The organism is Nocardia sp. CA-135953 (assembly GCF_050955735.1).
GTDB lineage: Bacteria > Actinomycetota > Actinomycetes > Mycobacteriales > Mycobacteriaceae > Nocardia.
In genome coordinates, this window is record NZ_CP192082.1 from 403700 (window position 1) to 459365 (window position 55666).

Annotated in this window: 56 protein-coding genes and 3 tRNA genes (1 of these 59 only partly in view); 35 read left to right on the plus strand and 24 right to left on the minus strand. The window is 65.1% G+C overall.

Annotated elements, in window-relative coordinates:
• Positions 1 to 968, plus strand: partial view of an NAD(P)H-quinone oxidoreductase gene (locus ACQPXH_RS01815; RefSeq protein ID WP_433600613.1) — the 3' portion only. Its footprint begins 34 nt before the window's first position; only the last 968 of its 1002 coding nucleotides appear in the window; its start codon lies off the left edge, out of view; it ends in the stop codon at positions 966 to 968.
• Positions 969 to 1329: 361 nt separating this feature from the next.
• Here the strand turns inward: ACQPXH_RS01815 and ACQPXH_RS01820 are convergent, their stop codons facing one another.
• From ACQPXH_RS01820 to ACQPXH_RS01835, 4 genes are all read right to left on the minus strand, one after another.
• Positions 1330 to 1944 (minus strand): Uma2 family endonuclease, encoded by a 615-nt coding sequence (locus tag ACQPXH_RS01820; protein ID WP_433600614.1) that lies wholly within the window; start codon positions 1942 to 1944, stop codon positions 1330 to 1332.
• Between the two features lie 178 nt (positions 1945 to 2122).
• Positions 2123 to 2195: transfer RNA gene (locus tag ACQPXH_RS01825), tRNA-Arg, on the minus strand.
• A gap of 40 nt (positions 2196 to 2235) precedes the next feature.
• A tRNA-Ser gene (locus tag ACQPXH_RS01830) sits at positions 2236 to 2325 on the minus strand.
• A gap of 91 nt (positions 2326 to 2416) precedes the next feature.
• On the minus strand, positions 2417 to 3157 hold the full coding sequence (locus tag ACQPXH_RS01835) for a dienelactone hydrolase family protein (RefSeq protein ID WP_433600615.1): 741 nt from the start codon (positions 3155 to 3157) through the stop codon (positions 2417 to 2419).
• Between the two features lie 96 nt (positions 3158 to 3253).
• Between ACQPXH_RS01835 and hisC the strand changes: the two genes are divergently transcribed.
• Positions 3254 to 4336 (plus strand): histidinol-phosphate transaminase, encoded by a 1083-nt coding sequence (gene hisC / locus ACQPXH_RS01840; protein WP_433600616.1) that lies wholly within the window; start codon positions 3254 to 3256, stop codon positions 4334 to 4336.
• Here the strand turns inward: hisC and ACQPXH_RS01845 are convergent.
• The gene (locus ACQPXH_RS01845; protein WP_433600617.1) at positions 4333 to 5397 is read right to left on the minus strand and encodes an alpha/beta hydrolase; all 1065 of its coding nucleotides are present in this window, start codon (positions 5395 to 5397) and stop codon (positions 4333 to 4335) included. The two genes, hisC and ACQPXH_RS01845, sit on opposite strands and share 4 nt — an antisense overlap.
• A gap of 85 nt (positions 5398 to 5482) precedes the next feature.
• Complete coding sequence (locus ACQPXH_RS01850) at positions 5483 to 6589, minus strand: HoxN/HupN/NixA family nickel/cobalt transporter (protein WP_433600618.1); 1107 nt, start codon at positions 6587 to 6589, stop codon at positions 5483 to 5485.
• 470 nt (positions 6590 to 7059) lie between these two features.
• Between ACQPXH_RS01850 and ACQPXH_RS01855 the strand changes: the two genes are divergently transcribed.
• The 3 genes from ACQPXH_RS01855 to ACQPXH_RS01865 are packed head-to-tail and all read left to right on the plus strand — an operon-like array spanning position 7060 to position 9122.
• A complete protein-coding gene (locus tag ACQPXH_RS01855; protein WP_433600619.1) occupies positions 7060 to 8133 on the plus strand; it encodes a nitric oxide synthase oxygenase in 1074 nt (357 codons plus the stop codon).
• A 46-nt stretch (positions 8134 to 8179) separates the two neighbouring features.
• Entirely contained in the window at positions 8180 to 8503 is a 324-nt protein-coding gene (locus ACQPXH_RS01860) for a hypothetical protein (protein WP_433600620.1), read from the plus strand.
• Between the two features lies 1 nt (position 8504).
• Positions 8505 to 9122: a carboxymuconolactone decarboxylase family protein gene (locus tag ACQPXH_RS01865; RefSeq protein WP_433600621.1), complete on the plus strand. Its 618-nt coding sequence runs from the start codon at positions 8505 to 8507 to the stop codon at positions 9120 to 9122.
• 281 nt (positions 9123 to 9403) lie between these two features.
• On the opposite strand, the gene ACQPXH_RS01870 is transcribed toward ACQPXH_RS01865, so the two are convergent.
• Positions 9404 to 10531, minus strand: a complete 1128-nt coding sequence (locus ACQPXH_RS01870; protein WP_433600622.1) for a helix-turn-helix domain-containing protein — start codon at positions 10529 to 10531, stop codon at positions 9404 to 9406.
• 433 nt (positions 10532 to 10964) lie between these two features.
• Between ACQPXH_RS01870 and ACQPXH_RS01875 the strand changes: the two genes are divergently transcribed.
• The 5 genes from ACQPXH_RS01875 to ACQPXH_RS01895 all read left to right on the plus strand — a co-directional run bounded on the left by ACQPXH_RS01875 (position 10965) and on the right by ACQPXH_RS01895 (position 15032).
• Positions 10965 to 11288, plus strand: a complete 324-nt coding sequence (locus ACQPXH_RS01875) for a hypothetical protein (RefSeq protein ID WP_433600623.1) — start codon at positions 10965 to 10967, stop codon at positions 11286 to 11288.
• Between the two features lie 2 nt (positions 11289 to 11290).
• Positions 11291 to 11608, plus strand: a complete 318-nt coding sequence (locus tag ACQPXH_RS01880; RefSeq protein ID WP_433600624.1) for a hypothetical protein — start codon at positions 11291 to 11293, stop codon at positions 11606 to 11608.
• 45 nt (positions 11609 to 11653) lie between these two features.
• Positions 11654 to 12187: a hypothetical protein gene (locus tag ACQPXH_RS01885; protein ID WP_433600625.1), complete on the plus strand. Its 534-nt coding sequence runs from the start codon at positions 11654 to 11656 to the stop codon at positions 12185 to 12187.
• Positions 12188 to 12569: 382 nt separating this feature from the next.
• A complete protein-coding gene (locus ACQPXH_RS01890; protein WP_433600626.1) occupies positions 12570 to 13421 on the plus strand; it encodes a hypothetical protein in 852 nt (283 codons plus the stop codon).
• 558 nt (positions 13422 to 13979) lie between these two features.
• Positions 13980 to 15032, plus strand: a complete 1053-nt coding sequence (locus ACQPXH_RS01895) for an NAD-dependent epimerase/dehydratase family protein (RefSeq protein ID WP_433600627.1) — start codon at positions 13980 to 13982, stop codon at positions 15030 to 15032.
• Between the two features lies 1 nt (position 15033).
• Here ACQPXH_RS01895 and ACQPXH_RS01900 read toward each other — a convergent pair whose 3' ends face one another.
• Genes ACQPXH_RS01900 through ACQPXH_RS01910 form a run of 3 tightly spaced genes read right to left on the minus strand, consistent with a single transcriptional unit; the run spans position 15034 to position 18073 of the window.
• Entirely contained in the window at positions 15034 to 16059 is a 1026-nt protein-coding gene (locus tag ACQPXH_RS01900) for a sensor histidine kinase (RefSeq protein WP_433600628.1), read from the minus strand.
• Positions 16052 to 16747: a response regulator transcription factor gene (locus ACQPXH_RS01905; protein ID WP_387295711.1), complete on the minus strand. Its 696-nt coding sequence runs from the start codon at positions 16745 to 16747 to the stop codon at positions 16052 to 16054. The genes ACQPXH_RS01900 and ACQPXH_RS01905 overlap by 8 nt, the downstream gene beginning before the upstream one ends.
• Positions 16748 to 16750: 3 nt before the next feature.
• On the minus strand, positions 16751 to 18073 hold the full coding sequence (locus ACQPXH_RS01910) for a hypothetical protein (RefSeq protein WP_433600629.1): 1323 nt from the start codon (positions 18071 to 18073) through the stop codon (positions 16751 to 16753).
• Between the two features lie 124 nt (positions 18074 to 18197).
• On the opposite strand from ACQPXH_RS01910, the gene ACQPXH_RS01915 reads away from it, so the two are divergent.
• Genes ACQPXH_RS01915 through ACQPXH_RS01935 form a run of 5 tightly spaced genes read left to right on the plus strand, consistent with a single transcriptional unit; the run spans position 18198 to position 21868 of the window.
• Complete coding sequence (locus ACQPXH_RS01915; RefSeq protein ID WP_433600630.1) at positions 18198 to 18869, plus strand: glycosyltransferase family 2 protein; 672 nt, start codon at positions 18198 to 18200, stop codon at positions 18867 to 18869.
• On the plus strand, positions 18866 to 19561 hold the full coding sequence (locus ACQPXH_RS01920) for a TIGR04282 family arsenosugar biosynthesis glycosyltransferase (RefSeq protein WP_433600631.1): 696 nt from the start codon (positions 18866 to 18868) through the stop codon (positions 19559 to 19561). The genes ACQPXH_RS01915 and ACQPXH_RS01920 overlap by 4 nt, the downstream gene beginning before the upstream one ends.
• Positions 19558 to 20217: a methyltransferase domain-containing protein gene (locus ACQPXH_RS01925; RefSeq protein WP_433600632.1), complete on the plus strand. Its 660-nt coding sequence runs from the start codon at positions 19558 to 19560 to the stop codon at positions 20215 to 20217. Before ACQPXH_RS01920 ends, ACQPXH_RS01925 begins: the two co-directional genes overlap by 4 nt.
• A 38-nt stretch (positions 20218 to 20255) precedes the next feature.
• Positions 20256 to 21404 (plus strand): molybdopterin-dependent oxidoreductase, encoded by a 1149-nt coding sequence (locus tag ACQPXH_RS01930; RefSeq protein ID WP_433600633.1) that lies wholly within the window; start codon positions 20256 to 20258, stop codon positions 21402 to 21404.
• Positions 21401 to 21868: a hypothetical protein gene (locus ACQPXH_RS01935; protein WP_433600634.1), complete on the plus strand. Its 468-nt coding sequence runs from the start codon at positions 21401 to 21403 to the stop codon at positions 21866 to 21868. Before ACQPXH_RS01930 ends, ACQPXH_RS01935 begins: the two co-directional genes overlap by 4 nt.
• Positions 21869 to 21889: 21 nt before the next feature.
• Here the strand turns inward: ACQPXH_RS01935 and ACQPXH_RS01940 are convergent, their stop codons facing one another.
• The gene (locus tag ACQPXH_RS01940; protein WP_433600635.1) at positions 21890 to 22642 is read right to left on the minus strand and encodes a maleylpyruvate isomerase family mycothiol-dependent enzyme; all 753 of its coding nucleotides are present in this window, start codon (positions 22640 to 22642) and stop codon (positions 21890 to 21892) included.
• A gap of 83 nt (positions 22643 to 22725) precedes the next feature.
• On the opposite strand from ACQPXH_RS01940, the gene ACQPXH_RS01945 reads away from it, so the two are divergent.
• The gene (locus ACQPXH_RS01945; RefSeq protein ID WP_433600636.1) at positions 22726 to 24294 is read left to right on the plus strand and encodes an esterase-like activity of phytase family protein; all 1569 of its coding nucleotides are present in this window, start codon (positions 22726 to 22728) and stop codon (positions 24292 to 24294) included.
• Here the strand turns inward: ACQPXH_RS01945 and ACQPXH_RS01950 are convergent.
• From ACQPXH_RS01950 to ACQPXH_RS01960, 3 genes are all read right to left on the minus strand, one after another.
• Positions 24291 to 25001 carry a DUF998 domain-containing protein gene (locus ACQPXH_RS01950; RefSeq protein ID WP_433600637.1) on the minus strand — a complete coding sequence of 237 codons (711 nt, stop codon included), beginning with the start codon at positions 24999 to 25001 and terminating at the stop codon, positions 24291 to 24293. The two genes, ACQPXH_RS01945 and ACQPXH_RS01950, sit on opposite strands and share 4 nt — an antisense overlap.
• Before the next feature lie 296 nt (positions 25002 to 25297).
• Complete coding sequence (locus tag ACQPXH_RS01955; protein WP_433600638.1) at positions 25298 to 25720, minus strand: very short patch repair endonuclease; 423 nt, start codon at positions 25718 to 25720, stop codon at positions 25298 to 25300.
• Positions 25721 to 25733: 13 nt separating this feature from the next.
• On the minus strand, positions 25734 to 26888 hold the full coding sequence (locus ACQPXH_RS01960) for a DNA cytosine methyltransferase (protein WP_433600639.1): 1155 nt from the start codon (positions 26886 to 26888) through the stop codon (positions 25734 to 25736).
• Positions 26889 to 27127: 239 nt separating this feature from the next.
• Between ACQPXH_RS01960 and ACQPXH_RS01965 the strand changes: the two genes are divergently transcribed.
• From ACQPXH_RS01965 to ACQPXH_RS01985, 5 genes are all read left to right on the plus strand, one after another.
• Positions 27128 to 28378 (plus strand): KasA/KasB family beta-ketoacyl-ACP synthase, encoded by a 1251-nt coding sequence (locus ACQPXH_RS01965; protein ID WP_433600640.1) that lies wholly within the window; start codon positions 27128 to 27130, stop codon positions 28376 to 28378.
• 107 nt (positions 28379 to 28485) lie between these two features.
• On the plus strand, positions 28486 to 30405 hold the full coding sequence (gene fadD32 / locus ACQPXH_RS01970) for a long-chain-fatty-acid--AMP ligase FadD32 (RefSeq protein ID WP_433600641.1): 1920 nt from the start codon (positions 28486 to 28488) through the stop codon (positions 30403 to 30405).
• 262 nt (positions 30406 to 30667) lie between these two features.
• Entirely contained in the window at positions 30668 to 32485 is a 1818-nt protein-coding gene (locus tag ACQPXH_RS01975; RefSeq protein ID WP_433600642.1) for an ABC transporter ATP-binding protein, read from the plus strand.
• Positions 32482 to 34647 carry an ABC transporter ATP-binding protein gene (locus ACQPXH_RS01980; protein WP_433600643.1) on the plus strand — a complete coding sequence of 722 codons (2166 nt, stop codon included), beginning with the start codon at positions 32482 to 32484 and terminating at the stop codon, positions 34645 to 34647. The genes ACQPXH_RS01975 and ACQPXH_RS01980 overlap by 4 nt, the downstream gene beginning before the upstream one ends.
• Positions 34648 to 34773: 126 nt before the next feature.
• Positions 34774 to 35289: a putative glycolipid-binding domain-containing protein gene (locus ACQPXH_RS01985; RefSeq protein ID WP_433600644.1), complete on the plus strand. Its 516-nt coding sequence runs from the start codon at positions 34774 to 34776 to the stop codon at positions 35287 to 35289.
• Positions 35290 to 35675: 386 nt separating this feature from the next.
• Here ACQPXH_RS01985 and ACQPXH_RS01990 read toward each other — a convergent pair whose 3' ends face one another.
• Positions 35676 to 36626 carry a prephenate dehydrogenase gene (locus ACQPXH_RS01990; protein ID WP_433600645.1) on the minus strand — a complete coding sequence of 317 codons (951 nt, stop codon included), beginning with the start codon at positions 36624 to 36626 and terminating at the stop codon, positions 35676 to 35678.
• A 57-nt stretch (positions 36627 to 36683) separates the two neighbouring features.
• On the opposite strand from ACQPXH_RS01990, the gene ACQPXH_RS01995 reads away from it, so the two are divergent.
• From ACQPXH_RS01995 to ACQPXH_RS02005, 3 genes are all read left to right on the plus strand, one after another.
• Positions 36684 to 37223, plus strand: coding sequence for a tRNA adenosine deaminase-associated protein (locus ACQPXH_RS01995; RefSeq protein WP_387295677.1), 540 nt, complete (start codon positions 36684 to 36686; stop codon positions 37221 to 37223).
• Between the two features lie 28 nt (positions 37224 to 37251).
• Entirely contained in the window at positions 37252 to 37686 is a 435-nt protein-coding gene (locus ACQPXH_RS02000; RefSeq protein WP_433603699.1) for a nucleoside deaminase, read from the plus strand.
• A gap of 61 nt (positions 37687 to 37747) precedes the next feature.
• Positions 37748 to 37835 (plus strand) — tRNA-Ser (locus ACQPXH_RS02005).
• A 425-nt stretch (positions 37836 to 38260) separates the two neighbouring features.
• Here the strand turns inward: ACQPXH_RS02005 and ACQPXH_RS02010 are convergent.
• Positions 38261 to 38434 carry a hypothetical protein gene (locus tag ACQPXH_RS02010; protein WP_433600646.1) on the minus strand — a complete coding sequence of 58 codons (174 nt, stop codon included), beginning with the start codon at positions 38432 to 38434 and terminating at the stop codon, positions 38261 to 38263.
• Positions 38435 to 38478: 44 nt separating this feature from the next.
• Complete coding sequence (locus ACQPXH_RS02015) at positions 38479 to 38604, minus strand: hypothetical protein (RefSeq protein ID WP_433600647.1); 126 nt, start codon at positions 38602 to 38604, stop codon at positions 38479 to 38481.
• 270 nt (positions 38605 to 38874) lie between these two features.
• Here ACQPXH_RS02015 and ACQPXH_RS02020 point away from each other — a divergent pair, with 270 nt between their 5' ends.
• The 3 genes from ACQPXH_RS02020 (at position 38875) to ACQPXH_RS02030 (ending at position 39826) form a co-directional block, all read left to right on the plus strand.
• On the plus strand, positions 38875 to 39066 hold the full coding sequence (locus ACQPXH_RS02020) for a hypothetical protein (protein ID WP_433600648.1): 192 nt from the start codon (positions 38875 to 38877) through the stop codon (positions 39064 to 39066).
• 180 nt (positions 39067 to 39246) lie between these two features.
• Positions 39247 to 39462, plus strand: coding sequence for a hypothetical protein (locus ACQPXH_RS02025; protein ID WP_387294069.1), 216 nt, complete (start codon positions 39247 to 39249; stop codon positions 39460 to 39462).
• A gap of 163 nt (positions 39463 to 39625) precedes the next feature.
• Positions 39626 to 39826, plus strand: coding sequence for a hypothetical protein (locus ACQPXH_RS02030; RefSeq protein WP_433600649.1), 201 nt, complete (start codon positions 39626 to 39628; stop codon positions 39824 to 39826).
• On the opposite strand, the gene ACQPXH_RS02035 is transcribed toward ACQPXH_RS02030, so the two are convergent.
• Entirely contained in the window at positions 39823 to 40032 is a 210-nt protein-coding gene (locus tag ACQPXH_RS02035; RefSeq protein WP_433600650.1) for a hypothetical protein, read from the minus strand. The genes ACQPXH_RS02030 and ACQPXH_RS02035 overlap by 4 nt on opposite strands.
• Positions 40033 to 40406: 374 nt before the next feature.
• Between ACQPXH_RS02035 and ACQPXH_RS02040 the strand changes: the two genes are divergently transcribed.
• Positions 40407 to 40583: a hypothetical protein gene (locus ACQPXH_RS02040; protein WP_433600651.1), complete on the plus strand. Its 177-nt coding sequence runs from the start codon at positions 40407 to 40409 to the stop codon at positions 40581 to 40583.
• Positions 40584 to 40764: 181 nt separating this feature from the next.
• On the opposite strand, the gene ACQPXH_RS02045 is transcribed toward ACQPXH_RS02040, so the two are convergent.
• The gene (locus tag ACQPXH_RS02045) at positions 40765 to 43062 is read right to left on the minus strand and encodes an MMPL family transporter (protein WP_433600652.1); all 2298 of its coding nucleotides are present in this window, start codon (positions 43060 to 43062) and stop codon (positions 40765 to 40767) included.
• Positions 43063 to 43305: 243 nt separating this feature from the next.
• Here ACQPXH_RS02045 and ACQPXH_RS02050 point away from each other — a divergent pair, with 243 nt between their 5' ends.
• The 5 genes from ACQPXH_RS02050 (at position 43306) to tgt (ending at position 49568) form a co-directional block, all read left to right on the plus strand.
• Entirely contained in the window at positions 43306 to 43899 is a 594-nt protein-coding gene (locus ACQPXH_RS02050) for a TetR/AcrR family transcriptional regulator (protein WP_433600653.1), read from the plus strand.
• Positions 43900 to 43937: 38 nt separating this feature from the next.
• Positions 43938 to 44432, plus strand: a complete 495-nt coding sequence (locus tag ACQPXH_RS02055; RefSeq protein ID WP_433600654.1) for an RrF2 family transcriptional regulator — start codon at positions 43938 to 43940, stop codon at positions 44430 to 44432.
• Positions 44433 to 44536: 104 nt separating this feature from the next.
• Complete coding sequence (locus ACQPXH_RS02060; RefSeq protein WP_433600655.1) at positions 44537 to 46345, plus strand: ABC transporter ATP-binding protein; 1809 nt, start codon at positions 44537 to 44539, stop codon at positions 46343 to 46345.
• On the plus strand, positions 46342 to 48255 hold the full coding sequence (locus tag ACQPXH_RS02065; protein ID WP_433600656.1) for an ABC transporter ATP-binding protein: 1914 nt from the start codon (positions 46342 to 46344) through the stop codon (positions 48253 to 48255). The genes ACQPXH_RS02060 and ACQPXH_RS02065 overlap by 4 nt, the downstream gene beginning before the upstream one ends.
• A gap of 68 nt (positions 48256 to 48323) precedes the next feature.
• Positions 48324 to 49568, plus strand: a complete 1245-nt coding sequence (tgt, locus tag ACQPXH_RS02070) for a tRNA guanosine(34) transglycosylase Tgt (RefSeq protein WP_433603700.1) — start codon at positions 48324 to 48326, stop codon at positions 49566 to 49568.
• An 86-nt stretch (positions 49569 to 49654) separates the two neighbouring features.
• Here tgt and ACQPXH_RS02075 read toward each other — a convergent pair whose 3' ends face one another.
• The gene (locus tag ACQPXH_RS02075) at positions 49655 to 50437 is read right to left on the minus strand and encodes a queuosine precursor transporter (protein ID WP_433600657.1); all 783 of its coding nucleotides are present in this window, start codon (positions 50435 to 50437) and stop codon (positions 49655 to 49657) included.
• Positions 50438 to 50466: 29 nt separating this feature from the next.
• On the opposite strand from ACQPXH_RS02075, the gene ACQPXH_RS02080 reads away from it, so the two are divergent.
• Positions 50467 to 50979, plus strand: a complete 513-nt coding sequence (locus ACQPXH_RS02080) for a DUF4190 domain-containing protein (protein ID WP_387294078.1) — start codon at positions 50467 to 50469, stop codon at positions 50977 to 50979.
• Positions 50980 to 51046: 67 nt separating this feature from the next.
• On the opposite strand, the gene ACQPXH_RS02085 is transcribed toward ACQPXH_RS02080, so the two are convergent.
• From ACQPXH_RS02085 to ACQPXH_RS02095, 3 genes are read right to left on the minus strand one after another with little or no spacing between them, the layout of a single operon-like run.
• On the minus strand, positions 51047 to 51724 hold the full coding sequence (locus ACQPXH_RS02085) for an RDD family protein (protein ID WP_433600658.1): 678 nt from the start codon (positions 51722 to 51724) through the stop codon (positions 51047 to 51049).
• A 45-nt stretch (positions 51725 to 51769) separates the two neighbouring features.
• Positions 51770 to 52702, minus strand: coding sequence for a tRNA glutamyl-Q(34) synthetase GluQRS (gluQRS, locus tag ACQPXH_RS02090; RefSeq protein ID WP_433600659.1), 933 nt, complete (start codon positions 52700 to 52702; stop codon positions 51770 to 51772).
• 20 nt (positions 52703 to 52722) lie between these two features.
• On the minus strand, positions 52723 to 53211 hold the full coding sequence (locus tag ACQPXH_RS02095) for a DUF309 domain-containing protein (RefSeq protein ID WP_433600660.1): 489 nt from the start codon (positions 53209 to 53211) through the stop codon (positions 52723 to 52725).
• 443 nt (positions 53212 to 53654) lie between these two features.
• On the opposite strand from ACQPXH_RS02095, the gene ACQPXH_RS02100 reads away from it, so the two are divergent.
• Positions 53655 to 53840, plus strand: a complete 186-nt coding sequence (locus ACQPXH_RS02100) for a DUF397 domain-containing protein (protein ID WP_433603701.1) — start codon at positions 53655 to 53657, stop codon at positions 53838 to 53840.
• An 81-nt stretch (positions 53841 to 53921) separates the two neighbouring features.
• Here ACQPXH_RS02100 and qcrB read toward each other — a convergent pair whose 3' ends face one another.
• Positions 53922 to 55544, minus strand: coding sequence for a cytochrome bc1 complex cytochrome b subunit (gene qcrB, locus ACQPXH_RS02105; RefSeq protein WP_433600661.1), 1623 nt, complete (start codon positions 55542 to 55544; stop codon positions 53922 to 53924).
• Positions 55545 to 55666 lie beyond the last annotated feature (122 nt).

Genomic DNA, 55666 nt, shown 5'->3' on the forward strand with positions numbered 1-55666 from the left:
CCGAGGTGATGGAATGGGGCGAGGCGGCGGATCCGGTGCCGGGGCATGGGCAGGTGCTGATCGACGTTGCCGCGGCGGGGGTCAATCGCGCGGATCTACTACAGCGACAAGGGTTCTATCCGCCGCCGCCCGGGGCCAGTGAGGTCATGGGGTTGGAGTGTTCGGGGGTCATCGCCGAAGTCGGTGATGGGGTGCGGGATTGGCATGTCGGCGATCGGGTTTGTGCGCTGCTGTCCGGCGGCGGGTATGCGGAACAGGTCGTGGTTGCTGCGACGCAGGTGCTGCCGGTGCCCGACGGGCTCGACCTGGGTGCGGCGGCCGCGCTGCCCGAGGCGGCTGCGACGGTGTGGTCGAACCTCGCGATGACCGCCGGGCTGGACGCCGGGCAGTTGGTGTTGATCCACGGCGGCGGCAGCGGAATCGGTACGCACGCAATCCAAGTCGCGGTGAGCCAGGGCGCGCGCGTGGCGGTGACCGCGGGCTCGGCGGAGAAGCTGAAGCTGTGCCGCGAGCTGGGCGCGAGCGTGCTGGTCAACTACCGCGAGGACGATTTCGTCGCCGCGATCCGCGCCGAGAACGGTGCGGGCGGTCCCGGCGCCGACATCATTCTCGACATCATGGGCGCCGCCTACCTGTCACGAAACGTCGAGGCGCTGGCGCCGCACGGCCGCCTCGTGGTGATCGGCATGCAGGGCGGGGTCACCGCGGAGCTGAATCTCGGTGCGCTGCTGTCCAAATGGGGCACCATCCACGCCAACAACGTCCGCAACCGCCCCACCACCGGCCCCGACAGCAAGGCCACCATCATCGCGGAACTTCGCCGCCACATTTGGCCCTTGATCGCCGACGGCACCATCGCCCCGGTCATCCACGCCGAACTCCCCATCACCGAAGCCCCCGAGGCCCACCACCTCCTGGACTCGTCCGAAACCTTCGGCAAGGTGGTCCTGAACGTCCAGGACGTCTGAATCGATGACTCGAGAGCAGCCGCAGCTCCGCTGAGCAACACCTCTGTTCCGCTGAGCGACAGCCCCGCGCCGCACTGCTTCGAGGATCAACTTGTGCGTGTACGGGGTGTCCACACCCAGTGAGCCTGCGGAAGTGCTCATGAATTGGGCTGTGGCAGGCCAGAATTGACGCATGACTGAGTTCGCTTTGACGGCGGATCGGCGGGACGAACTGGCGGCGTTACTCGGTGATGAGGAGCGGCTTCGCGGCGAGTACCCGAAGGTGGCGGAGTACTTGGATACCGCGCCCATGCTGTCGGGGACGGGGAATGATCGGGCCGACGCCGCGTTCGATCTGCGGTTCCACGGATTTCCGAAGGAATCAATTCACCGGTGGGGCGACTTCAAGATCTTGCCAGAGGATTTCGAGCGGAAACGGATCGGTGAGCGAGACAGCCACCGGACCCATGTCCCGGTGGGTGGTGCCTATGTGGGTGTAGCGGCCTTTGCGACCGGACAACGCGTACCGCTCAATGGTCAAGGCCCCGACCTTGTCGAAGCTGATGAGCCAATAGTGCGGAACACCCGCGTCGGCGTAGTCGCTCATCTTGTGGACACGGTCCCGACGGACCGACCAGGTCGACAGCACTTCGGCAACGATCACGCAATGCTCGGCCGCGAGCTGCTCGTATTCGGGTAAACACCTGTGCAGCACGGCATCTGGTTTGCGCGCCATCGGCGGAACCTCCCAGAGCAACACATCCACTTCGGTGTTGGTCTCGTAGGAAGAGCCATCGCCGGTACGCATCTCGGCCACCGCCGCTCTTTCCATCGCGAGGGATAACCGCGTACCGACCTTCTGGTGCTCCCGGCCCCGCAGCTCACGCGGCACGACAAACCCGTCAACGATCTCTAGATCGCGTCGGATGTCCTCATCGAGGTGGAGGTATTGCTCCCAGGTAATGGGCTGACGCTGTCCATGCCAGCTGACGGACACACGGCCTCCAAGGTTGATGGGCACTCATGTCAACAAATACGAGTGCGCCCGAGGGGATTCGTACCCAGCCGGGGGCGAAGCCCTCCGGGGTGGGGGTGTGGGGGTTCCACCCCCACAAGCATGACGAAACGAGCAATGGCTCACGCCCTCCGTGAGCATGAGCCATCCGCGAGTGAAGTGCGCCCGAAGGGATTCGAACCCCTAACCTTCTGATCCGTAGTCAGATGCTCTATCCGTTGAGCTACGGGCGCATGCCTGTGTTCAGTTGTACAGCCCCGGCGAACCGGGGTGTGGCGGAGGCGAGAGGATTTGAACCTCCGGTCCCCGTGAAGGGACAACTCATTAGCAGTGAGTCCCATTCGGCCGCTCTGGCACGCCTCCTGGAGCCTTCTCTTCGAGGGCACCGGTCCTTTCGAACCGCCGAACAGGAAGGTTACAGTAGCCGACGTCCAGATCGCAAAACGCCAGGTAGTCACCGAAGATTGCTATCGAACCAGTCGAAAATCCGGGTCTGGGAATCGATGCGATCGAAGTCTTCCTCACCGCCGGGCCGGTCGGCTCGGTGGTGCAGCCCTGGATAGGTCACCACGAGGCTGGCGACCGCGGCGCGGGCGGTGGCGTCCCGGAGTTGGTCCACTTGGGTGGGCGGGGTGTCCGGGTCGTCGGCGCCGAAGAGCCCGAGCCAAGGCGCCTGCAGATCGGGGGCCGCGCGGATGAGAGCATCGGCCTCGTCGGTGAGTGGTTCGACGATGCCGGATGCGGCGACACTGACCGCGGCGCCGACGGGGCGATTGGTCGCCACCAGGAAGGCCGCGGTGCCCGCGTGGTCGAAGCCGAGCACGCCGATGCAGTCCGGGAAGACGCCGCGGCGGGTGAGCCAGTCGAAGCAGGCGTCGAAATCGTCGAAGAGTTCGTCGCCGAAAACCTCCTGCGCCGGCTCGCCGTCGATGCGATGGAACAGATTGGGCGCGACCACCGTCCAACCCTCGGTCGCCAGGGCTTTCATGAGTTCCAGCAATGTCCCGGTGAACTCCCGGGCCTCGTGCAGCACCACGATGCCGCCGCGTGCATTGCCCTCCGGCTCGGCCACCGTGATGGGCACCTGGGCGCCAGCGGTTCGAAGCCGATCGTCGGTCGATGGTTGTGAGTCCGAACCGGAAATGATGTCGTCGCGACTACGTAGCGGCGCAATATCGTCGTAAATGCCCGACATGAAACAAGGGTAGGTGGATCTGCTGATCTTCGCGAGAAATTGCATGTGAGCGGCCCTGGCACCGAGATTTTCCTGGACCCGGCATATGGTTGAACGGTGACAGCGCACATCCGGCCGGACCTCGATTCGATCCCGGCGTACGTCCCCGGCCGCAACCATCCGGGCGCGGTCAAGCTCGCCAGCAACGAGACCACCTTCGGTCCGCTCCCCTCTGCCGCGAAGGCCATTGCCGAGGCCGCGGAATTGGCGAACCGCTACCCGGATAATCAGGTCACCGAACTGCGCGCGGCCATTGCGGACTTCCTCGGCGTCTCCTCGGCGAATGTCGCGGTCGGCTGCGGCAGCGTCGCGCTGTGTCAGGAACTGGTGCAGATCACCTGTGACGCACCTACCGACGAGGTGCTGTTCGCCTGGCGCTCCTTCGAGGCGTATCCGATCGTCACCCAGGTCGGCAATGCGACCGCCGTGCAGGTGCCGCTCACGCGAGATCACGTGCACGATCTGGATGCGATGGCCGCCGCGGTCACCGAGCGCACCAAGCTGATCTTCGTCTGCAATCCGAACAACCCGACGGGCACCGCGGTCGGCGCGGCCGAGTTGGTCCGCTTCCTGGACGCGATCCCGGAGCATGTGCTGATCGTGCTCGACGAGGCCTATTTCGAATACCTGCGGCTCACCCCCGAGCAGCGTCCGAACGGTGTCGAGCTGGGCCGCGATCGGCCCAATGTCGTTGTGCTGCGGACCTTCTCCAAGGCGTACGGTCTGGCGGGGCTGCGCGCGGGTTATGCGGTCGGCGATCCGGCGGTGATCACCGCGCTGATGAAGGTGCACATCCCGTTCAGCGTGAACCGGGTCGCGCAGGCGGCCGCGATCGCCTCGCTGGAGGCGCGGCACGAGCTACTCGACCGCACCGACACTCTCGTCGTCGAACGCGATCGGGTGCGCGAGGCCCTGCTCGCCGCGGGCTACGAGGTGCCGCCGAGCGAGTCGAACTTCCTGTGGCTGCCGCTGGGCGAGCGCAGCGCCGAATACGGTGAGGTGAGCGCGGAGGCGGGGGTGCTGCTGCGGCCGTACGGCGTCGACGGTGTGCGGGTGACCACGGGTGATCCGCACGAGAACGAGCAGTTCCTGCGGTTCGCGACCGATCCGGATGTCTTGGCGCGCTTCGGAATCGGCTAAACGCCCAACGCCCTGGAGATCGTGGGCCAGGACAGGCCCAGCTCGTCGGCCCAGTACGGCCACGAATGCGTGCCGGTCGCCCGGAAGTTCGCGGTCACCGGAATCCCGAGTGCGGTGAGCCGATCGGCCAGCCTGCGGGTGCACATATTGGTCGCGGCCTCCAGCGGACCGCCGAATCCGATGGTGCTGACCAGATCCGGGTTGTTCGGGGTGTCGTATTTGCCGGGCAGTCCGCTGCCGACCGACAGGTAGATCGCCTTGCCGCGCAACGCTTCCGCATGTAGCAGCACGTCATGGTCGAGCCAGGCGGAATCGTGCTGATCGCCGAACATATTGTCCGGTCCGCCACGGTAGGTCGCGACCACCGCACGGGCCTGTGCCTGTCCGAGATCGGTGCCCATGGAGAAGCATCCGCTGTGCGCGGCCACCGCCGTGTACAGCTTCGGCTGGCGGAAGGCCAGCATCATCGCGGCCTCGGCGCCCATGGACACGCCCATGACGGCATTGCGTCCGTCGCCGTTGAACTTCGCATCGATCAGCGGCGGCAGTTCCTTGGTCAGGAAGGTTTCCCACATATTGGTGCCGAGCACCGGATCAGGGCGCTGCCAGTCGGTGTAGAAGCTGGCCGGTCCGCCGACGGTCAGCACCACGTTCACGTCTTTGTCTTCGAAGAATTTGTCCGCGTGCCCGAGTTCGGTCCAGTTGTTGCTCTCCGCCTCGGCACTGCGCCCGTCGAGCATGTAGATGGTCGGCCGCGGATGGTTCTGCTCGCGCGGCAGCAGCACCTGCACCTCGACGGCGCGACTCATCGCGGGTGAATTCACCCACACCCGCAGCCACCGGTCGTTGATGGGCACGATCCGATCGATCGAAGCCTGCTCGACACCGGGGACGGTCGGCTCCGCGGGGGAGGGACTATCCGCCGAGCCGGTATTCGGGCGGGGCTGGTCGCCGGGCGCTGCCAGCCCCGCGGGTGGACCGAACACCGCCGCACCGGCAATCAGTGCGACGCCGACTATGGCGCTGGAGACCCAACGCCGCACCTCGCGCCGAGACAGCATGGCGCCCATCCTGCCAGAAATGCGAAAGTAGGCGCGTCAGCGATAAACACGCCGGTTGGTATGTGACATGAGGCACTGGGCCTGGCTACTTCGTGGCAAGGTCACCCTGCCAGCGGCGTTCCATTCCGGCGAAACGCCATATCGCCGCCGCGACCACCCAGGTGGCCACGAACAAACCCGCCACGATGTAGCCGAGATCACCCAGATCCAGATTCCCGATCCACGCGATGATTCCGGATTCGACTTCGAGCCGTTCGGCGAAGATCGACACGATCTCCTGCCCGCCGATCAGCAGTGCGACCGCCACCGACAGTCCGGTGACCACCAGGTTGTAGTAGATCTTGCGGACCGGTTCGGCGAAGGCCCAGTCGTAGGCGTAGCTCATGAATGAGCCGTCGAGCGAATCGAACAGCGCCATACCCGCCGAAAACAACACAGGCAGAACGAGAATCGAATACCAAGGGAGTCCGGTCGCGGCCGCGCCGCCCGCGATCACCAGCAGACCGACCTCGGTCACGGTGTCGAAGCCGAGTCCGAACAACAGCCCGACCGGAAACATCTGCCACGGCTTCTCGACCAACCGCACTACCGGCGCGAGCACCCGGTTCAACAGGCCCCGGTTGTCCAACTCGCGCTCGAGCTGCGCCTCGTCGAACTCGCCCTGCCGCATCCGTCGGAAGACGCGCCAAATGCCGAGTAGCGAAGCCAGATTCAGCAGACCGATGACGATCAGGAAGGTGCCCGAGATGCTGGTGCCCCACAGCCCGGTCCACCGCTGCAGCCCCGAATCCTGGTTCTCCAGATTCGCCGCCAGCGCTCGCACCCCGAACGCCAGCAGCGCGACCAGGATGAACACCACGCTGGAATGGCCGAGCGCGAACCAGAAACCGACCGTCTGCACCCTGTGCTTGCCGTTCTCCGCCACCAACTTTCGGGTGGCGTTGTCGATCGCGGCAATGTGGTCGGCGTCGAAGGCGTGCCGCATGCCGAGGGTGTACGCGGTGACGCCGAGGCCGACGCCGAAGACCGCGCCCTGCACCACGTGATGTCCCGGTACCACGAATAACAGCAGAGTCCCCCAGCCGATGACATGCAGCGCCAGAACGGTCACCGCCATACCGACAACGCTGCGCACGAGCCAATCCTCACTGCTGGACGAACCGTTCGTATAACGGTACTGCGCGCGCAACATACGGGTCGGTCGGGTTCTGGCCGATCGGCAAACAGTTGCCGGTATCCGGCAGATTTCCGAACAGGCATTACGTCGAATTCGGGCACACGGCCAGCACACCGGTCTTAGGCTGCTGTGCGGGCGTTTTCAGGCGTCGATAGGGATCGAGCATGATCGTGGACAGCGAACGGCAGCGGCCAGGTCGTGATGTTGTGCGCGCGATCGGCAACCCGGCGGCCTGCGCAGCTCCGCTTCCGAAACCGGCTGCCGTGTCCCGGTTCCCCGCAATGCGGAGGCTACCGCGCGGACCTCCGGCGTAACCCGGTGTCGGCTGCGCTCCGCGCGCGAAATTCTCTGCTCGATCAATGCCTGTCTGTTCAGACGCAGTACCTGATGCCCGACCGGAGAAAACCGTGAATCAAGCGTTACCCGTCATATCGCTCGAAAGTTCCGCTGACACAAAACCTTTCGGCCTCGATCTGAATAGCCGAATGCGGGAGTGTGATGAGTTCTTCCGATTGCCCGAACTCGCCCATCTATCCGCGAACCGCCGCCGCACCGCATTGGAGCAACTCCAACAAACCGGCAGCTACGTGCAGACCGCCGAGGAGATCCTGATCGGCGCCAAGCTCGCGTGGCGCAACCACGCTCGCTGCGTGGGTCGAAAACACTGGCGATCACTGAAATTGCTCGACGCACGGCGGGTGCGCTCGGCTCGCGACCTGGCCGAGGTCTGCTGGCAGCACCTGCATATGGCGACCAACGGCGGCGCCATCCAATCGATGATCACCGTCGGACCACCGCGCCAGGCGGACGGCCGCGAATTCCGCATCGTCAGCCCACAACTCATCCGCTACGCCGGCTATCGCAACGGCGACGGCACCGTCACCGGTGATCCGGCCAATATTGCGATCACCGAATTCGCCATGAAGCTCGGCTGGCGCGGCGCTGGCACGCCCTTCGACATCCTGCCGGTGCTCATCGGCGCTCCGGACGAACCGATCCGCTGGTTCGATATCCCGCCCGAACTGGCCCGCGAGGTCGAACTCGAACATCCCGAATTCGACTGGTTCGCCGGACTCGGCCTGAAATGGCATGCGCTGCCCGCGGTTTCGAATATGAACCTGGAGATCGGCGGCATCACCTACCCGTTCGCACCGTTCAACGGTTGGTATATGGGAGCCGAAATCGGCGCACGCAATCTCAGTGACACCACCCGGTACAACATGTTGCCGCTCATCGCCGAAATGATGTGCCTGGATACCAGATACGAGCGTTCACTGTGGCGCGACCAGGCCCTCGTCGAATTGAATCGTGCTGTGCTGTACAGCTTTCGGAAGGCAGGGGTGTACATCGTCGACCATCACACGGTCGCCAAGCAGTTCTGCGACCACGTCAATCGAGAGCAGGCCGCGGGCCGAAAATGCCCGACCGACTGGAGTTGGATCAATCCGCCGATTTCGTCGGGCGTGACCCCGACCTTCCACCGCTACTACGACGAACCCGAGCCGGATCTGCGCCCGAATTTCGTGCGTCGGGACTTCGGCGGGGAAGGTGAAATCTGATCTTCGTTCGGCAGCGGCAGTGCGGTCGATGGGCAAGAATGGGGCCATGGCACGGCGTTCCATGGGCTCGAAATGGGAAGAATTCGGCGCGCATCTCGAAGGTGCGCCGGGACGGCTGCCGGTCGAGGTGCGGCGGTCGATTCGGGCGCGGTCCTCGGGTGAAGAAGGTGCGGCCGGGGTCCCCGATGATCTCGCCGATTTCGTCGAGCTGGTCGCCGAACGATCCTATCGGCTCACCGAGAAGAACATCACGACACTGGCCGACGCGGGGCGCAGCGACGACGAGATCTTCGAGGCGGCCGCTGTCGCGGCCTACGGCGCCGCCGACCGACGGCTGCGCGCCGCCCGCCGATCCTGGGAGGGGCGCTGAAATGTGGCTCGACTCAGTCGAATCCGGGCAAGAACTCCCGGCCCGAATCATGTTCGCGACCATGCAGCGGTTGGGGCGCACCGAGGTTCCCGCGGTCATGAAGGTCATCTGCTATCGGCACCGCTATTTCGGCACCCCGCTTTCCGACCTCATCCAGGACGCCATGCGCGGACCGTCCTTCTGGACCGTCGCCGAACGCGAAATCTTCGCGACCAGGACCTCCCAGTCCAATGAATGCCCCTTCTGCGACTCCGCCCACCGGGGCATCGCGGGCGCGTATATCGCCGCGGATCTGGTCGATGCGGCCCTGGCCGACGGCGAAAACTCGCCCCTGCGCGCCGAAGCTCGCGCCATGCTCGAATTCGTCGGCAAAATGGTCCGTAATCCCGATGGCCTCACCCCGGGTGACGCCGACAAAGTCCGTGCGGCCGGCGTCACCGCCGAGGCGTTCGACGAAGCCATCTGGGTGGCAACCCTTTTCAACGTCATCAACCGCGTAATGAATACCGTGGGTGCTGAGGCGCTCGAAGCTGGCGAAGCCCAAATCGGCGCACGCTTCATCAAAGCCTTCGGTTACCGGACCCCACCACCGGTGCGCTACCTCTCCCGCGGCGCTTAGCACCGACGCAAGGGTGGCACACCGATCATGAACGCCAAACTCCCTATGCACCCGATACCGCAACTGAGCTTCGGTCAGGTCGACGGTTCGCGCAACGCGCGTTCCGCTTGCCGCTACCGACCCCATCGCTAGCCGCCGAAAGCGGATTTTACCGTTGGCGGGGCTATCCGAGTACCACTGTGCCGCAGATGGTCAGTATGGAAATCTGCGCGACAAGGCCGAGATCGCACCCAACGGATGGCGAGCACTTCGGCCGGGCGGACACCCGGTGCCGGGCGGGTTTACCAGCGACCGCGCCCGCTGAGCATTAGCTCAATCTCAACAACCCGCCGCTCCAACCGCGCCGAATGAATACCATCCGCAGCCTTCCGAGCGGCCTCGATGGTCTCTCGCGCCGCATCGAAATCCCGGTTCCGCGCATACGACTCCGCCAACCAAGTCTGATAGAGCGCCACCTCCCGCGCCCTATCTTTCGGAAAGCTGCCGATCGCCTGCTGTAGTAGGGGCCGGGCGCGTGCCGGATCGCCGAGTTCAACGAAGCACCTGCCCGCCATCACATCGATTTCGGACCGGTCCACCCAGTACACCCATCGAGGTTCCTCGACGTCAGCTGTCCGACGCTCGTAGATGTTGTCCACTGTGTCGAGGGCGCGCATTGCCCCCTCACGGTCACGGGCGCGCGCTGCGGCCCACGCCACTCGGTCGGTCAACAACGCGGCCGCGACCGGTGTCGCCCCGTGCGCTCCTCTGACCGCAGTCCGGGCGAGCAGGACTGCGTCGTCCGGCCGGCCGACGTTCGCGATTTGATAGCTCAAGCTCGAGAGCAGTTGGCCGGTGAGTACGCGATTGCCTGCCTGCCTGGCCGCTTTCGCGCCATTCAGATAGGTGTATTGGGCGTGCCCGTAGTACCCGGCATCGCTGGCTACCCATCCGACGAGCTGTGACAGCTCGCCAGCCGCGGTCAGGAGGCGACGGCCGATGTCGTCGGTATAGCTGCATTCGTTGATAACCGTTCGGAGGTCTTCGAGTTCCTTGACGACGAGCGGAAACAGGTCCTTACCACCCACCGTGTCATCGAGATGGCGAAGGTCGATGACGCGCTGCTCAACGTCGTCCGCAAGCGAACCCCCAACCCGGTGCCCTGCCGTCGAATGAGTGATCGGGGCGGAATCGGACACCAGCCATTCATGAGCCAGCCGGATCGGGTCATCCGGCGGTGCCGTCAACGCCGATATAGGGATGTTCAACGCACGCGAGTAAGCAACGATGTGCTCCTGCTTCACATCCCGCTGATCGTTCTCCAACATCCCAAGCATCGACTTGGAGAAATGAGTCTTGGCCGCGACGGCGGACAGACTGACCCCCTGCGATTCGCGGGCCAGCCGAAGCAGTGAGCCGGGCTTATCCATGGATCCGCGGTACCGATCTGTGGACGCTAGTGGACGCTGAACTTGTTCTGTGTCAAGCCTTCTCACACGAGACTACTACTCAGTGCACCTCATCGACGTTTCATCAAGAAGCCCGACGCCGTGCACGCGCCCGTAGCCCCGATGGCGGCCGATTCCTGTGTCTCAAATCAGTACGCCGCCATTCAGGGACCGGGCGCACCAAGCCGCAGTCGACGCACCGGAGGTCGGCAGATGCCGAACAACGAGCTTCAACAACGCGATTCGTTCGTAGGGCCACCCCGCAAGTACACAGGAGCGCCAGCCGAAAAGGTCGAACTCTTCGCAGAAGCGGTCCGGCAGTGGGGAACTGGTCCAGCGTCGACCGAATCGTCCCGGTGCCGGGGTGTCGAGTCCTCCGACACCGGTGACTACGAACCACCGACAGAGGTGCCCAATGGCGCACAGTGAGCCGAAAGCGAAGCTCTGCCCCCGCTGCACCCACGAGGACGCCGAGCCGTGCACCGGCATTTGCCGCTACTGCAAGACCGCTATCGAGCGTGCAAGCCGCGCAATCGTTCTCGCGCTACGCGACACCAACACCAGAACCAACCACCCGGCGGGATGGTTGCAGCACGACGACGGATCATGGGCACCCGTAGACGATCACGGGTTCATCGGCCAGACATTCGCATTCGCATCCGATGACCTTCACGAGTTCGACGAGCATGCCGTGATCACCGTCGAACCGATCTCGACCAACGACACCGAGGCCGACTAGCTGTGTCGACTACAGGAGTTGTATGCGCGACCGTCGCCGGGGTTGTGACATTGGGTGTCGTGGTCTTCTACCTACTGCCCTACCTCCTCGACCCCCCGGTGCACGTCGACGGGGAACGCCCCAGCACCGAAATACTCGCCCGCATCGCTCGCGACCGATGCCACCGCGCACCGGACTACCCGTACAGCATCGAGGAAGCGCGCCGCGTATTCCGTGCGCGCATCAACTGCGACGCCGACTCGTGCGGCGCAAAGCACGAGGCTGTCTGGACATTGATCGACGCGGGGGTGCTGCGACCGAGCACACGCGTCGAACGGTGATGAGACACTGACACAACGGCAGCGACGAGAAACGGAGGCATCGGCGTGGGGAATGACGAACAACTCGGTCTGGACTTCGAAGTCGAACAAACCGAGTGGGGTAAGTGGGTCGACCCCGACCGGCGTGCCGCGCAAGTCCGCAAGTTCTTGGATTACGCCGGGTTGCAACACATTCCATCAAAACCATGGCCGGAAGACTCGGCGGAGGTCGAACGGCTCAACCCCATTGTTGCGGGCCTGTTCCCAGATATGGCTACCGCAATGGCGCCCGAGAATGCCGACATGGCAGACGCTTTTATTTGCTTCATCGGTGCTTGCTTCATCAAGTTCGCGAGTGCGAAATGGGTCGAGTTCGAATGGTTCGGTCGCGAGAACTCGTTTTACGACCACGTCAATCCCGCTCTGCAGATGGGCACCTATGACGAAGACGTGGATACCGCGTGGGGATTGATGGACAGCATGATCAACTATCACCCCGAAGTATATGACGGCATGTTCTCGCAGATGGCCAAAGCGATTCGCGAATACGCGGCCGATCACGAAGAGAAACGCCACGAAGAAGCCTCGTCGGTGATGTGATGTGACCTGATAATTTTCGCTACACAATTCCACACCTCGGGGGGGTGGTTATCGCCATGCCGGACGGATACGACAAAGACCGCGATAGCGTCGACAACAACACGCGCGGAAGGTATTCGAAAACGGCACAGATCGATTCTTTCGTGATCGTGAAAATGGATACGTCCAGCAGTCTCGCACATACACGACACGCGCGGGCCGGACCGAGTTCGACAAGATAAGAGAACGCGACGGTCGCACTGACACCATTGAAGAGAAATCAGGGCGGGTCGACACCCCCAAAGATAAAAAGCAGCTGGAAGTCGTCCGCACCATCCTTGAAAAGGATGAGAATCACAAGCATATACTGAGAACAGTCGAAGGCGAGTTCATTTCGAAAGACGTGCAGTTACTCATCAAAGACCTCGAAGAACGATTTCCGGACCAGTTTACGCATCAAGTTATTTCGAGAGAGGATGCCCGGGAGATTTGGGCGCGAGGTCTGGAAAGGGAGCCGAGTCCACAACTCGAATTGCCCGGTGTCCGCGAGCAAGCGCGTGAGCAAAATGAACGACAGCGGGAGGCGCGGCAGAAGGCAAAAGAGCGTCAGGACCGGACGCGGATCGCAGAGCGAGAACAGCGGGCACGTGATAGAGAGTTAGCGCGGAGTGTCGGCCCGCGAGAGTTGAACGAGAAACGCGAACAGATCCGTGCAGATGTAGCGGAGCAGGCGCGGAAGATCGCCGAAGCTCGCCAAAAAGGTCAAGCACTGGAAATCGAGAAGATACGGGAGTCCCACGCCTGGATAACCAAAGACCTGTCCGACGTTCGCGAAATAGAACGCGCACAGACGCGAGAAATGCTCCGTGACGCCGAACTCGGCCGCGAACCAGCCCAAGAGATGGAAAGGCAGCTGGAGCGGAACTGCGAAGTGCAACGCAAAGACGTAACACGAGAGCTAGGGGAGATTGGCTCCACCATTGTGCGGGAAGACAAGCAACGCTACGAGCGCGAAACTGTCGAGAGGCAACGCGAACAAGTACGCGAAGTCCGCGAGCGTGCCGCACGGGAAGGTGTTCCGCGCGAAGTCATGCACGTGTTGGAAGTCAGCCGATTACAGCCCGGAGAGCAACCCAGAACACGCGAACATGAACGCGACCATAACGAGCACCGAGCGCGAGAAGCTGCCAGGGAACGCGAACGCGTAGCCGAGCGGGAACGGCAACGCGCGCTCGGCCGGGAACCTGAGCGATAGATGCGAAGGGCTGTGCCAGACGTACTTTGGTCGGATACCGTGCTGACATGCGGGTCTCCGTGCGGGCGCCAAATGTCGATGACAAGCGCGTGGACCCGGATACGATGAGTGGCAACAGTTCCTCGACGATCCTTCCGGCGTGGGCGCGGCAGTCGCCGCAGATGAGCGAGGTGCTGCCGTCGACGACGGCCACAAAGTAAGTGTCGCCTGAACCGCAGGTCTCGCCAACATCTCCAGACGGTCGTACTCGGCTTCCTTGGCCGCTGCCTGGTCGATGCGGGCGGTTGGTCGCGGGGTATCTGCGCGCCGCAAACCGGCTTACGGCGATATCGGGCCCATAGCGGGTCACGACTGCCGCTGCTTTGTCCGCGTTCGATCCGGCAGGTCAGTGCGGCAACCAGCAGTTCGGGGCCGGCCTGGGATCGTGACGAAAGTCTGACGGCGTGGCCTGGTTGCGGCGAATTTTGCCGGCTTGGCATCACAATCAGGGCATGACCTCGGTAAACGATGGAGTGGGTTGCGGGCGGGTTGGGCACAAGGGCTCGGGGTGGTGGTGATATGCGGGTATTGCTGACCGGGGCCGCGGGTTTTATCGGAACGCGCGTGCATCGGGAGTTGGTGGGTGCGGGGCATGAGGTGGTGGCGATTGATGTGATGCTGCCCGCGGCGCACGGAGTTGGTGCCGTTGTTCCGGAGGTCGTCCGGTTGGTCGACGTGCGTAATGCGGATGCGCTGGATTCGGTGCTTCGGGGGATCGATGTGGTTTGTCATCAGGCCGCGGTGGTGGGCGCGGGTGTGAGTGCGCAGGATGCGCCTGCCTTTGCGAGTCACAACGACTTGGGGACCGCGGTTTTGCTGGCGGCGATGGATCGGGCCGGGTGTCGTCGGTTGGTGTTGGCCTCATCGATGGTGGTTTATGGGGAGGGGCGGTATCGCGGGGCTCGGACCGTTGAGGTCGGGGTGCGCAGGCGCGGGGATCTCGAGAGCGGGATGTTCGAGCATCGGGATCCGGATTCGGATGAGGTTTTGTGTTGGGAGGCGGTGCCGGAGAATGCGCCGTTGCGGCCGCGGAGTCTTTATGCGGCGGCGAAAGTGGCGCAGGAGCATTACGCGTCCGCATGGGCGGCGGTAACCGAATCCGGGGTCACCGCATTGCGCTATCACAATGTCTACGGTCCCGATATGCCAAGGGACACACCATATTCCGGAGTCGCCGCGATCTTCCGATCCGCGCTGGAGGCAGGTGAGTCGCCGCAGGTTTTCGAAGACGGCGCGCAGGCACGGGATTTCGTGCATGTCAGTGATATCGCTGCGGCGAATCTCGCGGCCGTCGAATACGCGCATACCGGTTTCGTGCCGCTCAATATCGCCTCGGGACGTCCGATCACCATCGGCGCGGTAGCCACCACGTTGGCCGCGGCGCGCGGTGGTCCCGAACCGGTGATCACCGGACGCTATCGCCCCGGCGACGTGCGGCATATCGTCGCGAGCCCCGAACAAGCGCAACGCGTTCTGGGATTCACCGCGCAGGTGGCTCCGCACGACGGTCTTGCCGAATTCGCTTTCGCACCGCTGCGGGCGGTTGCCGGGGAGGGTGCGCCGGTCGCGTAGCTCAGTTTCCGTTGAGTGGTAGCCGAACTTCGAAGCGGCAGCCCTGCTCTCGATTCTCGGCGCTGATATCGCCGTGGTGGGCTTCGACCAGACCCGCGGCGATCGCGAGACCCATACCGCTTCCGGAGGACACGCCGTCGGACGCGACCGGGGAGCGCGCGGCGGTGCCGCGATAGGCGACCTCGAATATTCGTGGCAGATCTGCCTCGGAGATGCCCGGGCCGGTGTCGTCGACGCGTGCCCAGGCCTTGCCGTTGGAGGTGCCCGCGGATATCGCTACCTGGCCGCCGGGTGGGGTGTGCGCGATCGCGTTGGAGACCAGGTTGGTCAGCACGCGGCCGAGGGCTCGATCGCTCGCCGCGACAACGATTTCGGAGTCTGGCTGTTCCGCGCGCAGCAGGACTTCGGCGCGTTCGGCATTCGGTCGGTTGGCGGCCAGCACCTCGTCGATCAGCTCGCGCAGATCGACCGGCTCCAGTTCCAAACGCAATGCGCCCGCATTGATCTTCGACATTTCGAACAGATCGTCGACCATCACCGACAGCCGATCGGTTTCGCGCACAATCTGTTCCGCGTAACGCGCCACATCGTCGGTGCCGGTGACCACGCCGTCGGAAAGTCCCTCCGCCATCGCGCGGATACCGGCCAGCGGGGTCCGCAGGTCGTGGCTCACCCAGGCGACGAGTTCGCGGCGCGAGCGCTCCGCCATCCGTTCTTGCTCGCGGATCTGCTTCTCCCAGACGGTCTTTCGGGCCTGTTCTCGCCCGAGCAGTAGAGCGGCGGGCACGGTGACCGCCGCGACGACCGCGAGCACCACCGCCGTGCGCTCGAGTTCATCGGTGAACATCAACCCGCTGACCCCGATAATGCCCGCGAGCGTGGACAGCGTCGGGATCAGGACCAGCACGGCCATGCTCGCGGTCATGGAGCGATTGCTGGTGGCGCGCAGGATCGCCGCGCCGATGGCGACGATCGGAAGCGAACAGGCCAGCACGTAGCCGATCAATTGCAGGGTGTTCTCAGGCACTGGATTCTCCATTCCGGCCCCAGATGTAACCGCGGCCCCATACTGTCTCGATCCGGTGCCGGTCACCGAGTTTCGCCCGCAGCCGCTTGATATGCACGGTGACGGTGGACAGGTCGCCGAAATCCCAGCCCCACACCTTGGCCAGCAGTTCCTCCCGGCTGAACACCTGGTGCGGGTGGCGCAGCAGGAAGACGAGCAGATCGTATTCGCGCGCGGTCAGGTCGACCGGCCTGCCATCCACCAGCGCGGACTGGGAATCCGGCCGCACCTCGACCGCGCCGTCGCGCAGTACCTCCGTGCTCGGCTGCCGCGTCGCCTGCGAACGCCGCAGCACCGAGGCGACCCGCAATGCGAGTTCGCGGGCGCTGAACGGTTTGGTGACGTAGTCGTCGGCACCGGCCTCCAGGCCGAGCACGCGATCGTCCTCGTCGCCGAGTGCGGTGAGCAGGATGATCGGGGTGTCCGGACGTGGGCCGGAACGCACCGCGCGGCAGATCTCGATGCCGTCGGGGGCGGGCATCATCACGTCGAGGACGGCCAGTTCGACGGGGTCGCCGGTGGGTTCGGTGAGCTGTGCCATGGTCGAGGCGCCGTCCGAGGTCTCCACGACGGTCAGTCCGTCGCGTTCGAGATAGCGCCGCACCACATCTCGGACCAGCGGGTCGTCGTCGGCGATCAGAATGCTCATGGATTACCAATTCGTCAGGATCGTATGGGCGAGTACGAGCGTGCCGAGTGCTTGCAGAAATAGCCAGACTCGGGCGGTGGACCGCGGCAGAAACGCGGTCGCGGCGAGCAGCCAGACGTCGAACGGCAGCCAGATGCGCTCGGTCTCCGCCTTGCTCAGGCCACTGAGGTCTGCCACCGATATCGCGCACAATCCGGCCGCTACCAACAGCGCGGTCGCATCGTATGGTCCGCGCAGCGCGCGTGGTAGACCGGCGGCGCTGGCCAGGCCGACCGCGCAGCTGGTGGCTGCGAGATTCGCCCAGACCCAGTACGCGTACGGACGCTCGGAGGCGATGCCCTGGTAGTACCGCTCGACCACCAGGTGGTAGCCATCCAGCCACCAGAAACCGGACAGCGTGAAGGCAGCCACCACGATCAGCGCGCCGAATACAGCGGGTAACAGCGGCCGGACGGTTCGGCTCGCGACCAGGACCGCGACCGCGGGTAGCGCCATGATCACGAGGCCGTAGCTCAGGTAGATGCCGACCCCGAAGAGCACACCGGAAGCGACCGCGACCCACGGCCGCCGGATCCCGATCGCCAGCAGCGCCACCGCCCATGCCGTGACACCCGCGAACATGGCGTCCGCCGAAACCGCGATCCAAATCGCGGCGGGCGCTATCGTCAAGAACGGCAATGCCTTTCGGGCTCGATCCTCGGCACCGAGCGTGCGCAGCATGACCGCGACCGCGACGATCGCACTCGACCCGATCAGCACACACGCCAGTCCCGCCCAACCGCTGCCGCGCAGGCCGATGCGATCGAGCAGGACGAAGAACAGCAGGGCGCCGGGCGGATGCCCGGAGACGTGGGTCGTCCAGGAGTCTGGTTGGAAATCCAGGATGCGGCCGGAGAATCCGCGCAGCATGGCGGGGATATCGCGGACGCCGGGGACCTCGTACAGATATTCGTGGCCGTCGGCGAGTCGTCCGGTGAATCCGCGCTGCCAGCCGTCGATCATGGCCAGGGCGAAGGCCCAGGCCAGAGCGGTCAGCCAAGACACCGCGAGCAGCCGTCGCCAGGGCAGCGACTCGGCCATCGCGGAACCGAAACCGATGACCAGTATCGCGATCGCGATGGCCGGTACCGAACCCCAGCCGACATGCGGCAACCAGTTGCCGAAGATGGGGGCCGAGCCCGCGTAGAGCTTGCTCCGCCAGTGTTCGCTGGCAATTCGCGGAATCAGGAATGCTGCCAGGGTGAGTGCGGCGGCGATGCCGGCTCCCAGATACTCGCCACCTATCCGGCCGCGTGGCCGTGTCGCGGCCTCCGTCACGTCATGCACGAACCTCACCATAGGGCCGCAGCGCCTGGAAAACCGATGCTCGAGCGGTTCTGAATGTGGACGTCACTGTTTCGTCACCACTTTTGCGGCCTTGATTCGGCCGGGCTGGCCTAGCGTCGAGTAGGTGACCGAGACCCTCCACAACCCGGGCGGCGTGACCGTCGTCATCCCGTGCCGAGACGAAGCTGAGGCGTTGCCAGGTGTGCTCGCGGCCATTCCGGCCGGGTTCCATGCGCTGGTCGTGGACAATGGCTCGACCGATGCGACGGCCGAGGTGGCCCGCCGCTGCGGTGCCGCTGTCGTATCCGAGGCGAGCCCCGGGTACGGGGCTGCCGTGCAAGCCGGCATCGCCTCGGCCAGAACGGATTTGGTCGCCGTCCTCGACGGCGACGGCTCGATGGATCCGAGGGAGTTGCCGCCGCTGGTCGAACTGGTGCGTGCGGGTGCCGATTTGGCGGTCGGACGGCGTAAGCCGGTGCACCGCGGTGTGTGGCCGTGGCATGCGCGGCTCGGCAATCGAGTCATCGCCGGGCGCTTGCGTCGCCGATACGGGCTACCCGTGCACGATATCGGTGCCATGCGGGTGGCCCGCCGGGCCGCTTTGCTCTCCCTCGGACCGCTGCACACCCGCTCCGGCTATCCGCTGCAACTGCTGATCGGCGCCGCAGGGGCGGGGTGGCGTGTGGTGGAGCGCGATATCGCGTATCGGCCACGGGCGGGTGGAGTTTCGAAGGTATCCGGGTCGTGGCTCGGCACCGCGCGCGCCACTCGCGACTTCCTGGCGGTGCTGCGATGAATTACTCTCGCCCGTCGCCCGTGGCCGCGACACTGCTCGTGCTGGCCAAGGCCCCGATTGCCGGTCTGGCCAAAACACGTCTGACACCTCCGCTTTCGCCCCCTGATGCGGCTCGAGTAGCTGCGGCCTCGCTGCTGGATACCTTGGCGTCGATGTCGCGGAGTCCGGTCGCGCACCATGTCGTCGCGTTCACCGGAGAGCTCGCGGACGCGGAGTGTGCGGATGAGGTGGCAAGGGCGCTGACTGATTTCGAGGTCATCCCGCAGCGTGGTGCGTCTTTCGGCGAACGCCTGGCCAACGCGCACGCCGATGCCGCGCGATACGGGCTGCCGGTTTTGCAGATCGGCATGGACACGCCGCAGATCGGCCCGGAGGTGCTGAGTTGGGCCGCCCGCGAGCTGGTATTGCGCGGCGACGCACTGCTCGGTCTCGCCGACGACGGCGGCTGGTGGGCACTCGGGCTGCCGACACCCCAGGCGGCGCGCACACTCGTCGACGTTCCGATGTCGACCGATCAAACCGGCGAGCTCACCCGGGAGGCCATGCGGCGCTGTGGTCTTCGTGTGCGCTCGTTGCCGCGCTACAACGATGTCGATACCTTCGCCGACGCACTCCAGGTGGCGCGCGAATCCGATGGGCGGTTCGCGCGCTTGATCCACCAGCTGCACCACACCCTGCTGACACCCCGATGAGCGATATCTTCGATCTCGCGCTGGCGGGGGAGGACTGCTGGGTGCGCGATACCGACGGACGACGCCATCCTCTGCGCACCCGGCGTTGGCTGGGCTTCGACGCCGCCGACCGTTCGGCCGATGCCGCGCTGACCTGCTGTTGCGATGGACCGACGCTCGATCTGGGATGCGGTCCGGGACGGCTGGTCACGGCACTGCTGCAGCGCGGAGTCATCGCGTTGGGCGTCGACATCTCGCCGATGGCCGTGGCCACCACCAGATTTCGTGGAGCGCCCGCATTGCGGCGCGACCTGTTCGGACCGCTGCCCGGCGCCGGCCGTTGGTCCTATGCGATCCTGGCGGACGGCAATATCGGGATCGGTGGCGATCCGGCCCGCTTACTGACCCGCGCGGGTGAACTCCTGGCTCGCAATGGCATCGCGGTGGTCGAATTCGCCCGTCCCGGTGCCGGTGTGGTGTCGAATCCGATTCGGCTGGAGACGAGAGACCGAGTGGGGGAATGGTTTCCGTGGGCGCGGGTGGGGATCGATCGCGCGGAAGAGCTGGCCGCGGCGGCCGGGTTCCGCATGGTGACGGCGATGGAGGTGTCCGGTCGGCATATCGCCTGGTTGCGATCGGGCGGGCCCACTTCGAGTAGTCGGTGGGCGTTGTCATGAAGCGCGGCAGCTGGATGGAATCGCCAGCGCGATTTCGGATGAATTTCCTGGCTACCGCGCGCCCACGGGTGACAACCGCACGCGGACCAGCGGTCGCGAGTCGTGTGGGGATCGCGCTGGGCAGTGCGATATTGCTGTGCTTCGGCACCGGTTTGCTCAGCCACTGGATTCAGCATCCACCGAGCTGGTTCTGGTGGCCCGCGCATCCGGTCTGGCTGTATCGGGTAACCCAGGGCGCGCATGTGATCTCGGGTGTCGCCGCGATCCCACTGCTGCTGGTGAAGCTCTGGGCGGTGTACCCCAGACTGTTCCACCGTCCGATCATCGGTTCGGCTTTGCGAATCCTCGAACGCGGCTCCATCGCGATCCTGGTCGGCGCGACGATCTTCCAGCTGTCGACCGGGCTTCTCAACATCGCCCAGTACTACCCGTGGAAGTTCTTCTTCCCTACCGCGCACTACGCCATGGCCTACGTCGCCGTCGGCGCACTGGCCGTGCATTTGGCCGTCAAACTTCCCGTCATCCGGGACGCGCTGCAACATCGGCTGGTCGAATCCCCGACCGAGCCGCCTGCCGCCGCCGGCACGCGGCCGCACCTCTCGCGACGTGCGGTGCTGACAGGTGCCGGTGTCGCTGTCGTCGCAGCGGGGTTGGCCGTTGCCGGGCAGACGATTCCGTTCCTGCGCTGGGCTGCGGTGCTCGCGCCGCGCAGTGGGCACGGGCCACAGGGCGTTCCGGTCAACCGATCGGCCGCGGCAGCCGGGGTTGGTGACCGGGCCCGTGATCCCGAGTACCGGTTGACGGTCACCGTCGGCGATCGGCAGCGCCAATTCACCAGGGACGAACTGCTTTCCCTGCCGCAGACTCGGGCCGGCTTGTCGATTGCCTGCGTCGAAGGCTGGAGCGCGGGCGCCGACTGGTCCGGGGTGCGCCTGCTGGATCTGCTGGCGGCGGTCGGCGACTATTCCGGTGGCGATATCCGCTTCCGCTCGCTGGAGCAAACCGGCATCTACGGGAGTTCGATTCTGCCGCAACGTCATGCGGTCGACGACTGCACGCTGGTCGCCCTGACCATCAACGGCGAAACCCTCGATCTGGACCACGGCTACCCATGCCGTCTCATCGCACCCAACCGACCCGGCGTCCTGCAAACGAAATGGCTGTCCGAAATCGAGGTGCTGCCATGATCGCGGCCCGCATACTGCTGCTCCTCGTCGGCGGTTGGCTCGGCTGGTACGGCATCAGCGCGTTGTTCGACCTACCCCCGACAGATCTCGACTCGGTCGCGATCTGGTTCGCGGGCGGAATCCTCTTGCACGATGCGGTCTTCGCCCCGATCTGCGCCGCGGTCGGACTCACCGCTCGCCACCTGCTGCCGCGCACCTGGTGGGCCGTCACTGCCTGCGGCGCCATCTGCTCGGTCGCGCTGGTACTGATCGCCCTCCCGGTCCTCGACCGTGGCGAGGGCATGCCGAGCAATCCCACCATCCTGGACCGCGACTACCCCGTCGGACTGGCAGTGGCGTTGATCCTCGTGTGGTCGCTGGTTTTCCTCGCTCACGCTGTGGCCGGCCGGTCCCGCCGGGCCCCGCGCACACAACGGGATATCGGGCCTCCGGTCGCCGTGACAGACGAAACTCGGCCGCCGTAGCGAGGTGCTCTCGTCGCGCCGCTATTTCCACGAGGGAAGCGTCGGCAACGCACCAGTGAGCTCGGCACCGTCGGAACGACCGAGCAGCCACGCGAGCAAGGCGGAAGCGGGCCCGCGGACGGTGTGGTCAGGAGAACCACTCCCAACGGTCGCGGTGAAGTCCGTGTCAGTGCTCCGCACCTCGAACGCAACTGAAGGATCAGCCCCAGCGGCAATCCCCCTGGTCAAATCGGCAGTGGCCCGCGGAAGCAGCCGAGTGACGAAATCCGCCGGCCAGTCACCAGGTTGGTATCCGGCCGCCAAGTCGACATGATGGATCTCCACCTCTTGCAGCCGCATCCAAATGACCTCGGTCGCCGGAATCGGCCGCCCCTGCCTGGTCCGAACGGTTGCCGTCCAGGCCTCCTCGGGAGCGGACTGCGCAAGCGCCAGCCAGCGATTCGCCGCCGTTTCGTTATCGGCCAGCTGCTCGGCGAGTGGCCGCGGCGCACCCGCCTCGATATCGGCGTCCCGAATGAACATGCTGGCGTACTGCGGTGTTTCGATCCCGGTCCGCGCCCAGAGCAGCAGATTGACCAGGCTGTCGGCATTGCGTGCGAGGTGCGCGAGCAGATGTCCCCGCGTCCACCCGGGCAGCAGCGAGGGCACGGTCACGTCGTCGTCGAGTCCGCGGATGGTGTCGAGCAGACGGTTCGTCGCCGCGGCGACGGTTTCGAGCGGAACGGTGGTCTCCGGCGCGTCGTTGGTCACCGAACCGACCTTAGCGATATTCATCCGATCACCCATGGCGACAGCATGACACCAACTGGTCATTCGGACGTAGGGCTTTTGTCGGCTCTCTGCGATAGGCAGACACGATGAAAGCGCACCCTCGTATCACCGCGGTCGCCGTCCTCTGTGTGGGCGTGCTGGCCGCAGGCTGCTCGTCCTCGGATACCAAGGCCGACTTCACCGTGGCCAAGGACCAGACGCTGGTGATCTCCCTGGACGACCTGCTGGCCGCCACCGGTGGCACCGCCGCCGTGACGATCGCCGATCCGGAACACGGCACGCTGACCCGCCGCCTCGACGGCGCACTGGTCTACCAGCCGAAGCCGGGCTACACCGGCACCGACGAGCTGAAGGTCACCACCACCGACGCGGTTCGCCTGTACACCACCGACATTGCGCCGCTCGGCGAATTCGGCGGCACCACCGTGCAGGCCAGCGGTTACGGCTCGGCATGGACCCCGGTGCCCGGCGCAGCGGGCGAGTTCTACGGACTCACCGATCGCGGCCCCAATGTGGACGGTCCCGGAAAGAACGAGAAGCTCACCCCGACACCGGGTTTCGTGCCGAAGATCGGTCGATTCAAGCTGGTCGGCAATCGCGCGGTCCTGCAATCCACGATCGATCTGCGCACCGCCGACGGCACCCCGTTCAACGGTCAGGTCGACATCGCCGCGAGCACCGGCGAAACCATCAAGGACCTCGCCGGAAACGTTCTGCCGCCCACCGACCATGGCCTCGACCCGGAGGGCCTGGTCGCGTTGCCGGACGGCACCTTCTGGGTCTCCGACGAATACGGCCCGTTCCTGGTGCATTTCGACGCCAAGGGCGGCGAACTGGAGCGATTCGGCCCGGGATCCGGTCTGCCCAAGGAACTTTCGCTGCGCACCCCGAACCAGGGCATGGAGGGCCTGACCATCACCCCGGACGGCGGCACCCTCGTCGGCGTCGTGCAGAGCGGCCTGAATACCCCCGGCCTCGGCGGTTCGGCCAAAGACGTGCCGATGACCCGCATCGTCACCGTCGACCTGAAAACCAAGGCGGTCAAGGAATTCGTCCTCCCGCTACAGGATCCGAAGACCACCAAGGTCGCCGACTCCGAGATCACCGCGCTGAGCGCCACCACTTTCCTGGTCGACGAACGCGACGGCAACCTGCCCCCGAAGGCCGATAAGAAGCTGTGGACCATCGATATCTCCGGTGCCACCGACGTCGGTCCGGACTCGAAGGTTCCAGGCGCACAATACGATCCGGAACGCGGCGGACTCCAGATCGAGGGCAAGCCGCTGGAAACCCTGGTCGGCGCCGTCTCGACCGCCGACGCGACCGCGGCGCTGAAGAAAGTGGGCGTCACCCCCGCCGCGAAGACCGCGAACCTGGATTTCGTCGCCCTTGTCACGAGCCTGAACCCCGACGGCAAGTTCTTCGGTCACGACAAGATCGAGGGCGTCGCCACGCTCGACGGCGGTAAGACCCTCTACATCGCCAACGACAGCGATTTCGGCCTTGCCGCCAGCAAGGGTGACCAGCCGCCCTTCGGCCTGAAGCCCAAGACACTGCCCAACGGCCTGCAGGACACCGGCGAAATCCTCGAGGTGGACACCACCGAACTGCCCGCGAAACTCGACACCCACACGGTCGAGATCAAGGTCGACTAGCTCGAATCGCTCTCGACCCACTCGCGGCCTTCCAGAATCACCGCGGCCGCCAATATGATCAGCCACAGCGACATCGATCCGACCTGGATCCGCTGGGCGATACCGAGCGCGTAATTGCCGGTCAGGTTGTCGGCGACCAACATCCACACGGTCGCCGCCGACCCGATCACCAGCACCACCACGCCGGCCTCGCGCAGGATCCGCCAGCGGTGATATCGGAAAGCGGCCACGCTGAACGCGAAGGTAGCGATAGCGATGGTGGTGACCGCGATGGTGCTGGTCAGCGCGTGCGGCTGATGCAATTGCGGGAACAGCTCGCTGCCGCCGCCGCCGCATTCGGCGTTGTCCTGCGGGGTGCAATCGCGCAGCGGGAGCAGCACGTCGCCGATGGTCGCGGCGCCGAAGCAGAACAGCGCGACCCAGCCGATAGTGGTGAATCTGCGGCGCGGAAACAACAGCAGCCCGGCGATCGCGGCGGGCATCAGCAATGCGCCGACGATCTTGTCGGCGGTCGCGAACAACTCGCGATGCGGTTTGCCGACGGCATCGAGTTCGCTGAGGAACGAGTCGACCGGATCGACATCGATCTTCAGCACGAACTCGAGCAACCACGACGAATAGCTGAGTCCGGCGATCGCGATCGCGGCCGCGATGAGCCCGCAGGCCACCCGGACGTGTCGTTCGGCGAGGCTCCGGCTATCAGTCACTGGACCCATTCTCCGCCTCCTCGTTGGTCCGGTGATCAACAGTAGGTGCGTGTGTCCGCACCGTCCGGTCTTCCACACACCTCATTACCAACTCGAACACAGGGATCTGTCAGGTCCGTCGGCGATGGTCGGTAGAACTGAGGAGGTCCCCATGATCGGAATCACAACGGCCATCGCCGGAACGCTGGTGCTGACGGTAATGGCGGTGTCGGGCTACCTGGCCGCGCACGCGCCGCGCTCGCTGGTCCGGGTGCGTGAACGCCGCTGGTGACTGCTTGCAGGCTCCACAGATTCAGCTAGCGTCTCGCGGCCAATACGGTCTGGATCCGGTCGGCCGCCACAATGGCGTCCTCGTGTTCCCAGACCCGGATCACCAGCCATCCCTCGGCCGCCAGCGCCGCATCGGTGGCCCGGTCACGGGCCACATTTCCGCTCAATTTGTCCGCCCACCACTGCGCGTTGTTCTTCGGATCGGTCGCGTGCTGCGGGCACCGATGCCAGAAACATCCGTCCACATACACCGCGACGCGCAGCCGGGGAAAAACCAGATCCGCCCGCCGTCGCTGCCCGCGCAACGGCGCCCGATCGACGAAATAGCGCAGTCCGCGCCGATGCAATTCCCGGCGCAGCGCGAGTTCGGGCCGGGTTCCGGTCCGCCGCTGACGGGCCATCCGCGCACTGGTCGCGGCGTCGGTGAGCGGATGGCGAGCCGGGTTCACGACGTACCGAACCTCATGCCGCCCAGCCGCCCATCCGATCGAGATGACTTTCCACATCGGCCAGAAATCCGGGCGGGAACCGTAGATTGCCCATTCCGGTGCGCCGCAGGAAACCGGCGGTGGCACGCGCCGAGAGTAGTCGTGAATCGGTGAGGAAATGCTGCAGATCTTCGTACGGCTCGTGCACCGGCCACGTCGAAAGCGGCACCCGATAGGCGTTACCCGCGCGACCCCACGCGGCGACCGGCCACGGCCGCCCCGGCGGCAACGGCTCATCGCCGGGAATCGGGTCGAGTGGCTCGGCCAGCCGCGCGCCGACCCAGGACGCCATCCGCACGCTCACCGCATTCCCGATCAGCTTCCATCGGTGTCCGTGCCGAATTCCGGGCACCGTAGTCGCCGGTTCGGTCCAGTCGGCATCGAAGCCCTGCAGCCGCTCACCATCGACGACGCCCGGCGTGACGAGCTCGCCCGACGGCAACCGCACCGCGGGCGGACTCGCGATCCCCAGTGCCGAACCGCCTTTGAGCGTCGGGATCGCATTCACCGCCCAGCCGAGCCCGCGCACACCCTCGGTCCAGTAGAAGCCGCACGGATCCTGTTCCGGGTCACCGAGATCGAGCGGTCCGGCATCGTCACCGAACAGCACCCGACGCGGATCCTCGGTGCGCGAGGCCAGCATCAACACCCGCTGACGGCGCTGTGGCAGCCCGAACGCGCGCGCGTCCACCAACCGGTATGCCCAGGTGTAGCCGAGCTCTTCCAGCGCGCTCGTGATGTGCCGCATGGCGGCCCCACGACCCAGCTGCAGCATGAACGGCACATTCTCGATCAACAGCCAGCGCGGTCCACGCTGACGGCGCACCAGCCGGAACACCTCGTCCACCAGACCCGAGCGCGTACCCGTGATGCCCGCGGTGCGTCCGGCCTGCGACAGGTCCTGGCACGGAAATCCGGCGGCGACCAGCTCGGTCCCGGCGGGCAGGGCCCGCAGCCGAGTGATGTCCCCCTGCAACGGAATCCCAGGAAAGCGCGCGGCCAGCACCGCCCGCGCACCGGGATCGATCTCGCACAGCAGTTCCGTGTGCCAGCCGTGGCGCCCGAGGCCGAGCTCCAGCCCGCCGATACCGGCGAACAGCCCGACCATCCGCCCGCCCGTCACAGTCATCCCTTCTCGCGGTTGCTCGCGGATCGCTCGGAACCACCAGCGCTGCGTATCCGCTCAGCAGGTTACTCGAGCATCGAATGCGACGACCAGCGACCGCCACGGTAATGTGTCGAGCACTCGATCCGACCGGATGCCCCGAGCAAGGCTCACGGTCGAATCACGGTTTGCTCGGTCGTTCGATGACCTTCCACGCGCAGTTCCCGGTTTATCCCAAGAGTGACGCCAGGAAAGTGAGCGAAATGCAGATTCCGTCCACCAAGAACGGAAACTATCCCAACGTTGTCGTGACCAGTCTGGCGGCGACCACTTCGATTGCCGGTGATATCGACTCCACCTGGAAGGGCCTGCTCAACGGCGAGAGTGGCATCGATGTCCTCGAGGACAGCTTTATCGAGCAGTTCGAGCTACCCGTGCGCATCGGCGGACATCTGAAGGTCAAGCCTGTGGATTGCCTCACCAGGCAGGAGTCACGGCACCTGTCGTATGTGGAGCAGATGGCCGTGGTGCTGGCCCGTGAGGTCTGGCGCAATGCGGGCAGTCCGGAGGTGGACAAGAACCGCCTCGGCGTCGCTATCGGTACCGGCCTCGGCGGCGGCGAATTCATCACGGCCGCGCGCGACCGGCTACAGAACGGCGGCTATCGGAAGGTGTCGCCGCTGACCGTGCAGCGCATCATGCCCAACGGCTCGGCCGCCTGCGTCGGCCTGGAGCTCGGTGCGAAAGCGGGTGTGGTGACACCGGTCTCGGCCTGCTCGTCGGGCTCGGAGGCGATCGCCAATGCCTGGCAGATGATCGTGATGGGCGATGCCGACATGGTGGTCACCGGCGGGGTCGAGGGTTCCATCCAGGCCGTGCCGATCGCGGCATTCACCATGATGCGCGCCATGAGCACCCGCAACGCGGATCCGAGGGCCGCCTCGCGACCGTTCGACAAAGATCGCGACGGATTCGTCTTCGGTGAAGCGGGCGCGATGATGATCATCGAAACCGAGGAGCACGCCAAGGCGCGCGGTGCGACCATTCACGCGCGTCTGATGGGCGCCGGGATCACTTCCGACGCCTTCCATTTGGTCGCACCGGATGTCGAGGGCAAGGGCGCCGCGCGGGCGATGACCAGGGCCATGCAGAAGGCCGGAATCAGCAAACGCGATGTCGGCCATGTCAATGCGCACGCGACCGCGACCCCGATCGGCGATACCGCCGAGGCGCAGGCCATCAATGCCGCCGTGGGCGACCATGTTTCGGTGTACGCGCCGAAATCCGCACTTGGCCATTCGATCGGTGCGGTCGGCGCCTTGGAATCGGTGCTGACGGTGCTCTCGGTGCGCGACGGCATCGTTCCGCCGACGCTGAATCTGGATAACCAGGATCCGGAAATCGAGCTCGATGTGGTCAAGGGCGAGGCCCGACCCGGACGAATCGACTACGCCGTGAACAACTCGTTCGGTTTCGGCGGGCACAACGTCGCGATCGCTTTCGGGCGGTACTGAGCCGAATCGAGAAGGCATACCTGCTAGCCTTCCCGACACTTCGTTATCGACCTGTGTTCGGTGTAATCGCACGGCCCGAGTGCCTGCGTTGGCAAAAGGATAAGGCGATGATCGACGAGACCTTCGACGACTATTTGGACGATCAGGGCAATATCAAAATCCGTGGCGACAAGACCCTGATCGACTTCGTCGACAAGCACAGCGCGGAGAACGGCGACGAGCTCGCCTACCGCTACATCGACTACTCGCGCGAGCGCGACGGCGAGTACATCGAATTGACCTGGCATCAATTCGGCGTGCGGCTGCGTGCGGTCGCGGCCAGGCTGCAGCAGGTGACTCGGCAGGGTGATCGGGTGGCGGTGCTGGCCCCGCAGGGGTTGGACTACGTCGTCTCGATCTTCGCGGCGGTTTACGCGGGCAATATCGCGGTGCCGCTGTTCGATCCGGATGAGCAGGGCCACACCGATCGCCTGCACGCGGTGCTCGACGACTGCAAGCCATCGGCGATTCTGACCGTCGGTTCGGCCGCCGCGGGTGTTCGGAACTTTTTCCGGTACCTCCCAGCGGCCCAGCGTCCGCGGATTATCGCGGTGAACGCGATTCCGGACAGCGTCGGGTCGACCTGGGTGCGACCGGAAATAAATACAGACAGCGTCGCCTATCTGCAGTACACCTCCGGCTCCACGAGGAGCCCGGCCGGTGTCGAGATCACCCACCGCGGGGTCGGCACCAACTTGCTGCAAATGATCGATGCCATTGGGGTACAAGAGAATTCGCGTGGCGTCACCTGGCTACCCCTGTTCCACGATATGGGTCTGCTTTCGGTTATCCTGCCGACCATCGGCGGCGGATTCATCACGATCATGTCGCCGAGCGCTTTCGTGCGGCGGCCGTATCGCTGGATCAAGGAACTGGCCGCCGCCTCCGACGGCGCCGGAACTTTCGCGGCCGCACCGAATTTCGCATACGAACATGCGGCGGCCCGCGGTAGGCCGAAAGCCGATGAGGAACTGGATCTTTCGAATGTGATCGGGCTGATCAACGGCAGCGAGCCGGTTTCGGTGTCGTCGATGCAGAAATTCAACGAGGCATTCGCGCCGTACGGTCTGTCGAAGACCGCGCTGAAGCCCTGCTACGGCATGGCGGAGGCAACGCTGTTCGTTTCGGCGACCAGAGCCACCGACGAGGCGAACGTCGTCTACGTCGATCGCAATGAGCTCAACGCCGGGCGGATGGTGGAAGTGCCGAAGGGCACGGAGAATTCGATCGCACAGGTGTCCTGCGGTTATGTGGCGCTATCGCAGTGGGCGGTGATCGTCGATCCGGAAACCGGCATCGAGCGCGGTAACGGCGAAGTCGGCGAAATCTGGCTGCACGGCGACAATATGGGCATCGGGTACTGGGGTCGGCCGGATGAAACCGCCGCGATCTTCCACAACATCTTGGCGCAGCGACTATCGGAGGGCAGCCACGCACAGGGCACCGATCCGGACGCGAAGTGGATGCGCACCGGCGACTTGGGTGCCTACCTGGACGGCGAGCTGTATATCACCGGGCGGGTGAAGGATCTGGTGATCGTCGACGGTCGTAACCACTACCCGCAGGATCTGGAATTCTCGGCGCAGGAATCCGACGCCGCACTGCGGCCCGGATTCGTCGCGGCATTCTCGGTGCCCGCGAATCAATTGCCCGCATCGGTATTCGAACAGGGCAGCCATTCCGGCCTCGCCTTCGATGCCGATAACACCTCGGAACAGTTGGTGATCGTGGCCGAGCGCGGTACCGGTGCGGCGAAGCTGGATCCGCAGCCGATCGCCGATGTCGTGCGCGGTGCGATCGCACAGCGCCACGGCGTCACGGTGCGCGATCTGCTGCTGGTTCCGGCGGGCTCGATTCCGCGCACGTCCAGCGGCAAGATCGCCCGGCGTGCCTGCCGCACCGCGTATTTGGAGGGCACATTGCGCGGCGGCCATCAGCAGCAGGACTTCCCGGACGCGCCGGTTGATTCGGCGGATGTGACCGTCTGATCTCGGGTTGTACGACGGTAGAATCGAAGTAGCGGCCATCGGCGCCCGGGCATACCGGCGCCGATGTCGTGTGCGGTGCGTTCGGGGGTGTTGGGGGGTTCTTGACCTCGAGGTTACTCGAGGTTGTTGGCTGTGGACGTGGCGGAAAATCGGTTGGCCTATCTCGGGACTGATGCCACGCTGAAATGTCGGACCCCGATGCGAACATCACCAGGGATCCGTTCGCGACACAGCCAATCCAAGACGATCACGAGGGGGAGCTTTGTCCGTCACGCTCGATACGCCGTTGGCCGACACGGAGGTCGACAGACCGGAGCGGCCCGCCGCCGCGCCGGGCCGCCTGCAATCGCTTCGCCGGTTCTGGCCGTATCTGCGGCCGCATCGGTTCACGCTGCTCGGGGCCACCACGCTCGCGGTGCTCGCCACCCTGACGGCGATCATGATTCCGCTGGTCATCGCGCGGATTATCGACGGCCCGATCCAGCGGCGCGATTTCGGCGGCGTCGTGTTTCCGGTGCTGCTCGTGCTGTCGCTCGGTCTGCTGGAGGCGTGCGGCGTATGGGGTCGGCGGTGGCTGATCGCGAAGCCCGCGGCCCAGTTCGAGATCGATATGCGCGCCAAGATCTTCCGCAAACTGCAGACGCTCTCGATCGGACGCCACGATGCCTGGGAGTCCGGCCAGCTGCTCTCCCGCGCGGTCGACGATATGGGCACCATGAAGCGGTTCGTCGCATTCGCGGGGCCATTCCTGATCATCCACTGCATCGTGATTCCGATCGGTCTGGTGGTGCTGTTCGCGCTGAGCTGGCAGATCGGGCTGACCTTCGCGGTCCTCGCGATCCCGCTGTCCTACGCCTGCCTGCGGTTCGAGCGGCGCTACGGTGTGGCGTCGCGGCGCTCGCAGGATCAGGCCGGTGACCTGGCCACCACCGCCGAGGAGTCTGCACAGGGCATCCGTGTGCTGAAGGCATTCGGTCGCGGTGCGTTCTTCGGCGGCCGGTTCACCGCGCAGTCACGGAAACTGCAGCAGACCGAACTGCTCAAGGTGCGGCTGGATGCCACGCTCTGGTCGGCGATGGTGTGCCTACCGCAACTGGCCATCGCCTTCGCGCTCGGCTACGGCGGTTACGCCGTCGCACACCAGATGATGACGCTCGGCACCCTGGTCGCGAGCATCACGCTGGCGACCTTCCTGCAGTGGCCGATCATCTGGACCGGCTTCCTGCTCGCCGAGTGGAACGATGCGCGCACGGCGGCGGACCGGTTCTGGGAGATCATCGACACCCCCGTCGAAATCACCGATCCCGCGGATCCGGTGGCACTGCCGGAGCGGATCGTCGGCGAACTGACGATGCATCGTGTGCGTTTCGCCTTTCCGGACACGAAAGGTGAAGTGCTGCATGACATATCGCTGAAGGTGCGCCCGGGTGAGACGGTGGCGCTGGTCGGCGCGACCGGTAGCGGCAAGACCGCGCTACTCAACCTGATTCCGCGGCTCTACGACGTGACCGACGGCGCCATCACCATCGACGGCATCGATATCGCGTCCATGCGGGTCTCCGATCTGCGTTCGCTGGTCTCGGTGGCATTCGAGGAGCCGGTGCTGTTCTCGGCGAGTGTGCGGGAGAACGTAGCGCTCGGCGATCCGGACGCCACCGACGACGATGTGCGGCGCGCGCTGGATGTCGCCCAGGCCACCGATTTCGTGAACGACCTGCCGTGGGGACTGGATACCCGAATCGGTGAGCAGGGGCTGAGCCTGTCCGGCGGTCAGCGCCAGCGTCTGGCTCTGGCCCGCGCGGTGCTCGCGCGAGCAAGCGCGGGGGAGCGGACTCGGATCATGGTGCTCGACGACCCGCTGTCCGCACTCGATGTGGAGACCGAGGAGCGCGTCCAGGAACGGCTGCGCACAGTACTGGCCGGTGCCACCACACTGCTTGTGGCGCACCGACCTTCGACCGCGGCACTGGCCGACCGAGTGGCGCTGCTCGCCGACGGCCGGATCGCCGCCGAAGGCGCTCACGATCAACTACTCAAAACCAGCAGTCGCTACCGCGAGCTGATGGGAGGTGAATCATGACCACCACCGAAACCACCGTCCCCGCCGACGATTCGGCCGATCGCGACGAGGTCGCCGACTGGCGCGGCATCGCCAACGAGGACAAGACGGTCACCGAGACCGGAAATCTGGTGCTGGCCGGTCGATCTCGGCGTCTGCTGCTGAGCCTGGTCCGGCCGTACCGCAAACTCGCGGTCTTCGCCCTGCTGCTGATCGTGCTCGACAATGCCTCGATGGTGTCGGCGCCGCTGTTCGTCGCGCACGGGCTCGACGTCGGCATTGCCGAGGGGGCCGCAGGGAACTGGGCGCCCTTGGCGCGCACCGTCGCGGGTTACCTCTGCGCGGTCGGCGTCGGTGTCTTTACCACCTTCGTCTTCCTGCGAATCTCCGGAAGGCTCAGCCAGAGTGTGCTTTTCGATCTGCGGGTCCGGCTGTTCGCCCATATGCAGCGGCTCAGCGTGGCCTTCCACGAGCAGTACACCTCCGGCAAGGTCGTCGCACGACTGACCGGTGACATCGAAACTCTGCAGCAGCTGCTGGAGAGCGCGCTGAATCAGGCGCTGAGCGCGATCCTTTCGGTGCTGACCATCGCGGTGCTGTTGATCTACCTCGATCAGACGCTCGCCGCGATCGTGCTGCTCGGGTTCGTGCCCTTGGCGCTGGTCACCCGCTGGGCGCAGCGCAGGCAGCGGGCGGGTTACCGGCGCACCCGCGGCGCCATCGCGAAAGTGGTCGTGCAGTTCGTGGAGTCGATGGGCGGCATGCGCGCGGTACAGGCCTTCCGTCGCGAGACCCGCAACGAATCGGTGCTGGCAACCGAGGACGCCGAATACTTCCAGGCCACCACCGCGGCGATGCGTGGCATGGGCGACTATGCCGGTCTCACCCGCCTGCTCGGCAATCTGACCACGGTGATCGTCATCGTGGTCGGCGCCTGGCAGGTGATCGAGGGCAACCTCGCCGTCGGCGTCCTCGCGGCATACCTGTTGTACCTCAACGAGTTCTACGGCCCCCTCGACGAGCTCGCCCAGGTATTCAATGCCTACCAGTCCGCGGCGGCCGCGCTGGAGAAAATCTCCGGTGTGCTCGAGGAGGAACCCTCGGTTCGGGAACCGGAGCAGCCGACCACATTGGCGAAGGCGATCGGTGCCGTGCGGATGGACCGAGTGTGGTTCGGCTACGGAGCTGCTGCCGCGCGGACCGCGGCGCCGGAATCTGCCGATGCCGATGCCGATGCCGTGCTCGGGCCGTCGGATGCGGCTCGAGGAACTGTTGCGGGTGTATCGGACAGCCCCGATGTGGTGACGTCGAGCGTGGGCGGGGTGACTCCGAAGCATGCGCCGGCCGATTCGGATTCCGCCGGACGCACTGTGGCGCACGTAGTCTCGGATGCTTCGGGTGCGGTGCGAGCGAGCGTGACCGGACCGCCGCGGGGCGACGCCGCGGCGGCGAGTCTCGAAGGTGCTGTGCCGCAATCCGAGGAGCTCGGACGAGCGCGTCCGGTGCTGCCCGAGTTCTCGCTGGAGATTCCGGCCGGGCAGGTGATCGCGCTGGTCGGTGCGACCGGTGCGGGCAAGTCCACATTGGCCAAGTTGTTGACGCGGTTCTATGACCCGTCGGGCGGCACGGTGACCTTGGACGGTATCGACCTGCGGCGGTTGTCCGATGCGGATCTGAGGCGCAATGTCGTGATGGTCACGCAGGAGTCGTATCTGTTCTCCGGATCGGTGGCCGACAATATTCGGCTCGGCCGGCCGGAGGCCAGTGATGCGGAGGTGTTCGCGGCGGCGCGCGCGGTCGGGTTGTACGAGTTCGTCACCGCGTTGCCCGACGGCTTCGACACCGATGTGCGCAAACGCGGTGGGCGATTGTCGGCGGGGCAACGGCAGTTGGTCGCGTTCGCCAGAGTCTTCCTCGCGGATCCGGCGGTGATCGTGCTGGACGAGGCGACCTCGAGTCTGGACATTCCGAGCGAGCGGCAGATCCAGCGCGCGCTGGAGACGGTGCTGCGCGATCGCACCGCCGTGATCATCGCGCACCGACTCTCCACGGTCGCCATCGCCGACCGCGTGCTGGTGCTGGAATCGGGTCGGATCGTCGAGGACGGCACGCCGAGCGAGCTCGTCGGGGGCACCGGCCGGTTCGCCAGCCTGCACGCGGCATGGCGAGAGTCGCTGGTGTGATGCGGGCAAGGCACGTGCGTCCCTTACGGTAGATACGTGACGAACCCAGACCTCGGCCCCGACAGCCAACCGGCGACATCGCGGTGGCCGGCGATTCTCACGTGGCGCGCGCACAACGCGTCACGGATGGAGTCCGTCCGCGTGACGCTCAATGGCAACCGCATCCGCGCCGCCGGTCGCATGATCGGCGGCGAATGCGCCGACCATCCCGCGTTCAGTGCGTCGTATGACCTGGTCACCGATGAGAACGGTGTCACGAAGCGGCTGTCCCTGCGCAGCACCACCGCTGCCGGGGAACGCCAGGCCTCGATCGCCAGGGACGAGGAGGACTACTGGCTCGTCGACGCAGGCGGCGGCCACGTCCGCTCCACCTTCGCGGGCGCCCTCGACGTCGATGTCGTACTCAGCCCGTTCTTCAACACCCTCCCCATCCGCCGCTTCGGCCTGCAGAACGGCGTCGACAACATCCAGGTCCCGGTCGTCTACGTCCGGCTCCCCGACCTCCTGGTCCAAGAAGCCAGCCTCACCTACAGCAGCGGCGCCACCGGCATCAGCGTGCTTTCTCCCGTCTCCAGCGCCACCGTCACCGTCGACGCCGACGGCTTCCTCCTCGACTACCCGGGTCTCGCCGAGCGCATTTGACCCGCTGCCTCGCACTTCTTCACACGGGGATTGCTGTTGCGGTGCCGCGCAGGGGATCTGCCGGGCGAATGCGTGGCGCGCAGCCTGGTGCGTGGGTCGCTCCCAGTTTCGTGAGCGCCCTGCCGTGTCGCGTATTCGATCCGCTGCCTCGCACTCTTCACGCGGGAATTGCTGTTGCGGTGCCGCGCATATTTCGCGCCGCGCACGGATGCCGAGCGAATGCGTGGCACGCATCGTGGTGCGTGCGGGTCGCTTCGTGAGCACCCGGCCGCGTCGGACTGCTTGCCGCAAACACTCGTAGTCCGAGGCGGACGATGATTCCCCGCGCAGTGGTCGCGAGCGACTCGATGAGGCTGTCTCCTCGGTATTCAGCCCGCCCGTTGCGATCAGTCCAGTTTGGTGATCACCCCGCCGCGCTGGCCCGCCGCGCGCAGCGCTTCGAGCCAGTTGTGGTCGCCGGGGCGGATGTCGGTGATCTCCCAGCGCTGGGCCGTCGCATAGCGTTCGCGGCCGTCGTGCCCGGCTTCGACGAGGTCGACCAGGGTGCCTTCGTCGCGGAGGCTGTCGCGCGCCGCGCCGAGCACGGTGAGCGTCTCCTCCAGCACGTCGAGCAGGGCGGTGGCGTTCGGTTCGCAGATGGCGCGGACCAGGTCGGGGGCGGTGGCGGCGACTCGGGTGCCGTCGCGGAACGAACCCGCGGCCAGCCCGAGCGCCAGCTCGCCGCCCGCGGCACCGGCCACCGCAAGCGCCTCGGCCAGGACATGCGGCAGATGGGAGATCCGGGCCACCGCCCGGTCGTGCTCGTCCGCGACCACCGGGGTGACCACTGCACCGCACGCGAGTGCCAGGCGCACCACCCGAAGCCACGGTTCCGGATGGGTGCCCGCGTCCACGCCGACCGCCCACACCGCAGCCCGGAACAGGCCGGGATCGGTAGCCGCCCAACCGGATTCGGAGGTGCCGGTCATCGGGTGCCCGCCCACATAACGAGCCGCGAGCCCGTGCCGACGCACCGCCTCGGCCACCGGCGCCTTGACGCTCACCACATCGGTGAGCGAGCAGCGCGGCGCGAAGGTCGCCACCTCGGCGAGGATATGGTCCACCGCGGGCATCGGCACCGAGACGACGATCAGCGCATCGGTATCCGCAGCCCGGGTAAGCACCCCGAGTAGATCCCCGGTGACATCGAATCCGTCCGCCCGCGCGGCCTGCGCACCCGCCTCTGACCTGTTGTAACCCCATGCGTCATAGCCCGCGCCGACCGCGGCGCGCAGCAGCGAACCGCCGATCAAGCCTGTCCCGAGGACACACACCGGTGCTTTCTGGTCAGGAGTCATCGGAACAGATTCGCATACGACTTCAACATTTCGGCTCGAGCCGACTACCGTTGCGGCATGGCAGCACAGCGCTCGGGCACGAACAAGGCTGCGTCGGATGATTACGACGACGTGGAAGGGTTCGCAGTGGCGGTTGTCCGCGAAGAAGGACAATGGCGGTGTAGTCCGCTGAGTCAGGCCGCGCTCACCGATTTGTCCGCGGCGGAAACAGAACTCAAGGCATTGCGCAGTTCCGGTGCGGTGTTCGGATTGCTGGATATCGATGACGAGTTCTTCATCGTGCTCCGGCCCGCGCCGAGCGGTACCCGGATGCTGGTCTCGGATGCGACGGCCGCGATCGACTACGACATCGCCGCCGATGTCCTCGAGGCCCTCAATATCGAAATTCCGGACATCGATCCCGACGAACTCGACGATATCGAGCCGTGGGAGGAGGGCGACCTCGGCGTCCTCGCCGACCTCGGCCTGCCCGAACCCGTGCTCAGCGTGATTCTCGCCGAGACCGATCTCTATCCGGACGAGCAGCTCGGCATGATCGCCCAGCGCCTCGGCTTCGCCAACGAACTCACGGCCGTGCTGGACAAGCTGCCGCGTTGACGTGAGCCTGCTCACCGACGACACCGACATGGTCCGCGCGGCGATCGCCGCCGCAGCCGATGCGGGTGATCGCGACGTACCGGTCGGTGCCGTCGTCTTCGATGCCGACGGCCGTGAACTCGCGCGCGCGGCCAACGCCAGGGAGGCCCTCGGCGACCCGACCGCGCACGCCGAAATCCTCGCCCTGCGCCGCGCCGCGGCCGTCGTCGGCGACGGTTGGCGTCTGGAGGGGTGCACACTCGCGGTAACCCTGGAACCGTGCACCATGTGCGCGGGCGCGCTGGTGCTCGCCCGCGTCGGTCGCCTGGTCTTCGGTGCCTGGGAACCGAAAACTGGTGCCGTCGGCTCCCTTTGGGACGTAGTCCGTGACCGCCGTCTCAATCACCGCCCGCAAGTCCGCGGCGGCATCCTCGAAGCCGAATGCGCAGCCCTACTCGATGCCTTCTTCCACGCCCAACGCTGACCCTCCCACCCCCGCTACGGCCGATTTAGCGATCCGCCCCCCGTCCGGTATGGTTGTCGGCGGTGGCGTGTCCGAGCGGCCTAAGGAGCACGCCTCGAAAGCGTGTGAGGGGTAACCCCCCTCCGAGGGTTCAAATCCCTCCGCCACCGCTTACGCCCCTCACCTGAAATGCCGGGTGAGGGGCCTTTTCTTGCCGACTCCCGTTCAGCGGCGGCTGCCATCCGGACGATCCTCGCGCAGCTGCTCGCCCGGCGTGATGACGGCAATATTCGTCGCCCATTCGGACAACCGGGTCAGCCTGGATCCGGAGTTGCCATCCCGGACTTGCAGGTCATCGGAGGCTCGTCGGCAAGCGGTCGCCGACACCGATCGGGCGCATGCCGATTCCGTGACGCACCCGATTGCCCACTCTGATATGAGAAATTCGGGATCGAAACTCGCCGAGCCTCTTTCGAGCGACACCACCGCCGTGGTGGCTGTAACCGCTACTACCGCTGCCCGATTCGACAGTGCGCGCACGAGTTCTTGCGTGGGCCCAGCGCGCTTCCGGCCGGGTCCGGCGGACCGACCGTCTCTAGTTCGCGTTCGGGAAAGCCTGGCGCACACCGATGGTGATCGTTTCGGCTTCGGCCAACCTGCGGCGTTGGACACGCTTCAGCGCCTCCACGACGCTCGCGGTCCGATTGTCGCTGTGCGCATCGATGAACGTGACCACCTCTGGACGTCGGACGGCAATTTGGATCCTCATACCACCCATACCTCGATGGTAATCCGCATGGCTCCTGAAGTTGCTCACCGGAGTTCGTTCAACAACGAGTGATGCTCACTGATCGCGCAACCGATTTCGGTCCGCACCATTTCACGATGCCGCCGGTAAGCCAGGTATTCGGCGATTGCGTCGTTGATGACGGCGGTCATGCTCCGCCGTTCGGCGCTCGGCCTGTGCGCGAACCATGGCTTCGATGTCATCGGTCAGCCGAAAGTGCATGGTCACGACTGCGAGGGTGACATGTCGGCGGCGAGAAGTCGCCCGGGTACCGCTCCGGATCCTGCCGCCGCAGGAGGACGGTCTGCCGGTCCAGGTCGACCCCGACCCGAGGCCGCGCACCCTGCGCTTGCTCGTCGCGCAGCATCTACACCAAGTCCCGGTGGTCCAGTTCCATCCGCTTCGTCCTGTAGAACATGGCGGTGAACTCGTCGGTGAACGTGCCGGACACGGGGTTCGAACTCAGCCACGACGAGGCCCGAGCCATGGCAGCCAACGCATTTCAATCCGACATGGTCCACTGCGGCCATGGAAAAGCTCGAGATCGCGGCAGTGCGGCGCTTGCGGTGTTTTCGGGTCAGGGCTTCGAAGAGGGCGACGGCCATCAGCAGTAGGACCCAGCCAGGGACGGACCAGCAGGAATCCGCCATGTGGCAGCAACGAACCCGTCGGCTGCGGAGTTTCTGGGTAAGTCGGCGGCGGGCGGGTATACGGCGATTAGGTAAGCGCGGGGAGGGTGCGCAGCGATGATGCGGTGCAGTACAAGCCGCGCGCGATTGATTCGCGAGAGTTAGATGAGAGAGCCCTATTTTCGATTCGGCGGCCTGCTGGTGCTGATCTGGCTGGTGATCGGCGTCGTTGCCGCGGGCCAGCGACACTATTTCGACAGCGGACCGGTCAATTGCGCCGGCTTCGGCACGATTGCGGTGACGGTGATCGCCGGCCCGCTCAACTATATGGGTGTGAACCCGAAGATCTCCGACTGCAATGTGCCCCAACCGAGCCAGTAATGCGTGAGGGCTGAGTTCCGAGGGTTCGGCCACCCTCAGGGCTCAGGGCGTGCTCTGCCGGGCGGCGACATGCCGTGCGGTCGGGCGCGCCCGCCCGCGCCCGGCAAGATGCGACAATTCGCTGAAACCCGTGCGCGCGGTTTGCGGGAGAGATATGGGCGAGATGAAACTTGGCAGCGTGCTGATCGTGCTCTGGTTGGTCGTCGGCGTTGTCGCCTCGGGGCAGCGGCACTATTTCGACAGCGGTCCGATCAACTGTGCGGGCTTCGGCACGCTCGCCCTGACCGTCCTCGCGGGCCCGCTCAACTACATGGGTGTGAACCCGAAGATCGCCGATTGCAATGTCCCGCAACCGAGTCCCTAGATCGGCACCGGCTCCAGATCCCGCCGCGGCTCAGGAGCTTTCGTCGATCTACTGCAGGAAGCGCGTTCGATGGCGGCATAGAAGCACAGATTCATCCCGGCGACGGTGACACCGAGGCCGATTATGCCGGGTAGTGCCGCGCGGTCGACGCGCAGCGAGGCCCGCCACAGCAGCAGTGCGATGGCGCCGGCGAAGGCCAGACGCACGCTTGCCGCCGTGCCGACGCCGATGATCTCGAACAGATACTTGGCCAGGCCGGCACTCAGCTGGATACAGCGGCGAGGATGGGCGCGGGCACCGCGCGAGCCGCGCGTGGCTGAACTTGTACAGCCCGAAAGCTAGGTGTCCTAAGTAAATGACGATGGACTGGTCGGTTTCTCGAAACGGTGCTTACCTTGCCGATCGATGCCCGATCTGTGGTGATCGGCACAAGTGCTCATCCGGCCGGAGAGTGATCGTCTCGCGTGCGGGTATCCGAGTTGGTACGCGAGTGCGAAAGGAAGCGATGACTATGCGCGAGCGTGTGACCCATCCGAGACCAGCGCCTTCCGCTGGTACGCGACTGTTTGCGATGCTTCTGATGATCTGGCTGGCTGTCGGCGTTGTCGCCGCGGTTCAGCGCCACAACTTCGACAGCGCTCCGATCAACTGTGCCGGTTTCGGCACCATTGCCGTCACGGCGCTGGCCGGTCCGCTCAACTACATGGGTGTGAACCCGAGGGTCGAGGAGTGTGATCTTCCGCAGCCGAGTCAGTAATGCCTGTTCTCCCACCGGAATTCGAGTTGTCATCGGCGGATTCCCGTGGGAGCGTTCCTAATTCGAAACTCAGCCGCCCCACACCGGCTGTCGTACTTCGTCGGGCGCCGGCTCATCTCGATGGTGAACGCACTCGGCCCCGCACCCGAATCCGGGTGCGGGGCCGAGCCGGGAGTTCCGATCAGCTCACGCCGACGGGCACCCGCACTGTCTCCGCGGACCGCTGCCGCAGCTCACGCAGCTTCGCGCCCTCTACGTCGATATCCGGCAGGATCCGATCCAGCCACTTCGGAATCCACCAGGACCATTTGCCCATCAGCACCAGCAGCGATGGGATCACGACCATCCGGACGATGAACGCGTCGATCAATACGCCCGCCGCCAGTGCGAAACCCAGCGACTTGGCTGTGATGTCGGTTTCCAGCAGGAAGGAGCCGAACACCGAGATCATGATGATCGCGGCCGCGGTGACCACTCGGGCACCGTGGTGATAACCGGCGATCATCGCTTCCTTCGGCGACCTGCCGTCGACGAATTCCTCGCGCATCCGCGTCACCAGGAACACCTGGTAGTCCATGGCCAGACCGAACACCAGACCGATCAGCATGATCGGCAGGAAGCTGACCAGTGGATGCGGATCCTCGATCAGTCCGAGCTTGCCCTGCTGGAAGATCAGCACGGTCGCGCCGAAGGTGGCCGCCATGGAGAGCAGGAAGCCGAGCGCCGCGGTCAGCGGCACCAGGATCGAGCGGAATACCAGGATCAGCAGCAGGAACGCGGCACCGGCCACGATCGCCAGATACGGCACGATCTTGCTCAGCAGCACATGGTCGACATCGGCGAAGATCGCCGTGGTGCCGGTGATGCCGTATTCGATGCCGTACTCGGACTGCATCTGCGCTTCGGCATCGCGGGCGTCGCTGACCAGATCCTTGGTGGCCTGGTTGTTCGGACCCGACTTCGGCACGCCGTCGAGCAGTGCGCCCGCCTTGTCCGCACCGCTCCACTTGGGCTCGGTCACGTAATCCATGCCAGGGTAGGACGCGAGCTTGGACCGCAGCGCGTTCACCGCGGCCTCGCGCCGGTCGGCGGGCACATTGGTGAGGTCGACCGCGACATTCAGTACGCCGTTGCTGCCCTCACCGAAGCCCTCGGTGCGCAGCTCGTAGGCCTTGCGGATGGTGGAGGTCTTCGGCTGGCTGTCGTCGCCGGGCAGGCCGAGGTTCAGACCGGCGGCGGGTGCGGCGAGCAGACCGAGCACGACCACGCTGAGCAGCAGTGTCACCGCGGGTGCCCGACCGATCAAACGGCCGACACGCATCCCGTTGGTGACCGACTTGTCGTCCTCGGGATCGTGCTGGGCCACGATCGGCAGCTTCGGCTTGAACAGGAACCGGCCGAACGCGCCGAGCAGCGCGGGCATCAGCGTGATGGCGGTGAGCACCGCGAACGCCGCGGCGATCGCACCGCCCAGACCCATGAACGTCATGAACTGGACGCCGATGATGCTGAGTCCGCCGAGTGCGATGATGACGGTCAGACCGGCGAACACCACCGCCGAACCCGCCGTGCCGAGTGCGGTACCGGCCGCTTCCTCCGGCGAATCCTGCACTGCCAGTTCGTGTTTGTAGCGCGACACGATGAAAAGCGCGTAGTCGATCGACAGCGCGATGCCGATCATGGACGCGAGGAAGGTGGTGAAGCTGGGCACCTCGATGATCGAGGTACCGAGGAAGATCAGCGAGGTGGCCGCGCCGAGGCCGACGATCGCGGTGATGATCGGCACGAAGGCGGCGACGATGGCGCCGAAGGCGATGATCATGACGACCAACGCGATGCCCATCCCGATCTGCTCGGACTTACCGCTGGGTCCCTCGTTCTTCTGCGCGATAGAGCCGCTCATCTCCACCCGCAGCCCGGCATCGCGGGCATCGCCTGCGACGTTGTAGGCCGCTTCGCGCTGCTCGTCGGTGACGTCGGTGAACTTTTTGATGGTGAACGGGACGCTGAAGAACGCGACCGAGTCGGGCGCCGTCTTGCTGAGCACATTCAGCGGTGCGCCACTGCACTTGGACGGATCGGGGTCGGTGATGCAGCCCGACTTCTCGGCCGCCTCGACCGGATCCATCACCGGCTTGCTGTGGTCGACGATGTCGAGTGTGCCGAGCTTGGCGATGAAGGCCTCGAGCGCCGCCCGGTTCGCCGGATCGGTCAGCTTCTGCCCATCGGGTGCGGCAATGACATAGGTGCCGGTGACGGCGTCGAATTTGAAGGCGTCGGAGGCGCCGGGAAAGTGCTTGTCGAGAATGTCGTTGGCACGGGCGGACGGCAGCGCCGGCATGCTGAAGTCATTGGTCATCGGCTCCTCGAGCTGCGCGCCGAGGCCGCCCAGCAGTAGGAACAGGACAATCCAGACCGGAAGCACTATCCATTTCCTGCGGAAAGCGAACTTCCCCCATCTATACAGATAAACGGACACGAAAGGGTTCTCCTAGCTGACCTTTTCGAGCGACCTGCAAGCAGTCACTACGGATGGCTGGTTACGTGCTGATTCGTGGCGCGTAGACAAGCACTCGCGGGGGTTGCCCTGCCGACCCACGCCTGCAATTGACGCTTTCTGCCTACCGTGCGGTAGGTAGACTACCCAGGAGCTAAGCGGAGGTACAACCTCAATTCTGGTGGCAACGTAAGCTCAGCGCATTAGTGGTGAGAGGATCATCCCATGATTGATCGTGACGCGGGCGACGCTGTTGTCGCAGGTGGCGGCACAAAAATGGCAATTCGCGACGCAGCGGTAAAGCTGTTCGGGGCCAAGGGGTTCGAACAGACGAGCCTGCGCGAGGTCGCGGATGCGGTAGGAATCACAAAGGCTTCGCTCTACTATCACTACGCATCGAAGTTGGATCTGCTACTGGCGATCGTCGATCCGATCGTCGATCACATGCGCTCGGTGACCGAGGACATCGATGCCGTCCCGCACGACGAGGAGGGCGTGCGCGCTGTGTTGCGCGCCTATTTGCGCGGCATGATCCGCCATCGTGACGCGGGTGCGCTGTGTGTCCGCGACACCGTCGCGATCGTCAATGTCATGGCCGACCGGTATCCGGACATGCTGGATTCCATTCGGGTGCTGCGCGAATGGCTCGCCGGACCCGGCGCCGACGATGTCGCCGAGCTGCGCGCCAGTGCGGCACTGGAAGTGCTCGGAGTCGCGCTGCTGTCCACCGAACTCGTGCCCGGGGTGGAGGATTCGGTGGTGGAACGCACACTTCTGGACGCGGCTACCTGTGTGCTGACCGGCTGCCATACCGCGTAGATTCGTTCGAACACCGAAGAGGCCAGGGAGTAGCCGCCGTGCACATCACCGCGAGGGTCGATTACGCCGTGCGGACCCTATTGGAGATCGCCCGCGCACCGCAGATCCACCGTGTGTCGGATCGGGTCGCCGTGCAGGTCGCCCCGGTGGTGAAGGCCGAGGCGATTTCGACCGCGCAGCATATTCCGCCCAAGGTGCTCGAGACCGTACTCGCCGAATTGCGCAGAGCTGATCTGGTGACCAGCAGGCGCGGCCCGGACGGCGGCTATTGGCTGGCCCGCCCGGCCGCGCAGATCTCCATCGCCGATGTGATCCGCGCGATCGAGGGACCGCTGGCCTCGGTGCGCGGCGAGCGTCCGGAGGACGTGCGGTACCCGGGTGCGGCCGAACCGTTGCAGCGGGTGTGGATCGCGCTGCGGGTGAATATTCGTGCGGTGCTGGAGAATGTCTCCATCGATGACATCGCGCAGGACCGGTTGCCGGGATTCGTCGGCACACTCACCGAGGATCCAGGTGCCTGGGCGCGGCGATAATTCGAATCGAAGCACACCGGCCGAAAGCCACACGTGCGAACATCGCTGCTGGTCAGGAATGTTCGCGACGGATCGCGCGGATTGCCGGTAGCCTCCTTTTCATCATGCTGATCAGACTGCTTCGCACTCATCTGGCCCCCTACCGGGCCCAATTGGCGGGCGTCGTGGGCCTACAACTCATCTCGGTCATCGCGATGCTGTACTTGCCGACCCTGAACGCCGACCTGATCGATAACGGTGTCACCAAGGGCGATATCGGCTACATCTGGACCACCGGTCTGTGGATGCTCGCCGTCACCGGCGTGCAGATCATCGCCTCGGCCTGCTCGGTCTACCTCGGCGCGCAGGCCGCGATGGGCGCGGGTCGGGATCTGCGCGGCGCGGTGCTGCACCGGGTCGGCACCTTCTCCGCGCGCGAGGTCGGCATGTTCGGCGCGCCCTCGCTCATCACCCGCAATACCAACGATATTCAGCAGGTTCAGCTGTTGATCGTGATGTCGGCCACCATCCTGGTGATGGCGCCGATCATGTGCATCGGTGGCATCTTCATGGCGCTGCGCGAGGACCTCGGGCTGTCCTGGCTGCTGCTCATCGCGGTGCCCGCACTTGCCATTTCGATGGGTGTCATCGTGGCGAAGATGGTGCCCGGCTTCCGCGATATGCAGCACCGGATCGATGAGGTCAACCGGGTGCTGCGCGAGCAGATCACCGGTATCCGGGTGGTGCGCGCATTCGTGCGCGAACGGCAGGAGACCTGGCGCTTCGGCGTGGCCAACACCGAACTCACCGAATCCTCGTTGCGGGTCGGGCGGCTGATGGCGCTGATGTTCCCGCTGGTGATGCTGATCAGCAATATCACTGCGGTCGGGGTGATCTGGTTCGGCGGACATCTGATCAACGAAGACAAGATGCAGATCGGCTCGCTCACCGCGATGCTGACCTACATCATGCAGATCCTGATGGCCGTCATGATGGCCTCGTTCCTGGCCATGATGGCCCCGCGCGCGGCCGTGTCGGCCGACCGGATCGGTGAGGTACTCGAGACCGAGACTTCGGTGCTGCCGCCGCGGCTGCCGCAGCCGTTCAAGGGCGATCCGGCGCAGGTAGATCTGCAATTCGCCGAATTCGCCTTTCCCGGAGCGGAGAAACCGGTGCTGTCCGCGATCCGGTTCCAGGTCGAGCCGGGTACGACCACGGCGATCGTCGGTTCCACCGGCGCGGGCAAGACGACACTGCTCAATCTGATTCCCCGGCTCATCGATGTGACCGATGGCGCGGTCTACGTCGGCGGTACCGATGTGCGTCACATCGACCTCGAAGTGCTGCGCGAACAGATCGGGCTGGTGCCGCAGAAGGCATACCTGTTCTCCGGCACGATCGCGAGCAATCTGCGCTACGGCAATCCGGACGCCACCGACGAGGAACTGTGGCGATGTCTGGAGATCGCCCAGGCCGCCGACTTCGTGCGCGATATGCCGCAGGGTTTGCAGACGCCGGTCGCGCAGGGCGGCACCACTGTTTCGGGTGGACAGCGTCAGCGGTTGGCCATCGCGCGGGCGCTGGTGAAGAAGCCGCGGGTCTACCTGTTCGACGATTCGTTCTCCGCACTGGATGTCGCCACCGATGCCCGACTGCGCGAAGCATTGCGGCCGGAGACCAAGGACGCCTCGGTAATCATTGTGGCGCAACGGGTCACCACCATCCGCGATGCCGATCAGATCGTGGTGCTCGAAGACGGCATGATGGCCGGGACCGGCACCCATGAGCAGCTGATGCGCGATTGCGCGGAGTACCAGGAGATCGTCGCCTCGCAGCTCGGCGCCGATGAGGCCGTCGTGCTCGCCAAACGCAACGTGCCGCCGCCCGATGCGAGCGGTGACGGGCATCGGACCCGGCGGGAGGAGATTCGATGAGACCCGGAGCGGTGAATCCCGGTGCGCCGGATGCGAAAGCGAAATCGTTCGGTCCGTCGCTGCAGCGGTTGTTGCGCAGACTGGCGCCCGAGCGCGTATACGTCGGCGTGATCGTCGGACTCGCGATCATCTCGGTGGTGCTGAATACGCTCGGCCCTTACATCCTCGGCAAGGCCACCAACGTGGTATTCGATGGTGTCGTCGGCCGCCGGTTGCCGAGTGGCATCACCAAAGAAGAGGCGATCCAGCGCCTGCGGGCCGCGGGCGACAACACCTTCGCCGACATGCTCGGCGCGATGGACGTCACCCCGGGTGTCGGTGTGGATTTCGGCGCCGTCGGCCGGGTGTTGATGCTGGTACTGCTGCTCTACATCGGCGCCGCGGTCTTCAGCTGGCTACAGTCCTTCCTGCTCAATATCGTCATCAACCGCACCGTGAAGCGGCTCCGCAGCGATGTCGAGGACAAGATCCATCGACTTCCATTGCGCTACTTCGATTCCACACCGCGCGGTGACCTGCTCAGCCGCGTCACCAATGACGTGGACAATGTGTCGCAGACCCTGCAGCAGACCATGAGCCAGCTGATCCTTTCGCTGTTCTCGGTGGTCGGCATCCTGATCATGATGTTCTGGATTTCGCCCCTGCTTGCGTTGATCGCCCTGCTCACCGTGCCCGCCGCGATCGTGGTCACCACGCAGATCGCCAAACGCTCCAAACCGCACTTCGTGAACCAGTGGAAGTACACCGGCATGGTGAACGCCCAGGTCGAGGAGGCCTTCACCGGGCACGAGGTGGTCACCGCATTCGGCCGCAACCGCGAGGTCGGTCAGGAATTCGACAAGCGCAACAACGATCTCTACGAGTCGAGTTTCAAGGCGCAGTTCATCTCCGGGCTGATCATGCCCGCGATCATGTTCCTCGGGAATGTGAACTTCGTGCTGGTGGCGCTGGTCGGCGGCCTGCGCGTGGCGACCGGCAATCTGTCGCTCGGTGAGGTGCAGGCCTTCATCCAGTACTCCCGGCAGTTCAGCCAGCCGCTGACCCAGATCGGCGCGATGGCCAACCTGCTGCAATCCGGTGTCGCATCGGCCGAGCGGATCTTCGAGATCCTCGATGCCGAGGAGCAGTCGGCCGATCCGGTCATGGAGAACACCCGTCCGGTCGATCGCGGCCGGGTCGAGTTCGAGGCGGTGTCGTTCCGCTACGAACCGGAGACGCCGGTCATCGAACGGCTGTCGCTGGTCGCCGAACCGGGACATGTGGTCGCCATCGTCGGTCCGACCGGCGCGGGCAAGACCACCCTGGTGAATCTGCTGCTGCGGTTCTACGAACTCGACGCGGGCACCATCACCATCGACGGCGTCGACATCACCGAGATCACCCGCGATCACCTGCGTTCCAGGATCGGCATGGTGCTGCAGGACACCTGGCTGTTCAAGGGCACCATCCGGGAGAACATCGCCTACGGCAGTCCGAATGCGAGCGAGGCGGATATTCTCGAGGCCGCCCGCGCCGCCTATGTCGACCGCTTCGTACACGCGCTGCCGCACGGATACGACACGGTCATCGATGAGGAGGGCTCGGGCGTCAGCGCTGGTGAGAAGCAGCTGATCACCATTGCCCGCGCCTTCCTGGCCAAGCCGTCCATCCTGGTGCTCGACGAGGCGACGAGTTCGGTCGACACCCGCACCGAGGCGCTGGTCCAGCACGCGACCGCGGCCCTGCGCCGGGACCGCACCAGCTTCGTCATCGCCCACCGCCTGTCCACCATCCGCGACGCCGACCTGATCGTCGTCATGGAGGCGGGCCGCATTGTCGAACACGGCAACCACGAGCGCCTCCTCGAAGAACGCGGCGCCTACTACCGCCTCTACAACGCCCAGTTCGCCGCGGCCGCCGCCGAGGCCTGAACCGCGACGTCGCATAGCTGTCGACTGTGCGACAGCATGATGCGGGGCACAGCGGCGTGCCTGAGAGGATGTACACCGTGGCTGATCCTGGAGCTTTCTCGTTTACCGTCGGTACCCGCATCCCGGGGCGACACGGTCGAACGGGCCTGCTCAGCACACCGCACGGTGATATCGCGACGCCCGCATTCATTCCGGTCGGCACCAAGGCGACGGTGAAGGCGGTACTGCCCGAGACCATGAAGGAACTCGGCGCGCAGGCGCTGCTGGCGAATGCCTACCATCTGTACCTGCAGCCGGGCCCGGACATCGTGGACGAGGCGGGTGGGCTGAGCAAATTCATGAACTGGCCCGGCCCGACCTTCACCGACAGCGGCGGCTTCCAGGTGATGTCGCTGGGTGTCGGCTTCAAGAAGGTGCTGGCCATGGAGGCGGTCGACGTCCGCAGCGATGACGTGATCGCGAAAGGCAAAGAGCGCTTGGCCACCGTCGACGATGACGGCGTTACCTTCCGCTCGCACCTCGACGGCTCGAAACACCGGTTCACCCCGGAGGTTTCGATGGGTATCCAGCATCAACTCGGGGCGGACATCATGTTCGCCTTCGACGAGCTGACCACCCTGCTGAATACCCGTGCCTACCAGGAGAAGTCGCTGCAGCGCACCCACGAATGGGCGCAGCGCTGCATCGACGAGCACGAACGGTTGACCGCTGCGCGCACCCATCGCCCGTATCAGGCGCTGTTCGCGGTGATCCAGGGCGCGCAGTACGAAGACCTGCGGCGCAAGGCCTGTCGGGAACTGGAATCGCTGCGCGGCAGTGCCGGAACGGGTTTCGACGGCTACGGCATCGGCGGCGCACTGGAGAAACACAATCTCGGCGCCATCGTCGGCTGGTGCTGCGACGAACTGCCCGAGGACAAGCCGCGCCATATGCTCGGCATCAGTGAACCGGAGGACATCTTCGTCGCGGTGGAGAACGGAGCGGACACCTTCGACTGTGTGAACCCGTCCCGGGTCGCACGCAATGCGGCGATCTATGTCGCCGAGGGCAGATTCAATATCAATACCGCCAGATTCCGCCGCGACTTCACCCCGATCGACGACACCTGCGACTGCTACACCTGCGCGAATTACACCCGGGCCTATATCCATCACCTGTTCAAGGCCAAGGAGATGCTGGCCTCGACGCTGTGCACAATTCACAACGAGCGCTACACGATTCGGCTCGTCGACCGGATTCGCGAGAGCATCGAGGGCGGCTGCTTCGACGAGTTCAAGGCCGAAACGTTAGGCCGCTGGAAAAGCGGTGTTTGAGTTTTGGCCGCGTGGCCGCGAACGGTCGCTCGTAAGACCCGCTCCTTCGTTGTTACGTCCGGAGCGGGTCTGCGGCGTCACAACTTTCAGCTCAGGAGCGCGGGAGTTTCGCGTGGCCCGTAGCTCGGCTCGTGCTTCTTCAGGAAGGCGATCACCCGGTAGGTGATCGGCAGCACGATGACCTCGGCGAGCGTCTTCCAGACGAAGCCGACGATCACGTAGTTCACGAACTGTCCCCAGCTGTCGATGCCGATGGCGGTGGCCGCGATCGAGCAGAAGATCAGCGTGTCACCGAATTCGCCGACGACCGTGGAGCCGATCAGCCGCGCCCACAGGTGCTTCTCCTTGGTCTTCTCCTTGATAAATACCAGCGAGGCCGAATTCAGCATCTCGCCGACGAAGTACCCGGCCAGGCCCGCGGCGACCAGCTGCGGGGTGGTGCCGATGACGGATCGGAAGGCTTCCTGATGGTCGTAGAATGTCGCGGCGGGCAGCTCGATGGCGATCTTGAAGCAGATGACCGCGAGCAGCAGGATGGCGAAGCCGTAGTAGATGGCCCGGCGGGCGGCCTTGAAGCCGTACACCTCGCTCAGGACGTCGCCGATGATGTAGGCCAGGGGGAACAGGAACCACGCACCGTCGGTGGAGATCGGCAGGATCTCGATGGGGCCCAGCTTCACCGAATGATCGGTGAAGAATTGGACGCCTTTGGTTGCGCAGATATTCGAGATGATCAGCGTCGCGGTGAACAGGGCGACGACGGGGGTGTAGTAGCCCCGCGCGGCGACGGCGAATGCCGCGTGGGCCGCCGCGGGGCCCCCAGATTCTGGGTGTTCTTCGACTGTTTTGGACTCACTCACGCGCTTCATCCAACCAGGTTGTGGAATAGGCTGTACCAATGACGAATCCCGGCGATTCCGACGAATGGTGGAAACAGTACGGCGGCGAAGGTGTGTCGCCGGAGGCTGGCTCCCAGGGGTCGGTACCGCAGTACCCCTCGGCACCGCAGTACCCTTCCGCGCCGCAGTACCCGCAGCAGCCGGCTCCGACGCCGCCACCTCAGCCGCAGTCGCAGTACCCGAGCTACCCGCAGCAGCCGGTCGCCGGCCCGCAGCAGCCGTACCCGCAGACCCCGGCCTATCCGGGCGCGTATCAGCCGTACGGCTATCCGCAGCAGGCCCAGGGCACTAATGGCCTGGCAATCGGTTCGCTGGTCGCCTCGGTGGTCGGGCTGTGCACCTGCATCGGCTCGATCGTCGGGATCGTGCTCGGTGTCATCGCACTCAACCAGATCAAGGAGCGCGGACAGGAGGGCCGCGGCCTGGCGCTGGCCGGTATCTGGGTGGGCGCGGGCGGCATCGTGCTCGCCATCGTCTATGTGATTCTCAACGTCGCGCTTTCGACGACATAGGACTCGAAAACATCAGGGGCGCTCCCGATTCCGGGAGCGCCCCTGAGCTTTATCCAGGGGTCGGCGATCAGGCCTTGACGACCTGGGTGCCGCCGGCGAACTTGTCGTGCCAACCCTGCTTGTTCGGGTCCTGCGAGGTGGTGATGATCATGTAGATGACCAGGCCGAGCTCGGCCAGGCCACCGATGCACGGAATGATGCCGAGGGCTACATAGAGGTTGCGCTTCAGCGAAACCTCCGGGCTGATCTTCGCCGCACCGCCGGGCGCGACGACCTTGAGGCCCACGATCTTCTTGCCGAGGGTGGTGCCCTGCGAGGTCTCCATGCCGACGAAGTACCCGAGCGCCGCGATTGCGCCGACCAGGCTGGTCACGATCTGACCACCGAATCCGGAGCCCACGATCAGCGAGATGATGACGGCGACCGGGATGCCGACGATCAGGTGATCGATGACGCGGGCGCCGATGCGGGCTCCGATATCACCGGGCTGTCCGCCGTATCCCGGCTGCTCGCCATAGGGCTGCTGGGGATAGGGCTGCTGCTGGCCGTAGGGATCCTGCGGCTGTTGTCCGTATTGCGGCTGTTGTCCGTATTGCGGCTGCTGTCCGTACTGCGGCGGCTGCTGGCCGTACTGGGGCGGCTGCTGGCCGTACTGGGGCTGTCCACCCTGCGGGTACTGCTGGCCGCCTGGGTATTGTTGCCCGCCTTGCGGATATTGGTTGGGGTCGTACCCACCGCTTGTCATATGTGTTTCCTCGTCAGTGATCAGTAGATCGGTCGCTTGCGTACGTTACGGACATCGCGCGGGTTGCAACAACCCATGCTCGTCGAGTATCCACGGTTCGTGGGTGAGATCGGCCGGGTCGAACCCGTCGAGTAGTTCGGTGGGCGAAATCGGGGGATAGCCCAGGGAACTGGCCAGCGCGGCCGCGACGCGATCGGGTGTGTTGCCGAGGGCGAGCTGATCGGCGAGTGTCACCGCGCCGTCGCGCTTGGCCAGTCGCTTGCCCGTGGCATTCAACACCAGTGGCACATGTGCGTAGTGCGGCACCGGAAGGTCGAGCAGCGTCGCGAGATAGGCCTGACGTGGCGTCGACGGCAGCAGATCGTCACCGCGGACCACCTGGTCAATGCCCTGCTCCGCATCGTCGACGACGACGGCCAGGTTGTACGCCGGAATTCCGTCGCCGCGGCGCAGTACGACATCGTCGACGGGGCCACGGTAGCGTCCGTGCAATTCATCGGTGATCTCGAATTCGGTTGCGTGCGCACGCAACCGCAACGCGGCCGGGCGTCCGTCGGTGCGATGCGCGGCCCGCTGGGCTTCGGTCAGATCACGGCAGGTGCCTGGATAGTGGCCGAGCGGTCCGTGCGGTGCGGTCGCGGCCTGCTGGATTTCCCTTCGGGTGCAATAGCACTCGTAGGTGAGCCCGGCCGCCATGAGTTGATCGATGGCCGCTCGATAGTGCGGCAGCCGGTCGCTCTGCCGGACTACGGGACCGTCCCAATCCAGTCCGATCGCGGCGAGATCCGCCAGTTGGCGCTGTTCGGCGCCCGGCCGGACGCGATCCAGATCGTCGATCCGGAGCACGAAGCGGCGTCCGGTCGATCGCGCGAACAACCAGGCCAGGACCGCGGTGCGCAGATTTCCGATGTGCAGATCGCCGGACGGGCTCGGGGCGTACCTGCCTGCTGGATTTCTGATTACTGGCACGTTTGCCATGCTAGGGGTTCCGGCACGGGTCACCGGATCAGCAGCCGCGGCTTGAGTCGGTCCTCGGTGATGGAGGTTCCGCTGTCGAGGGCGGCAAGCAGGTCCTCGGCGTGCGCGATAAGACCCGCGCAGTCGATTCCGTACGGCACAGCAGTGTTTCGGTCGGCCTCATAGGCGCGCAGCCGGGTCACCGCACGGGTGAGCAGCGTGCGCGCGCCCTTCGGATTCGCGCGCTGCATGTGGGTGAGGCCGACCGCATATTGCGCCAGACCCTGCCACAGCATCCTTTCGGCGAACGGCCCGTTCTTCCATGCGGCCTCCAATACTTCGTGTGCGTTAAATGCCAGGCCGTCATCCAGCAGTTGCTGGGCGTAGGAGAGGGTTTGCTGGGGCGGCAGATTCAGGTCGTCCGGAATTCGCGGCACGCCGGCGCTGCCGACGGGCAGCGGCCGCCCCAACCGGTCGCGTGGGCGGGGATTGCGTGCGCGACCTGCCTCGTCGCGCGGGCGTTCGACCATGCTGCCCATCATCCACGGACGGAGTCGAAGGCGTCCAGCCGAGTTGGTTCGGGTCACGATTAACTGACGGATCACGGAGCAATCACATCCCAAAAAGTTTGCTGCCCAGCAAACATAGGAATGAATGTCATCTTCCGGCAATGTTCCCGCAACTCCACATCTTCGCAAGATTGGCAAATGCGAGCATTGAATTGGCAAGAGATCGGCAAATGCTCGAGGAACCTGCTAATGTTTACCGCGCGGGGGCGACCCCGCGAGGTGAATTCACCTCGAAAAGTGCGATCACGACGCACCGTGAAAGTCGCACGCTTCGGCAAGGCGCACCGCGGGATTCGGCGTTCCGCGCCGGATGCCGGTGCTAGTTAGGACGATGTCAGAAGAATAATCTCGTTCTCGACGCAGCAAAGGAGCTTAGTGCCGTGGAAGTAGACTTGACGGGCGCTGTGTGGCGTAAGAGCACATACAGCGGCCCCGACGGGAACTGCGTGGAAGTCGCATTTCTCGTCGACGGCAACGTGGCGGTCCGCGACACCAAAGACAACGGCTATGGTCCGTTGTTGGCGTTTACGCCCGGCGAGTGGAACGCGTTCCTGAAAGGAATGTCGAAGGGGGAGTTCGGCCGCGCCTGAACAACAGGTACGGCCGAACCAACAGCACGGGCCCCGGGTCGGCACGGACTCGGGGCCTTCGCAGGCGCTCAGCGCCCTTTCTCAGTGCCGGCCGTCGGTATCGTCCTGAGCTGCGCGTAGCACGGCGAGCTGCCTGCGCTCTTCCTCGTGCTCGGCCGCCATGTGCGCGCGGGATTCCTGCCACGGATCGGGTCGGAAGAATCCGCCGGTGCCCGGCTTGCCCGCCGAACCCAGCTTGTTCATCTTCTTCGGCACCGTCGCACCCTGATAGGTCAACGGAATCGGGTGACCGTGCTCGTCGACCGGACCGAGCGGCTGGTGGATCTCGATGTACTCGCCGTGCGGCAGCCGCCTGATAATGCCGGTCTCGATGCCGTGCTCGAGCACCGCGCGGTCGCTGCGCTGCAGGCCCAGGCAGATGCGGTAAGCGGCGAAGTAGGCCACCGCGGGCAGGGTCAGAATGCCGATCCGGCCGACCCAGGTGGTCGCGTTCAGTGAGACATCGAATTTATAAGCGATGATGTCGTTAACGCAGGACAGTGTCAGTACCACGTAGAAGGTGATCGCCATCGCGCCGATCGCGGTGCGGACCGGCACGTCACGCGGGCGTTGCAGCAGGTTGTGGTGTGCGGTGTCCTTGGTCAGCCGCCGTTCGATCCACGGATAGGCGATCAGCACAGCGAAGACCAAGCCCATGATCATCGCACCCCAGAACGGTGCGGGCACGGTATAGCGGCCCGGATACAGCTCCCAGGGCGGGATCAGGCGCATCATGCCGTCTGTCCACATCATGTAGAAGTCCGGCTGGGTGCCCGCCGATACCTTGGCCGGGCTGTAGGGCCCGAAGGCCCAGATCGGGTTGATCTGCAGCAAGCCGCCCATAAGTGCGACGACACCGAGGGTGAACGCGAAGAACGCGCCCTGATCCAGCGAGAACACCGGCACGATGCGTGTGCCGATCACATTGCGTTCGGTGCGGCCGGGACCAGGGAACTGGGTGTGCTTCTGATACCAGACCAGCGCGATATGCGCGGCGATCAGCGCGAGCATGATGCCGGGGAACAGCAGCACGTGCGCGATGAACAGGCGCGGCAGGATGATCTCGCCCGGATAGTCGCCACCGAACATCAACCAGTGCATCCAGGTGCCGATGAGCGGGATGCCGAGCGTGATGGAAGAGAACGCCGCCCGCAGGCCGGTGCCCGAGAGCAGGTCGTCGGGCAGCGAGTAGCCGAAGTACCCCTCGAACATGGCCAGGATCAGCAGCAGCGAGCCGAGTACCCAGTTCGCTTCGCGCGGTTTGCGGAACGCGCCGGTGAAGAAGATCCGGAACAGGTGCACGATGATCGAGGCCGCGAAAAGCAGTGCTGCCCAATGGTGTACCTGGCGCACGAACAAGCCGCCGCGGACCTCGAAGGAGATGTTCAGCGCCGTCTCGTAGGCGCGGGTCATCGACACCCCGCGCAGCGGCTGGTAAGCGCCGTTGTAGGTGACCTCGGCCATTGATGGGTCGAAGTACAGCGTCAGATAGGTACCGGACAGCACCAGGATGATGAAGCTGTAGAGCGCGATCTCGCCGAGTAAGAACGACCAGTGGGTCGGAAAAACCTTGTTGATCGACCGTTTGATGAATCTCGCGGCCTGATATCGCTCGTCGAAGGAGTTGGCTTGTTCGCCCGCCTTACGACCTATGTCAATAGCCATGGCCGACACCCCGCTCTGGTGAGTGGTGGTATGTGTTCTACTACAGACGGTAGCAGGGGATCGGCCGGGAATCGATAGGTTTCCCTGAACCGCAATGTGGAACAAGATCATTCAGTTTCCCG

Bases quoted from the DNA above. Each gene is read 5' to 3' on its own strand.
- ACQPXH_RS01870 (WP_433600622.1), bottom strand. From the start codon at position 10,531: ATGGATAAGCCCGGCTCACTGCTTCGGCTGGCCCGCGAATCGCAGGGG.
- ACQPXH_RS01895 (WP_433600627.1), top strand. From the start codon at position 13,980: ATGCGGGTATTGCTGACCGGGGCCGCGGGTTTTATCGGAACGCGCGTG.
- ACQPXH_RS01905 (WP_387295711.1), bottom strand. From the start codon at position 16,747: ATGAGCATTCTGATCGCCGACGACGACCCGCTGGTCCGAGATGTGGTG.
- qcrB (WP_433600661.1), bottom strand. From the start codon at position 55,544: ATGGCTATTGACATAGGTCGTAAGGCGGGCGAACAAGCCAACTCCTTC.
- ACQPXH_RS01850 (WP_433600618.1), bottom strand. From the start codon at position 6,589: ATGTTGCGCGCGCAGTACCGTTATACGAACGGTTCGTCCAGCAGTGAG.
- ACQPXH_RS02060 (WP_433600655.1), top strand. From the start codon at position 44,537: ATGCTGATCAGACTGCTTCGCACTCATCTGGCCCCCTACCGGGCCCAA.
- ACQPXH_RS01980 (WP_433600643.1), top strand. From the start codon at position 32,482: ATGACCACCACCGAAACCACCGTCCCCGCCGACGATTCGGCCGATCGC.
- ACQPXH_RS02030 (WP_433600649.1), top strand. From the start codon at position 39,626: ATGAAACTTGGCAGCGTGCTGATCGTGCTCTGGTTGGTCGTCGGCGTT.
- ACQPXH_RS02080 (WP_387294078.1), top strand. From the start codon at position 50,467: ATGACGAATCCCGGCGATTCCGACGAATGGTGGAAACAGTACGGCGGC.
- ACQPXH_RS02065 (WP_433600656.1), top strand. From the start codon at position 46,342: ATGAGACCCGGAGCGGTGAATCCCGGTGCGCCGGATGCGAAAGCGAAA.
- ACQPXH_RS02015 (WP_433600647.1), bottom strand. From the start codon at position 38,604: ATGACCGCCGTCATCAACGACGCAATCGCCGAATACCTGGCTTACCGG.
- ACQPXH_RS01860 (WP_433600620.1), top strand. From the start codon at position 8,180: ATGGCACGGCGTTCCATGGGCTCGAAATGGGAAGAATTCGGCGCGCAT.
- ACQPXH_RS01835 (WP_433600615.1), bottom strand. From the start codon at position 3,157: ATGTCGGGCATTTACGACGATATTGCGCCGCTACGTAGTCGCGACGAC.
- ACQPXH_RS01935 (WP_433600634.1), top strand. From the start codon at position 21,401: ATGATCGCGGCCCGCATACTGCTGCTCCTCGTCGGCGGTTGGCTCGGC.
- ACQPXH_RS01845 (WP_433600617.1), bottom strand. From the start codon at position 5,397: ATGCTGTCTCGGCGCGAGGTGCGGCGTTGGGTCTCCAGCGCCATAGTC.
- ACQPXH_RS01945 (WP_433600636.1), top strand. From the start codon at position 22,726: ATGAAAGCGCACCCTCGTATCACCGCGGTCGCCGTCCTCTGTGTGGGC.
- ACQPXH_RS02025 (WP_387294069.1), top strand. From the start codon at position 39,247: ATGAGAGAGCCCTATTTTCGATTCGGCGGCCTGCTGGTGCTGATCTGG.
- ACQPXH_RS01960 (WP_433600639.1), bottom strand. From the start codon at position 26,888: ATGACTGTGACGGGCGGGCGGATGGTCGGGCTGTTCGCCGGTATCGGC.
- ACQPXH_RS01855 (WP_433600619.1), top strand. From the start codon at position 7,060: ATGCGGGAGTGTGATGAGTTCTTCCGATTGCCCGAACTCGCCCATCTA.
- gluQRS (WP_433600659.1), bottom strand. From the start codon at position 52,702: ATGGCAAACGTGCCAGTAATCAGAAATCCAGCAGGCAGGTACGCCCCG.
- ACQPXH_RS01940 (WP_433600635.1), bottom strand. From the start codon at position 22,642: ATGAATATCGCTAAGGTCGGTTCGGTGACCAACGACGCGCCGGAGACC.
- ACQPXH_RS01965 (WP_433600640.1), top strand. From the start codon at position 27,128: ATGCAGATTCCGTCCACCAAGAACGGAAACTATCCCAACGTTGTCGTG.
- ACQPXH_RS02050 (WP_433600653.1), top strand. From the start codon at position 43,306: ATGATTGATCGTGACGCGGGCGACGCTGTTGTCGCAGGTGGCGGCACA.
- ACQPXH_RS01985 (WP_433600644.1), top strand. From the start codon at position 34,774: ATGGAGTCCGTCCGCGTGACGCTCAATGGCAACCGCATCCGCGCCGCC.
- ACQPXH_RS02095 (WP_433600660.1), bottom strand. From the start codon at position 53,211: ATGGTCGAACGCCCGCGCGACGAGGCAGGTCGCGCACGCAATCCCCGC.
- tgt (WP_433603700.1), top strand. From the start codon at position 48,324: ATGTACACCGTGGCTGATCCTGGAGCTTTCTCGTTTACCGTCGGTACC.
- ACQPXH_RS01990 (WP_433600645.1), bottom strand. From the start codon at position 36,626: ATGACTCCTGACCAGAAAGCACCGGTGTGTGTCCTCGGGACAGGCTTG.
- ACQPXH_RS01920 (WP_433600631.1), top strand. From the start codon at position 18,866: ATGAATTACTCTCGCCCGTCGCCCGTGGCCGCGACACTGCTCGTGCTG.
- ACQPXH_RS02010 (WP_433600646.1), bottom strand. From the start codon at position 38,434: ATGAGGATCCAAATTGCCGTCCGACGTCCAGAGGTGGTCACGTTCATC.
- ACQPXH_RS01930 (WP_433600633.1), top strand. From the start codon at position 20,256: ATGAATTTCCTGGCTACCGCGCGCCCACGGGTGACAACCGCACGCGGA.
- ACQPXH_RS02040 (WP_433600651.1), top strand. From the start codon at position 40,407: ATGATCTGGCTGGCTGTCGGCGTTGTCGCCGCGGTTCAGCGCCACAAC.
- ACQPXH_RS01925 (WP_433600632.1), top strand. From the start codon at position 19,558: ATGAGCGATATCTTCGATCTCGCGCTGGCGGGGGAGGACTGCTGGGTG.
- ACQPXH_RS01995 (WP_387295677.1), top strand. From the start codon at position 36,684: ATGGCAGCACAGCGCTCGGGCACGAACAAGGCTGCGTCGGATGATTAC.
- ACQPXH_RS02085 (WP_433600658.1), bottom strand. From the start codon at position 51,724: ATGACAAGCGGTGGGTACGACCCCAACCAATATCCGCAAGGCGGGCAA.
- ACQPXH_RS01865 (WP_433600621.1), top strand. From the start codon at position 8,505: ATGTGGCTCGACTCAGTCGAATCCGGGCAAGAACTCCCGGCCCGAATC.
- ACQPXH_RS02075 (WP_433600657.1), bottom strand. From the start codon at position 50,437: ATGAAGCGCGTGAGTGAGTCCAAAACAGTCGAAGAACACCCAGAATCT.
- ACQPXH_RS02000 (WP_433603699.1), top strand. From the start codon at position 37,252: ATGGTCCGCGCGGCGATCGCCGCCGCAGCCGATGCGGGTGATCGCGAC.
- fadD32 (WP_433600641.1), top strand. From the start codon at position 28,486: ATGATCGACGAGACCTTCGACGACTATTTGGACGATCAGGGCAATATC.
- ACQPXH_RS01875 (WP_433600623.1), top strand. From the start codon at position 10,965: ATGGCGCACAGTGAGCCGAAAGCGAAGCTCTGCCCCCGCTGCACCCAC.